Origin of the sequence: Deinococcus misasensis DSM 22328 (genome assembly GCF_000745915.1) — a bacterium.
Lineage (GTDB): Bacteria > Deinococcota > Deinococci > Deinococcales > Deinococcaceae > Deinococcus_C > Deinococcus_C misasensis.
In genome coordinates, this window is the sequence record NZ_JQKG01000004.1 from 172,141 (window position 1) to 229,811 (window position 57,671).

General features: G+C 57.0%; 49 protein-coding genes (2 of these 49 only partly in view). 28 read left to right on the forward strand and 21 right to left on the reverse strand.

Features of this window, described 5'->3' with window-relative positions:
- From Q371_RS04955 to Q371_RS25370, 3 genes are all read right to left on the reverse strand, one after another.
- Positions 1-139: the 5' portion of a hypothetical protein gene (locus Q371_RS04955; protein ID WP_034336910.1), read on the reverse strand. Its footprint begins 95 nt before the window's first position; the window shows 139 of its 234 coding nt (coding positions 1-139); the start codon lies at positions 137-139; the stop codon falls past the left edge of the window.
- 141 nt (positions 140-280) lie between these two features.
- Entirely contained in the window at positions 281-3,634 is a 3,354-nt protein-coding gene (locus tag Q371_RS25365; protein ID WP_051963281.1) for a DHA2 family efflux MFS transporter permease subunit, read from the reverse strand.
- Positions 3,631-4,098 (reverse strand): MarR family winged helix-turn-helix transcriptional regulator, encoded by a 468-nt coding sequence (locus Q371_RS25370; protein WP_051963283.1) that lies wholly within the window; start codon positions 4,096-4,098, stop codon positions 3,631-3,633. The genes Q371_RS25365 and Q371_RS25370 overlap by 4 nt, the downstream gene beginning before the upstream one ends.
- 330 nt (positions 4,099-4,428) lie before the next feature.
- Here Q371_RS25370 and Q371_RS04970 point away from each other — a divergent pair, with 330 nt between their 5' ends.
- Together Q371_RS04970 and Q371_RS04975 are read left to right on the forward strand one after the other, a co-directional pair.
- Positions 4,429-4,869, forward strand: a complete 441-nt coding sequence (locus Q371_RS04970; protein WP_034336913.1) for a MarR family winged helix-turn-helix transcriptional regulator — start codon at positions 4,429-4,431, stop codon at positions 4,867-4,869.
- A gap of 1 nt (position 4,870) precedes the next feature.
- Entirely contained in the window at positions 4,871-7,315 is a 2,445-nt protein-coding gene (locus Q371_RS04975; RefSeq protein WP_034336916.1) for a UvrD-helicase domain-containing protein, read from the forward strand.
- Between the two features lie 15 nt (positions 7,316-7,330).
- Here the strand turns inward: Q371_RS04975 and Q371_RS04980 are convergent, their stop codons facing one another.
- Genes Q371_RS04980 through Q371_RS25375 form a run of 6 tightly spaced genes read right to left on the reverse strand, consistent with a single transcriptional unit; the run spans position 7,331 to position 12,429 of the window.
- On the reverse strand, positions 7,331-8,017 hold the full coding sequence (locus tag Q371_RS04980; protein WP_034336918.1) for an ABC transporter permease: 687 nt from the start codon (positions 8,015-8,017) through the stop codon (positions 7,331-7,333).
- Positions 8,014-8,943 (reverse strand): ABC transporter ATP-binding protein, encoded by a 930-nt coding sequence (locus Q371_RS04985; RefSeq protein WP_034336922.1) that lies wholly within the window; start codon positions 8,941-8,943, stop codon positions 8,014-8,016. The genes Q371_RS04980 and Q371_RS04985 overlap by 4 nt, the downstream gene beginning before the upstream one ends.
- Positions 8,936-10,069 carry an ABC transporter permease gene (locus Q371_RS04990; protein ID WP_034336925.1) on the reverse strand — a complete coding sequence of 378 codons (1,134 nt, stop codon included), beginning with the start codon at positions 10,067-10,069 and terminating at the stop codon, positions 8,936-8,938. The genes Q371_RS04985 and Q371_RS04990 overlap by 8 nt, the downstream gene beginning before the upstream one ends.
- A 12-nt stretch (positions 10,070-10,081) precedes the next feature.
- Positions 10,082-10,987 (reverse strand): ABC transporter substrate-binding protein, encoded by a 906-nt coding sequence (locus Q371_RS04995; RefSeq protein ID WP_034336928.1) that lies wholly within the window; start codon positions 10,985-10,987, stop codon positions 10,082-10,084.
- A gap of 36 nt (positions 10,988-11,023) precedes the next feature.
- On the reverse strand, positions 11,024-11,641 hold the full coding sequence (locus Q371_RS05000) for a hypothetical protein (protein ID WP_034336930.1): 618 nt from the start codon (positions 11,639-11,641) through the stop codon (positions 11,024-11,026).
- Positions 11,638-12,429: a phosphate/phosphite/phosphonate ABC transporter substrate-binding protein gene (locus Q371_RS25375; RefSeq protein ID WP_084571240.1), complete on the reverse strand. Its 792-nt coding sequence runs from the start codon at positions 12,427-12,429 to the stop codon at positions 11,638-11,640. The genes Q371_RS05000 and Q371_RS25375 overlap by 4 nt, the downstream gene beginning before the upstream one ends.
- A gap of 431 nt (positions 12,430-12,860) precedes the next feature.
- Here Q371_RS25375 and Q371_RS05010 point away from each other — a divergent pair, with 431 nt between their 5' ends.
- From Q371_RS05010 to Q371_RS05030, 5 genes are all read left to right on the forward strand, one after another.
- Positions 12,861-13,868 carry a LacI family DNA-binding transcriptional regulator gene (locus Q371_RS05010; RefSeq protein ID WP_034336932.1) on the forward strand — a complete coding sequence of 336 codons (1,008 nt, stop codon included), beginning with the start codon at positions 12,861-12,863 and terminating at the stop codon, positions 13,866-13,868.
- Positions 13,869-14,014: 146 nt separating this feature from the next.
- Positions 14,015-15,703, forward strand: a complete 1,689-nt coding sequence (locus Q371_RS05015) for a glycoside hydrolase family 13 protein (protein ID WP_034336936.1) — start codon at positions 14,015-14,017, stop codon at positions 15,701-15,703.
- A gap of 58 nt (positions 15,704-15,761) precedes the next feature.
- A complete protein-coding gene (locus Q371_RS05020; RefSeq protein ID WP_034336940.1) occupies positions 15,762-17,027 on the forward strand; it encodes an ABC transporter substrate-binding protein in 1,266 nt (421 codons plus the stop codon).
- A 57-nt stretch (positions 17,028-17,084) separates the two neighbouring features.
- Complete coding sequence (locus Q371_RS05025) at positions 17,085-18,023, forward strand: carbohydrate ABC transporter permease (RefSeq protein ID WP_034336942.1); 939 nt, start codon at positions 17,085-17,087, stop codon at positions 18,021-18,023.
- A 6-nt stretch (positions 18,024-18,029) separates the two neighbouring features.
- On the forward strand, positions 18,030-18,875 hold the full coding sequence (locus Q371_RS05030; protein ID WP_051963287.1) for a carbohydrate ABC transporter permease: 846 nt from the start codon (positions 18,030-18,032) through the stop codon (positions 18,873-18,875).
- 60 nt (positions 18,876-18,935) lie between these two features.
- On the opposite strand, the gene Q371_RS05035 is transcribed toward Q371_RS05030, so the two are convergent.
- Together Q371_RS05035 and Q371_RS05040 are read right to left on the reverse strand one after the other, a co-directional pair.
- On the reverse strand, positions 18,936-20,012 hold the full coding sequence (locus Q371_RS05035) for an ATP-binding protein (RefSeq protein WP_051963289.1): 1,077 nt from the start codon (positions 20,010-20,012) through the stop codon (positions 18,936-18,938).
- The gene (locus Q371_RS05040) at positions 20,009-20,692 is read right to left on the reverse strand and encodes a response regulator transcription factor (RefSeq protein ID WP_034336948.1); all 684 of its coding nucleotides are present in this window, start codon (positions 20,690-20,692) and stop codon (positions 20,009-20,011) included. Before Q371_RS05040 ends, Q371_RS05035 begins: the two co-directional genes overlap by 4 nt.
- Before the next feature lie 235 nt (positions 20,693-20,927).
- On the opposite strand from Q371_RS05040, the gene Q371_RS05045 reads away from it, so the two are divergent.
- From Q371_RS05045 to Q371_RS05065, 5 genes are read left to right on the forward strand one after another with little or no spacing between them, the layout of a single operon-like run.
- Entirely contained in the window at positions 20,928-22,220 is a 1,293-nt protein-coding gene (locus Q371_RS05045; RefSeq protein WP_034336951.1) for a TolC family protein, read from the forward strand.
- Positions 22,217-23,233 carry a TolC family protein gene (locus tag Q371_RS05050; RefSeq protein ID WP_034336953.1) on the forward strand — a complete coding sequence of 339 codons (1,017 nt, stop codon included), beginning with the start codon at positions 22,217-22,219 and terminating at the stop codon, positions 23,231-23,233. The genes Q371_RS05045 and Q371_RS05050 overlap by 4 nt, the downstream gene beginning before the upstream one ends.
- Complete coding sequence (locus tag Q371_RS05055) at positions 23,230-24,528, forward strand: efflux RND transporter periplasmic adaptor subunit (RefSeq protein WP_034336956.1); 1,299 nt, start codon at positions 23,230-23,232, stop codon at positions 24,526-24,528. Before Q371_RS05050 ends, Q371_RS05055 begins: the two co-directional genes overlap by 4 nt.
- On the forward strand, positions 24,528-25,220 hold the full coding sequence (locus Q371_RS05060; RefSeq protein WP_281174280.1) for an ABC transporter ATP-binding protein: 693 nt from the start codon (positions 24,528-24,530) through the stop codon (positions 25,218-25,220). Before Q371_RS05055 ends, Q371_RS05060 begins: the two co-directional genes overlap by 1 nt.
- A gap of 1 nt (position 25,221) precedes the next feature.
- Positions 25,222-26,433: an ABC transporter permease gene (locus Q371_RS05065; RefSeq protein ID WP_034336960.1), complete on the forward strand. Its 1,212-nt coding sequence runs from the start codon at positions 25,222-25,224 to the stop codon at positions 26,431-26,433.
- A 126-nt stretch (positions 26,434-26,559) separates the two neighbouring features.
- On the opposite strand, the gene Q371_RS05070 is transcribed toward Q371_RS05065, so the two are convergent.
- A complete protein-coding gene (locus Q371_RS05070) occupies positions 26,560-27,498 on the reverse strand; it encodes a LysR family transcriptional regulator (RefSeq protein ID WP_051963291.1) in 939 nt (312 codons plus the stop codon).
- Between the two features lie 233 nt (positions 27,499-27,731).
- Between Q371_RS05070 and Q371_RS05075 the strand changes: the two genes are divergently transcribed.
- A complete protein-coding gene (locus Q371_RS05075; protein WP_034336963.1) occupies positions 27,732-28,055 on the forward strand; it encodes a hypothetical protein in 324 nt (107 codons plus the stop codon).
- A gap of 5 nt (positions 28,056-28,060) precedes the next feature.
- On the opposite strand, the gene Q371_RS05080 is transcribed toward Q371_RS05075, so the two are convergent.
- A complete protein-coding gene (locus Q371_RS05080) occupies positions 28,061-28,762 on the reverse strand; it encodes a GntR family transcriptional regulator (RefSeq protein ID WP_051963293.1) in 702 nt (233 codons plus the stop codon).
- 370 nt (positions 28,763-29,132) lie between these two features.
- Between Q371_RS05080 and Q371_RS05085 the strand changes: the two genes are divergently transcribed.
- Entirely contained in the window at positions 29,133-29,534 is a 402-nt protein-coding gene (locus Q371_RS05085) for a PaaI family thioesterase (RefSeq protein WP_034336967.1), read from the forward strand.
- A 256-nt stretch (positions 29,535-29,790) separates the two neighbouring features.
- Entirely contained in the window at positions 29,791-31,356 is a 1,566-nt protein-coding gene (locus tag Q371_RS05090; RefSeq protein ID WP_157442526.1) for a hypothetical protein, read from the forward strand.
- A gap of 71 nt (positions 31,357-31,427) precedes the next feature.
- Here the strand turns inward: Q371_RS05090 and Q371_RS05095 are convergent, their stop codons facing one another.
- Both Q371_RS05095 and Q371_RS05100 read right to left on the reverse strand, forming a co-directional pair.
- Positions 31,428-32,435 (reverse strand): LacI family DNA-binding transcriptional regulator, encoded by a 1,008-nt coding sequence (locus Q371_RS05095; RefSeq protein WP_034336972.1) that lies wholly within the window; start codon positions 32,433-32,435, stop codon positions 31,428-31,430.
- A 38-nt stretch (positions 32,436-32,473) separates the two neighbouring features.
- Positions 32,474-33,679 carry an RNA-guided endonuclease InsQ/TnpB family protein gene (locus tag Q371_RS05100; RefSeq protein ID WP_034336975.1) on the reverse strand — a complete coding sequence of 402 codons (1,206 nt, stop codon included), beginning with the start codon at positions 33,677-33,679 and terminating at the stop codon, positions 32,474-32,476.
- 354 nt (positions 33,680-34,033) lie between these two features.
- On the opposite strand from Q371_RS05100, the gene Q371_RS05105 reads away from it, so the two are divergent.
- From Q371_RS05105 to Q371_RS05140, 8 genes are all read left to right on the forward strand, one after another.
- Positions 34,034-35,368, forward strand: coding sequence for an ABC transporter substrate-binding protein (locus Q371_RS05105; RefSeq protein ID WP_051963295.1), 1,335 nt, complete (start codon positions 34,034-34,036; stop codon positions 35,366-35,368).
- A gap of 272 nt (positions 35,369-35,640) precedes the next feature.
- Positions 35,641-36,501, forward strand: a complete 861-nt coding sequence (locus Q371_RS05110; RefSeq protein WP_034337142.1) for a carbohydrate ABC transporter permease — start codon at positions 35,641-35,643, stop codon at positions 36,499-36,501.
- A complete protein-coding gene (locus Q371_RS05115; protein WP_084571242.1) occupies positions 36,498-37,358 on the forward strand; it encodes a carbohydrate ABC transporter permease in 861 nt (286 codons plus the stop codon). Before Q371_RS05110 ends, Q371_RS05115 begins: the two co-directional genes overlap by 4 nt.
- Positions 37,355-38,407 carry a zinc-dependent alcohol dehydrogenase family protein gene (locus tag Q371_RS05120; RefSeq protein ID WP_211253801.1) on the forward strand — a complete coding sequence of 351 codons (1,053 nt, stop codon included), beginning with the start codon at positions 37,355-37,357 and terminating at the stop codon, positions 38,405-38,407. Before Q371_RS05115 ends, Q371_RS05120 begins: the two co-directional genes overlap by 4 nt.
- A complete protein-coding gene (locus Q371_RS05125; protein WP_034336977.1) occupies positions 38,404-39,153 on the forward strand; it encodes an SDR family NAD(P)-dependent oxidoreductase in 750 nt (249 codons plus the stop codon). The genes Q371_RS05120 and Q371_RS05125 overlap by 4 nt, the downstream gene beginning before the upstream one ends.
- A gap of 3 nt (positions 39,154-39,156) precedes the next feature.
- The gene (locus Q371_RS05130; protein ID WP_034336979.1) at positions 39,157-40,650 is read left to right on the forward strand and encodes an FGGY-family carbohydrate kinase; all 1,494 of its coding nucleotides are present in this window, start codon (positions 39,157-39,159) and stop codon (positions 40,648-40,650) included.
- 211 nt (positions 40,651-40,861) lie between these two features.
- Positions 40,862-41,959 (forward strand): NAD(P)-dependent alcohol dehydrogenase, encoded by a 1,098-nt coding sequence (locus Q371_RS05135; protein WP_051963297.1) that lies wholly within the window; start codon positions 40,862-40,864, stop codon positions 41,957-41,959.
- Between the two features lie 54 nt (positions 41,960-42,013).
- Entirely contained in the window at positions 42,014-42,619 is a 606-nt protein-coding gene (locus Q371_RS05140; RefSeq protein WP_034337152.1) for a GNAT family N-acetyltransferase, read from the forward strand.
- Between the two features lie 196 nt (positions 42,620-42,815).
- Here the strand turns inward: Q371_RS05140 and Q371_RS05145 are convergent, their stop codons facing one another.
- The gene (locus Q371_RS05145) at positions 42,816-44,288 is read right to left on the reverse strand and encodes an MAC/perforin domain-containing protein (RefSeq protein ID WP_034336981.1); all 1,473 of its coding nucleotides are present in this window, start codon (positions 44,286-44,288) and stop codon (positions 42,816-42,818) included.
- 299 nt (positions 44,289-44,587) lie between these two features.
- Here Q371_RS05145 and Q371_RS05150 point away from each other — a divergent pair, with 299 nt between their 5' ends.
- The 5 genes from Q371_RS05150 (at position 44,588) to Q371_RS05170 (ending at position 51,834) form a co-directional block, all read left to right on the forward strand.
- Entirely contained in the window at positions 44,588-46,243 is a 1,656-nt protein-coding gene (locus Q371_RS05150; protein WP_034336983.1) for an FAD-binding dehydrogenase, read from the forward strand.
- Between the two features lie 330 nt (positions 46,244-46,573).
- Positions 46,574-47,104 carry an RNA polymerase sigma factor gene (locus Q371_RS05155; protein ID WP_034336985.1) on the forward strand — a complete coding sequence of 177 codons (531 nt, stop codon included), beginning with the start codon at positions 46,574-46,576 and terminating at the stop codon, positions 47,102-47,104.
- Positions 47,101-47,748, forward strand: coding sequence for an anti-sigma factor (locus tag Q371_RS25380; RefSeq protein ID WP_051963299.1), 648 nt, complete (start codon positions 47,101-47,103; stop codon positions 47,746-47,748). Before Q371_RS05155 ends, Q371_RS25380 begins: the two co-directional genes overlap by 4 nt.
- A gap of 61 nt (positions 47,749-47,809) precedes the next feature.
- Positions 47,810-48,529: a hypothetical protein gene (locus tag Q371_RS05165; protein WP_051963300.1), complete on the forward strand. Its 720-nt coding sequence runs from the start codon at positions 47,810-47,812 to the stop codon at positions 48,527-48,529.
- 320 nt (positions 48,530-48,849) lie between these two features.
- The gene (locus Q371_RS05170) at positions 48,850-51,834 is read left to right on the forward strand and encodes a polysaccharide lyase family 8 super-sandwich domain-containing protein (RefSeq protein WP_169743790.1); all 2,985 of its coding nucleotides are present in this window, start codon (positions 48,850-48,852) and stop codon (positions 51,832-51,834) included.
- Between the two features lie 79 nt (positions 51,835-51,913).
- Here the strand turns inward: Q371_RS05170 and Q371_RS05175 are convergent, their stop codons facing one another.
- From Q371_RS05175 to Q371_RS05195, 5 genes are all read right to left on the reverse strand, one after another.
- Entirely contained in the window at positions 51,914-53,599 is a 1,686-nt protein-coding gene (locus tag Q371_RS05175) for a DUF2264 domain-containing protein (protein ID WP_051963304.1), read from the reverse strand.
- Positions 53,600-53,652: 53 nt separating this feature from the next.
- Positions 53,653-55,398, reverse strand: a complete 1,746-nt coding sequence (locus tag Q371_RS05180) for a glycoside hydrolase family 35 protein (RefSeq protein WP_034336992.1) — start codon at positions 55,396-55,398, stop codon at positions 53,653-53,655.
- Positions 55,399-55,402: 4 nt separating this feature from the next.
- Positions 55,403-56,272, reverse strand: a complete 870-nt coding sequence (locus tag Q371_RS05185) for a carbohydrate ABC transporter permease (RefSeq protein ID WP_034336995.1) — start codon at positions 56,270-56,272, stop codon at positions 55,403-55,405.
- Positions 56,269-57,165: a carbohydrate ABC transporter permease gene (locus Q371_RS05190; RefSeq protein WP_051963307.1), complete on the reverse strand. Its 897-nt coding sequence runs from the start codon at positions 57,163-57,165 to the stop codon at positions 56,269-56,271. Before Q371_RS05190 ends, Q371_RS05185 begins: the two co-directional genes overlap by 4 nt.
- 67 nt (positions 57,166-57,232) lie before the next feature.
- Positions 57,233-57,671, reverse strand: the end of a protein-coding gene (locus tag Q371_RS05195; RefSeq protein ID WP_034336997.1) for a LacI family DNA-binding transcriptional regulator. Its footprint extends 575 nt past the window's final position; the window shows 439 of its 1,014 coding nt (coding positions 576-1,014); its start codon lies beyond the right edge, outside the window — the gene reads right to left on this strand; its stop codon occupies positions 57,233-57,235.

The window sequence follows — 57,671 nt, forward strand, 5'->3', positions numbered from 1 at the left end:
GCAGCAGGATGTGCTCCTCTGGTTTCTGGGGAAGGCATTCCATGCATCCATAGAGCAGATCAAAATCTGCCCACTGTTCCATGGGAATGTGTTCCCCCTCAAAGCGCAGGTGGTCTGCAAAAACCGTGACTTGTGGCACATGTTCATGCTATCTGTTGCATCTGCTTCAGGTTGTGACCTGCAGCCAGACTTTTGATGGAATCAGACGGATTCTTGCAGGGTTATGGCACATAAAAGAAAAAGCCAGAGGAGATTCCTCTGGCGTGGAAAGGTGTGGTCTTCAGACTTCCACAGAGCGGAACTCGTCTTCCAGAATTTCTTCCCGGCTGACTTTGCGAATGCCCCCTTCTGGCAGCAACATGGCGATGGCTGTGGCCAGCAAAGTCACCCACAAACCCACCTGATACAGCAAGGAAACCGCATCGGTGAAAGACTGCTTGATGCCTGCTGCAATTTCATCAATGACCGGAATGATTTTGGTTTTCGCCTCATCCAGCCCTTTCAGGATTTTGTTCAGTGAAGAGGCAGGAACGGTTTTCAGGGTGTCTTGCTCTTTGGCGTCCAGTGTTCTCAGCACCTTTTTCAGGGCTTCTTCTGGAGCGGTTTTCAGGGCTTGCTGCTCTGCCTGATCCAGTTTCACCAGCGCAGCTTCAAGGGCTTGCAAGGGGGCCTGTGCAGCCACGGTGGGCTCTCTGGCGTCCAGCTTGGCAAGTGCACTGCTGTAAGCCTCCTGTGGAGCGGTTTTCAGCAGGTTTTGCTCTCTGGCATTCAGGCCGGTCAGGATTTTGTTCAGGGCTTCCTCTGGAGCGGTTTTCAGGGTTAGCTGTTCTTTCAGGTTCAGGCCGTCCAGCACTTTCTGAAGGGCGGTTTCACGGGCCTGTTGCAGGGCTGCAGGATATGCAGCATCCAGTCCAGCGTGGGTTTGTTGCAGGGCTGTCTGAATGGCCTGTTCTTCGGCTGCACTTTCCGACTGATCCAGAGAGGCATTGATCTGCTGGACGGTGGCCTGCCGGGCTTCCGGGGTGGCCAGAGCCTGCACAGGCAAAGCCGACAGGGCTTTTTTGAGGGCCTCGGGCAACTGGGGGCTTTGCAGCACAGGAGCCAGATCACCAGCAAGGATGGCCCGGTCTACTGAAGTTTTCTGGGCTTCCATGCCCTGTTTGACTGCGACGCGCACCCCTCCTGCAGTGAGGGTTTTTCTGAGGGCTTCAGGGGTGGAGGGGCTTTTCAGCAGGGCCTCAATGGCCTGAGGGTCGTTGTTTTGAATGGCCCGGGTCAGCAGGTCTTTTTGTTGCTCCATGCCTGTTTTCACTTTGGCTTCCAGACCGCCATTTTGAAACAGCCCTTTGAGTTCTGCCGGCAGGGCTTTGTTGCTCAGGACTTCCTGCACAGCTTGCGCATCGTTTTTCAGGATGGCGCGGGTGAACAGTGCCCGTTGTGCAGCAAAACCGGCTTTGACTCTGGCGGTGACCCCTCCGTTCTGAAAGACGTTTTTCAGTTCTGCAGGCAAAGCAGGATTGCTCAGGATCTGTGCGGTGGCAGCAGGATCGTTTTTCAGCAGGGCCTGACGGATCAGGGTTTTCTGCTGCTCAAACTGAAAGCGGATGTTGCCCTGAATGCCACCATGTTGCAAGGCGTTTTTCAGTTCTGCAGGCATCTCTGGGTTGGCCAGCAGGGTCTGGATGGCCCGAGGGTCTGCCTCCAAGAGGGCTTTTTTGAACAGCGCCCTCTGGGCCTCGAAGCCTTTTTTGACCTGTGCGGCAACCCCACCGTTTTGCAAAGTGGTGCGCAGCGCTTCAGGGGTGGAGGGACTGGCCAGCACTTCACGCACGGCGGCAGGATCGTTGAACAGCAAGGCACGGGTCAAGAGGTCCCTCTGGTGACCGATGGTGGTGCTCACCTGTGCCCCCACCCCCTGCTGCACCAGAGCTTTGAGTTCCTGAGGGTAGGTTTGGTCTTCCACAATGCGGGCAATCGCTCTGGGGTCCCGGTCCACAATGGCCCGTCTCATCAGGCCACGCTGGGCCTGAAAAGCCTTCTGGATGGTGCCTTCAAAACCACCGTTTTTCAGCACGTCTCGCAGTTCTTTGGGGGTTTTGGGGTCGTTCAGCAACGCTTGAATGGCTTTCGCATCGTGGTCTTGCAGGGCAGCCACATAACGGCTGCGGGTTTCTTGCAGTTTTGCAGTGGCTTCTTTCTTGAGTTTGGGGGCATCAAAGCTCTGGGCACTGTTGCCTTTTTTCCCAGAGTTTCCAGTCACGCTGAATTGTGACTGCATGCTGGAGGGCAGTTCTTTTTTGGCATGCTCTACCGTGTCGTTGATTTCGCTTTTCAGGGTTGATGCAAACAGGGTCCCGAGCACCGCCACCCCGATGGTGCTGCCCAGTGAACGCAGGAAGTTGTTGGTTCCGGTGGCCTGCCCGATGTCTCTGGGATCGATGGCGCTCTGGATGGCGAGGGTCAGCATCGGCAGCACCGGACCCAATCCCATGCCCACCACAATCATCTTCCAGGTGAGTTCAAACTGGGTGGAGTGGGGGGTGAGGGTGAATCCCATCAGCACAAACCCGAGCATCAGGATCAGGCTGCCTGCAAAAATGATCGGTTTCATTTTGCCGGTTCTGGCGTACATTTGCCCAGACACGATGGCGCTGAGCACCAGTCCGATGGTCAGTGGAAAGGTGGTGAGGCCAGCGTTGGTGGCAGAAAGCCCCACCACGTTCACCATGAACAGGGGCAAAAACACCGTGGCCGCGAAGAACACCACCCCGAGGATGAAGGTGGTCAGGTTGGCAATGGCGATGGTGCGGTTCCTGAACAGGCGCACATTGATGATGGGGTCCTGGACCCTCAGTTCGGTCAGGATGAACAGCACAAGGGCCAGCACAGCACTGCCCAGCAAGGTCAGGATTTGCCAAGAGCCCCAGAGCCAGCCACTTTCACCGGGTCCAACGCTGGTTTTGCCCATGGTGAGGCCCAGCAGCAAAGTCACGCTGAACACAGAGAGCAGCATGGCCCCGAGCAGGTCGATGGGTTGCCTTTTCCGTTCCTGCTTGAGGGTGGGCATCAGGAGCATGGGAATCAGGGTCAGGACCCCAAGGGGCACACTGATGAAAAACACGTTGTGCCAGCCGAAGTGGTCGGTGACGTATCCACCCACAATGGAGCCCAGCACCGTCGAGAGGCTGAACGCTGCGCCAATCAAACCGGTGAATTTGCTGCGCTGCTCGGGGGGGTAAAGGTCTGCAATCACGGCGTACATCAGGCCCAAGAGGGCTGCGCCCCCTAGACCTTGAATGGCCCGGCCTGCAATCAGCATGCCCACCGAACCCGAGGTTCCGCACACCACCGAACCAGCAATGAAAATCAGGGTACCCAGAATCAGGATCGGTTTGCGGCCCACCAGATCGGACAGCTTGCCGTAAATCGGCACCAGTGTGGTGCTGGCCAGCAGGTAAGCGGTGGTGATCCACGAGTACAGGCTGTTTTCGATGTTCAGGGCGGTTTGAATGGCCGGACCTGCCGTGGACACGATGGTCTGGTTCATGCTGGCCAGCAAAACCGCCAGCAAGACGGCCATCAGGGCCATGCTGGTTTGCCGTTTGGTGAGGGTGTTGTAGGGGGTTTGGGTCATGGGTGTTCTCCAGAGGGCAAGGCCTGACGCAGTTTGTGCATCAAATCCAGCAGGTTTTTGAGTTCTTGAGGGCTGAAAGCTGCAAAAAGGTCTTGCAGAGGTTGCTGAAAGGTGCGACTGGCGTCTGCAAGAGTGTTTTTCCCCCGATCGGTCAGTTCGATGTGCAGTTTGCGGGCATCAGTGGGGTGAATGCTGCGCAGGATCAACCCTTTCTGCGAGAGGTCATCCAGAGCTCTGGAAACCCGGTGGGGGGTCACCCCGAGGGCTTGCGCCAGCTTCTTGGGCTGGTGGGCATGCTGGCAAATCAAGGTGAGCAGCAAAAGTTCTTCCAGATCCAGACCATGGCGTTGCTTGAGGGTCTTGAGGTGGTGTTGCTTGAGGTGGTGGGAGAAATTCCAGTGGGTCCAGATCATTTCGGTGACCACCTGAACGGCTGCGGAGGGTGGATGCTCTGGGGGATTCATGGGTGCTCCTTGCCCCTTGGGGCCTGCACTTATAGCATATTCCCATCAATTGCATTATTGCAACTAATTCTATTTAACAAATAATGTGCTTTTTTGGTGCAGGTTCAAAAGAGAGCAGAAGAGGATCTTGAGGTCGTTCTGGACAGCGCAGTGTTGCGTTTGTCAAGGTTGGTGCTTTAAAGCAGAAGCTGACCTGTGTGCTTTTTGCTGACCGCTGAAAGCTGAGGGCTGACGGCTTTCTCAGTCCACATGCCAAAAGACAGACTCTGGGCTTTCCTCTGGCAAAGCGGCAACTTCAGCCAAAAGGCAAATGGCGTAGAATGAACCGAGATGTCCACCCTGCCCTCTGCTGAACTCACCGAACTGGCTTCCCGGTACCTGCTGGTCTACTGGCAGCATCGGGAGCATTTTGCACGCATGCTGGCCCCGATCCTCAAAGCCGAACATGGCCTTGAACTGCGGGATTACGGCATCCTGCGTTACCTCGAACAGGATGGGGTGACCCCCGGCGTGCTCTCAGAGGTGTTGCACCTGCCCGGATATGCCACCAGCAGGCTTCTGGACCCCCTCATCAAAAAAGGCCTGATTGTGCGCTCTGTGGACCCTCAGGACGCAAGGCGTTACCTGTTGCAACTCACCGAACAGGGAAGGGGGGTGATCCGCACCATTGAAGGCCGTTTTGCACAGGAACTGGCCCGCACTTTTGAACGTCTGGGCAAAGACCGGGTGATGGTGCTGATGGACACCCTCGAATCCCTCTCCAAGGTTTGACGTGCAGGTTCCCCCTCCTCCCGAGTTCCCTGTGGTGTTGCTGCCACCCCTCCTGCAAGAGGCCCTGACTTCACGGCCCAACCGGGAAACTTTTCCAGAGCCAGAGCCTGTTCTGCCCGACTTCACGCCCCCTCTGGGCCTGCGCATCACCACCACATTGATGCACCTGTTCGGTCAGAGGAAGCAAGCTGAAGTGCGCCTTGAACAGGCGAGAAAACCCCTGCTGGAACAGCATGAACAGCAGGTGAAGGCTTTTCTGTCCCGCAAAGCCGACTTTGAATCACAGGAAGACCAGAAGTTCACCCCTGAAGCCCTCAGGGACCACCGCAAAAAACGCACCCTCAGTTTGCTGGAGGCCAGCGTTCCAGAGGTCGGACGGGAAGGCTATGCCCCTCTGGGTTTTGCCGAGGATTTTTTTCTGGAACACCTGCAGGAGCACTTCGAAGGGCGCATCGGACGGCATTTTCAGGTGGGCAGCAACCACTCCAGAGGATTTGAATACGTTCCAGACTTCGTGTACTTTGATCCACGCTTCAAACTGCGCGTCTGCATTGAGATCGATGAACCCTACACCACAGGCAAAAAAGCCATCCATTACACCGAATTTCAGGAAAGCCAGCAGGAGTGGGTCAGCTCGGACAGTGAAAGGGACCAGCATTTTCTGGAGCTGGGCTGGGCGGTGGTGCGGTTCAGTGAACAGCAGGTGCTCACCGATCCTGTGGGGTGCTGCAAGGTGGTGCAGCAACTGATCGAGCAGGTGACGCTGGAAAAGCATGCCGATCTGGAAGGGGTTTCACCTGTGGCTTCCCACCCACGCTGGGACCGCCTGACCGCCAACCTCTGGGCGGAAACCGAATTCCGCAAGAGTTACCAGCAAGGAATCACGGCTTCCAGACAGGTTGAGGGGCCATCAGGACCTCAAAAACCAGAGCCTGAACCTTCTGAGCACCAGAAGGCCATTTACCAGTTTGCCCGTGAAGGCAACGGTCACGGGTTGGTGCTGGCGGTGGCCGGGTCTGGCAAAAGCACCACCCTCCTCAGAACGGCCCGGGAAGTGCTCTCCCGCAACTCCAACGCCGAAATCCTGATGCTGGCCTTCAACAAAACCATCCAGCAGGAGTTGCAGGAAAAGTGCCGCCTTCAGGGTCTGGACGCCGTGCAGGTGAAAACCCTCAATGGATTTGGGTACAGTGTGATCCGCAAACACTTTCCAGACATGGCTCTGGAACCCACCTGGAAACGCTACGGTGGGTATGTGGCCCGCTCCCTCAGGGCACGTTTTCATGCCAACTTCGATCAGGACAAGAAAACCGTTCTGAAACTGCTGGCCCTTTGCAAAAGCTACCTGATTGATCATCACAGCCTGAACGAAGTGACCCGCGTGGCCACCCAGTACCGCATGGACCCGGACGCCATCAAGGACTTGCATCCCGTGCTGGTGGAGGTCATCGAATGGGGCCTCAAGGAAGCCCGGCGGAACCAGAAAATCGACTTCGATGACCAGTGCTGGTTGCCGGTGCACCTCAACCTCTCCGTGCAACCTTATGATTTTGTGCTGATTGATGAGTGTCAGGACCTCACGCAGGTGCAACTGGAACTGGTGAAACGCTCCATCAAGACCTCGGGCCGAATGCTGTTTGTCGGAGATGAAGCGCAGGCGATCATGGGTTTCCGGGGGGCCGACAACCAGAGCGTCAACAACATCCGGCAACTTTCCCCCACCGAGTTTCCCCTGTCGGTGTGTTACCGTTGCCCCACCACCCACATTCAGAAGGCCCAGCAGGTGTTTCCTGTGATTCAGGCTGCCCCATCTGCCCGAGTGGGGACCGTGCAGGAAATTCCGTGGCAGCACCTGTCCAGCTTCGCAGGACCAGCGGATTTGATGTTCGGCAGAACCCGCCAGACGGTCCGACAGGCGTTTTACCATTTGGTCCGCAGTGGTCGCAAAATCAACTTCCTGCAAAAAGCCGTTTCCAAAGACGATTCAGAGGAAGCCTCGGGTCTGACCTTGCAGGAGGCCATCGAGAACCTTCAGGACCTGGCCATCGACATCCACCAGCAAGCCCAGCACAACAGCATTTCTTACGCCGAAGAGTTGGGCAGCCGGTTCACCCGCAGCCATGCCAGCCGCAATCCCAGCGAACTCGGGGCGCAGCTTTACGCCCTTCAAGGCCTGTTCCGTTCCCGAGAATTCCTGACCGGAGAGGACTTCTTGTTTTTCCTGAAACACCAACTGGCCCCGGACCCCAGAGGGATCATGTTGTGCACCGCACATCAGGCCAAAGGTCTGGAAGCCGAACGCGTGTTTGTGCTGTCTTTTGAAGATTTCAATGTGAAAGACCAGCGCATGCTGGAATGGGAACACCAGCAGGAAAGAAACCTCTGGTATGTGGCCCTGACCCGTGCCCGCAAAGAACTGTATCTGGTGAGAAGCTTCAAGGCCTGAAGTGTGAAAGGCAGATCAAGAACTTGCCTCTGGAAACAGGCTTTCTAGGGTGAGGGCGAGCAGTCCAGCGGTCAGGGCACCCATGAGCACCAGAGCAAAATTCTGCTGGGACAGTCCATTGATGATCGGACTGCCCAGCCCTCCTGCCCCGAGTGCTGCGCCGATGGTGGCGGTTCCCACGTTGTACACCGTGCTGGTCCGAATCCCGGCCAGCAAGACCGGGTAAGCCAGAGGAAACTCAATGCGCCAGAGGCGTTGGAGTCCAGTCATGCCCATGCCAGTGGCGGCGTCCAGCACCCCTTCATCGAGGTTTTTCAGGCCAGCGATGCCGTTGGACACCACCGGAAGCAGGCCGTAAAGCACCAGTCCCAGCAGGGTCGGGTACACCCCGAAGCCCAGTGCAGGCACAGCCAGAGCCAGAATCGCAAGGGTCGGTACGGTCTGCCCGAGCCCGGTGAGGGTTTCGGTGAGTTGCAAGAAGGCGTGGTTGCCTTTGCGGGTCACAAAGACCACCAGAGGCACCGCAATCAGCAGGATCAGGGCTTCTGCCAGCAACACCAGCAGCAGGTGATCGAGGGTCAGTTTCCACAAAGGGGCGTCCAATGTGGGCACAATTCCAGCAGCAAGAGGGGCCACGGCTTTTTCGAGCCATCCCGGAACGAGGGCCAGCAACAGCAAAAAGGGCCAGACCCACTTTTTCATCTGGGCCTCTGGGAAATCAGGTCCCTGAGGTGAAGCACCCCGAGGGTTTGCCCGTTGTTCAGCACGGCAAGCTGGTCCACCCGGTCTCGCAGCATCACCGACAGGGCTGTGCGCAGGTGATGGTCTGCTTCGATGGAAACCAGACCTGAAGCGTCACCGGGCTGCACCAGATCCCGGACGGGCCGGAGGGCCAGTTCGGTCAGCACGGCATCCTCACCCATGAATTGCTGCACAAAAGGGCCATTCGGTTGGTGGATCAGCGCTGAGGGTGGTCCAAATTGCACCAGTTTTCCCTCATGCATCAGGGCGATGTCGTCTGCCAGCACAATGGCTTCGTGCAGGTCGTGGGTGACCAGCACAATGGTTTTGGAAAGTTTCCGCTGGATGCTGAGGAACTCCTGCTGCAATTTTTCCCGCACAATCGGGTCCAGAGCCCCAAATGGCTCATCCATCAAGAGGACTTGTGGGTCAGCAGCCAGAGCGCGCGCCACCCCCACCCGTTGCTGTTGACCTCCAGAGAGTTCTGCGGGCTTCTTGTTGCGGTACACCACAGGATCCAGTCCGACCAGTTCGAGGAGTTCATCCACCCGTTTCTGGACTTTTTCTTTTGGCTCCCTGAGCAGCTCTGGCACCACTGCAACATTCCGGGCGATGCTCAGGTGGGGAAACAACCCGATCCGCTGGATCACGTAGCCCATGTTCCGCCTGAGCACCTCGGGTTTCAGGGTGCGGGTGTCTTTTCCGTGCAGCAGGATCTGCCCAGAGGTGGGTTCAATCAGGCGGTTGATCATGCGCAGGGTGGTGGTCTTGCCACAACCTGAAGGTCCGAGCAGTGCAGTGATTTTGCCTGCCTTGAAGGTCACGTTCAGGTTCTGCACGGCAAACTGGCTCTGGTAGGCTTTGCTGACCTCTATCAATTCAATCATGGTGTGTTCCCTGTGGGGTGAGCTGGCGTTCCAGCAGTTTGAACAGGCCGTCCAGCAGCAAGGCCAGACCCATGGCTGGTAGTGCACCCAGCAAAATCAGGTCGCTGGCCCCTCCCTGAAGTCCTTTGAAAATGTAAGTTCCGAGCCCTCCTGCACCAATCAGGGCAGCAATGCTGGTGATGCCAATCAAGAGCACACTGGCTTGCCGCACCCCTGCAAGCCAAACCGGCAGGGCCAGAGGCAGTTGCACTTTCCAGAACACCTGCCTTGCCGTCATGCCCATGCCTTTTGCTGCGTCAAGGGTATCCGGGTCCACGGTTTGCAGGGCCACGATTCCGTTGCGCAGGATGGGCAGCAGGGCATAAAGGGTGAGGGCCACCAGAGCCGGGGCCGTGCCAATGCCTCGAATGCCCAGCTCTTGCAAAAAAGGCCATTTCTGGGACAAGGCAGACAGAGGGGCAATCAACAGACCCAGCAAGGCCAGACTCGGGAGGGTTTGCAGGGCTCCTGCAATTTGCAAGGAGATTTGAGCCGTTCGGGCAGAACGGTTTCCCCACACCGCCAGAGGCCCCGCAATCAAAAGCCCGAACCCAAGAGCCGTGAAAGTCAATTTGAGGTGCTGCAGGAATTCCAGGGCAAAGCGTTCCCCTTCGTTCTTGCCTTCAATCAGCACACTCCAGCTGTCCAGACCGTGCAGTGCAGCAAAGAGCAGCATGCCCGGCAGCCAGAGCCACCACAGGATTTTTTGCCACCCTTCTGGCACAGTGAGGGTGCCCAAAAAGACCATGCCACTGCCCAACATCCACAGCCAGAACCCACTGCTCGCCGAAGCCCGTGCGATCTCGGGTTGTGAAACCATTTGCCCCACGGTTTGCCCGCCCAGCAGCACCACCCCGCCCAGCAAGGCCAGATTGACCCCCACCCAGAGCAAACGGGGTTTCCAGAAAGCAGGCAGCAGCAACAGCAAAACCACCCCACCCCCCAGCAGTTGCATTGAGAAGGGAAGGGTGTGGAATTCAGGCAGGGCGATGCGGTTGGGACGCACGCCCACCCACGGCAAAAACAATGCTGCAATCAGCAAAAGGGTGGGCAGCAGCAAGACCCGCCAGTCAAAAAGCCTTGTCATGCCAGCATTGGGTTACTTGATGAGGCCTTTGCTTTTCAGGAAGGTCTGGGCCACTTCTCTGGCGGGTTTGCCTTCCACGGCAATCTGGGCGTTCAGTTTCTGGATGCCCGTCTGGTTCAGGGTGCGGAACGCTTTGTTCAGAAGGGTCTGGATTTTGGGGTTGGCTTTGAGGACTTCCGTGCGGATGATCGGTGCTGGCTGATAAACCGGCTGCGCGTTTTTGGGATCCTTGAGGACCACCAATCCCAGAGCGGCAATGGTGCCGTCGGTGCCATAAGCCATCGCGGCATTCACACCGTTCTGACCGCTGGCTGCGGCCTGCTGGGTTTGCAGGGGGGTGGCCCCGGCCAGCAGGAGTTTCTGGTCGGCTTTCAGTTTGAAGCCGTAGGTGTTCTCAAAAAGCTGGAAGGCGTCGGGGCGGTTGAAGAACTCGGGACTTCCGGCCACCTTGAGGTTCCCGCCTTTGCTCAGGTAACCGGCCAGATCCGCATAACTGGAGAGCTTGTTGGCTTTGGCAAATTTGGCAGGCAAAGCCAGAGCCCAGGTGTTGTTCACATTGGCCGGGTTCAGCCAGGTGATGCCGTTTTTGGCATCCAGAGACTTGGCCAGTTTGAAGATCTCTTTGGGATCCTGCGCTTTGTCGCTGGCAATTTTGGCCTCTGGGAACAGGTACACGGCGTTTCCGGTGTACTCGGGGTACACGTCGATTTCTCCGCTCAGGATGGCTTTGCGGGCCACCCCGGTGTCCCCGAGGCTGGTTTTGTCGGTGACTTCAAAGCCCGCGTCTTTGAGGGTGAGCAAAATGATTTGCCCGAGCAGTTGGGCTTCCGGGTCGAGTTTGCTGGCCACCACGATGGGTTTGGCAAAAGCGGTGCTGCTGAAGGTCAGGGCGGCAAGGGCAAACAGGGTGTGTTTCATGGGGGATCAATCCTTTCGGGGGTATGGCGGTTTCATTCAGTCTGAAGTGGAAGTGTTGCGAATGGCGAACCACGGTTGTGGCCCACTGAAGTCATAATACCGGGTGGAGTGGATCTGCAATGGACCCTGAATTCCAGAGTTGAGGGTGCCGTTGTGCAAGCGGATGCCCTGATAGCAATGGGGTGCCAGGTGCTGGGAGGCCCGTTGGTGGTGTGGGCTGTGCTGCCAGTATCCCAGAGCAGATGGATCACACAGCACCACCAGATTCAACCAGTTGTGGTCATCAAGGGGTTTGGAACTGTAACTGAGGATGGGGCTGGTGGGATCTTGTTTGAGGTGCTGCACCAGTCTGGCGTCGATGTCGGTCAGTTCTTGCCGAATTTGCGCTGGAATGTCGGGTTTGAGGATGGACCGGAATCCCACAAAAGCCAGGGTAGGTAAATTCAGCAGGGCAGAGCGGTGAAAGACATGCATGAAGGTGGATGGATGGGGTTCTGTTTGGCCTTGCAGCACAAACTTCAGCAACTGGTCGCGCAAATCCACCAGATCCCAGAGGTCTTTCAGGTTGTGGGCGGGATCTGCGAAAGACCGCTCGGGGTGGTGTTCTTGGGGCTGGAGTGGCAAAAAGCGGTCTTGAGGGGGACTTGAAGTCATCGGGCACCTTCCGTCAAAAGCAAGTTTTCAGGGGTTTGGAATGCAAACAGGCTGTGGTATTGGCTTTTGTGCACTGGCTGGTGGTGGCTGAATCCAGCATCAGAGAGCACTTGCTGGCCTTGTGGGGTGTGGTGCAGTTCAAGCAGTCCCTGCAGCAGGTCCTTTTTCTGGTGTTCTGGAAGACTGCAGTGCACCACAAAAGGGGGAGCTGGGTAAGGCCCGAGGGTGAGCAGGGAACACAGGTGCTTTTTCCACTCGGGGTTGTGCTGTAGCGCCCACCAGAGCACCTGACTGTCGATGGCTGCCACATCCACCTGACCAGCAAGCACCCATTCCATGGATTGGAGGTGGGAGCCAGAAGGTGTCCATGTTCCGGTGAAATTCCCTGTGGAGGTCAGCCATTTGAGGGGTGCAGCAAAACCGGACAGCGAGGTGGGATCGTTGTAGGCCCAGTGCGCAGCATGCAGATGCTTTGCCTGCAGGGAACGCTCACGCAGGGCAATCACTTCGCTGAAGTAAACGGGTTTGCCTTCTGCTCTGGAATCCAGGGGTACGGGTGCAGCGAGGAATTCGAGGTCCGGGGTGTGCAGCCCGAGCAAACCGCAAATGAACCCACCCTGTGCCTGTCCACTGGCCAGTTGCCGGTGTTGGATGTGCCAGTGAAGATGAGAAGGGTTTTCAAACAGTTGGGAGCTGTTCGCTTCGAAGTGTGAAACCAGATGCTGAAGGTGCAGTTGATGACCCGGTCCCAGCAAGGAGACCAGTCGTAATCGAGTGGATGTTGACATGTTGTTTTTCCTTTCTGGGATGGAAAGGTGCTTTCTTGATGCAACATCCTAAGATAGTTTACAGATATTGTCAACTATTAAGCCCATGGGAAGATCCCTGCGACCATGTTCAAGAAATCGACCCTTCTGCAAACAAAAAATCGTGGATTTGAGGGTTTGATGAACCACAAACCCAGCAAGACATTTCTGTGGCTACCTGCACCCGGTTCAGCAAAGACGGTTTTTTCTTCTTGCAGAAAAAAATTTCTTGGGTGTTGACTGGATGTGCACCCTTCAGGGGTCTTGCAGGACAGATCGGATTGAATTATATTGGGCACATCACCTTGTAGAAGTTTAAGTAAAGCTTTACGTAAAAACTTTGGCTTTGTACCGGGGTTTCCGCGCAAATGCCAAGGACAACAGAACGAAAAGCTTTACTGAAAGGAGCAGGCATGGACATCAACATCAAAGAAGTGGCCAGAAAAGCTGGGGTGTCCATTGCCACCGTTTCGAGGGTCATCAATGGCAAAGAAGGCTACTCTGACCTCACCCGGCAGAAAGTCATGCGGGCCATTCAGGACCTCAACTACAAACCCAATGCTCTGGCGCGGGGGTTGCTCAACCAGAAAACCCAGACGCTTGCCATCATCTTTCCGCAGGTGTCGGACATGTTCACCGGACGTGTCCTGAGGGGGGTGGAAGCTGCCGCCCATCAAGAGAACTTCAGTGTGATCGTCTGCAAAACCGATGGAAGCCATGTGCGCACCATGCGACACCTTGAACTCCTCGCAGAGAAACGGGTGGATGGCATTGTCTTTGCCAGTGAAATTCTGGTCAAAGAATACAGCGATTTCATCCAACGCCTGAAAATCCCTCTGGTGGTGCTCTCAGGCGAGTCCGATGATCCCGGCATTCCCTGTGTGCGTTGCGATGACCAGAAGGCTTCTTTCACGGCCACCTCTTACCTGATCGGTCAGGGCCACACCCAGATTGGCATGCTGTACGGTGGACGAAAAGGCAAACTCGATGAAATCACCCGGGTGGTGGGCTACCACGAGGCCCTCAGCCACTTCCATGTGCCGTTTGACCCCCACAAGGTGATCACCTCCGAAGGCTTTGGTTTTCAGGAAGGCAAAACCGGTGCAGCCCAATTGTTGGACCGCTTTCCGAATCTGACCGCGATTTTTGCAGCCAGCGACGAAATGGCAGTGGGCGTGATTGCCGCAGCCTACGAGCGGGGCATCCGGGTGCCAGAGCAGCTTTCTGTGGTGGGTTACGATGACCTGCCCATTGCCGAAATGACCACCCCTCCGCTGACCACCATCCATCAACCGCTTTACAAGATGGGTTTCAAGGCGGCCAGCATGTTGCTCGATCACATCCATGGACGTGAAGATTTGTTTTCCAGTGTGGTGTTTCCGCACACCATCATTGAGCGGGGGAGTGTGTCGCGACCGTGAATTTTTTTGACACATCAACGTAAAGGTTTACGTAAAAAGCAACCAGAGAGCAGAAATCCCAGCAACCCTTCTGTTCAGATCTGGTGATTGAGCAACGCTCAAACCACCATCCAGAACAGACGTAAACCTTTACGTAGGAGACCAGCATGCAGTGGTGGAAGAACAGCATCGTTTACCAGATTTACCCCCGCAGTTTTCAGGACAGCAATGGAGATGGCATCGGCGACCTGAAAGGCATCCTCAGCAGATTGGACCACCTGCAGAACCTCGGGGTGGATGTGGTCTGGTTGTCACCCATCTACGACTCGCCCAACCATGACAACGGCTATGACATCCGCAATTATCAGCAGATCGGAGCAGAATTTGGAACCCTGCAAGACTTCGATGAACTCCTGCAGGAAGCCCACCGGCGCGGCATCAGGATCATCATGGATCTGGTGGTCAACCACACCAGCAACGAGCACCCATGGTTCCAGCAATCCAGAAGGTCTCTGGACAATCCCTACCGGGATTACTACATCTGGCGCAAAGGTCAGGAGGGTCAGGAGCCCAACAATTGGCTGTCCCACTTCGGCGGATCGGCCTGGACGCTGGACCCCCTGACCGGAGAACACTACCTGCACCTGTTTTCCGAAAAACAGCCCGACCTCAACTGGGAAAACCCCAAGGTGCGTCAGGAGATTTACCAGATGATGCGCTGGTGGCTGGACCGCGGCATCGACGGTTTCCGGGTGGATGCCATCAACATGCTTTCCAAAACCCCCGGCCTGCCCAGCGTGCCTTCCAGAGATGGTGAAAAGTACACCTACGCAGGAGAGCACTTCATCAACGGACCCCGTTTGATGGAATTCTTGCAGGAAATGCATGACGAAGTGCTGTGCCATTACGACGTGCTCACGGTGGGGGAGACCCCAGCCGTCACACCGGACATCGCCATCCAGTTTGCGCGGGAAGGTCAAGGGCCTTTTTCGATGGTGTTCCAGTTTGAGCACATGGACCTCGACAGCGACCTCACCGCTCCTGTGCCCAAATGGACGGTGAAACCCTGGCACTTGCATGACCTGCGCGACACCCTCACCCGCTGGCAAAAAGGCATGGAAGGCCAGAGCTGGAACAGCCTGTACCTCGGGAACCACGACGTTCCCCGACAGGTGTCCCGTTTTGGAGACGCTGAAAAACACCATTATGAAAGTGCCACCCTGCTGGCCACCCTCATCCACCTGCAACAAGGCACCCCTTACATCTATCAGGGAGATGAGATCGGCATGACCAATGCACCCTTTGACCGCATTGAGGATTACCGGGATGTGGACACCCTCAACTTTTACCACGAACAGGTGAACCAAAAAGGCCGCTGCCCTGCGGAGGTCATGCACATCCTGCACCACAAAAGCCGTGACCATGCCCGGACCCCCATGCAGTGGGATGCCACCCCCTCGGCAGGCTTCACCACGGGTGAAAGCTGGATTCCGCTCAACCCGAATTTTCACACCTTCAATGTGCAAAACGACTTGCAAAGCCAGAAATCGATCTACCGTTACCATCAGGACCTCATTCGCCTCAGGCGCGAACACCCTGTGGTGGTGCATGGAAGGTACGACCTCTGGGCAGAAGACCACCCACACATCTACTGCTTCACGCGCACCTGTGATCAGGAACAACTGCTGATTGTGCTGAATTTTCGCGATCAGGTGACACCTTTCACCCTGCCAGAGGCTTTTCACTTCCGACCAGCCCATTTGCTGCTCGGCAACCATCCTCAGGTGGAGCACGCCCCTTACCCCTTGCTGAACCTCTTGCCTTTCGAGGCCCGGGTTTACCAGATCGTCCAATGAACCCTTTCGTCACGGTTGTACGCGCCCCCAAGCCATCTGCTCTCAAAGGAGAAGAAACATGAACAGAAACACCGCCGTCCGCCTGCTGTCCCTCGCCCTGCTTGCCAGCCTCACCCACGCCCATGCTGTGAACATCACGGTGGATTGTGGCAGTGGAAGCGGTTTTGCCAGTTGCAAAGAAGACGCAGAAAACTGGGCGAAGAAAACCGGCAACACCGTCACGGCCATGCAGACCCCCAACGATTCCAGCCAGAAACTCACCATCTTCCAGCAACAACTGGCTGCCAAAAGTGCAGACATCGACGTGCTGCAAATTGATGTGGTGTGGCCCGGCCTTCTGGGTGAGCACCTGCTGGATCTGAAAACCTACGTGGATCCTGCCGAAATCAAACAGCACTTCCCTTCCATCATCCGCAACAACACCTACGAAGGAAAACTGGTGGGCTTGCCGATGTTCACCGATGCAGGGATCCTCTACTACCGCACCGACCTGCTCAAAAAATACGGTTACAAATCTGCCCCCAAAACCTGGGCGGACCTCACCGCCATGGCCAAAAAAGTGCAGGCTGGAGAGCGCAAGGCGGGCAACGCCAAATTCATGGGCTTTGTCTTTCAGGGCAAAAACTACGAGGGCCTGACCTGTGATGCTCTGGAATGGGTGGCCAGCTTTGGAGGCGGTCAGGTGGTGGAAGACGATGGAACCATCAGCATCAACAACCCCAAAGCTGTGAATGCCCTCAAGACCGTGGCTTCGTGGGTGGGCACCATCAGTCCCGCTGCCGTGGTGACCTACGGTGAAGAAGATGCCCGCAACGTGTTTCAGGCTGGCAACGCCCTGTTCATGCGCAACTGGCCTTACGCTTACGCCCTCGGCCAGAGCGATGGCAGCGCCGTGAAAGGCAAAATTGCAGTGACCGCCCTTCCTTCAGGCCCTGGTGGGACCCCTGCTGCCACTCTGGGCGGATGGCAACTGGCCGTCAGCAAGTACAGCAAAGCCCCCAAAGAGGCCGCCGAACTTGCCTCTTATCTGGCCAGCAAAGAATTGCAGAAGAAACGCGCCATCGAACAGAGCATGCTGCCCACCCTGCCCTCGCTTTACGATGACAAAGAGATCGCCAGCAAAATGCCTTTCATTCCCGACCTGCTGGACGTCTTCAACAATGCCGTGCCCCGTCCCACCACCCCCACCAAGAGCAAATACAATCAGGTGTCCAACGCATTTGCCACAGCGGTCTACAACGTGCTCACCAAAAAGCAAACCGCACAGACCAGCCTCAAAAACCTTGAAACCCAGCTGGTGCGCATCAAAGGCCGGAACTGGTAACCTCACCCCGCAAGAAAGAAGGTGCCCCGCACAGGGGCACTTTCCTCAAGGAGCTTTATGACCGTGAAAAGCACTTTCAAGCGACAGGCCAGCCGGGGATTGGAAGCCAGACGCTCCACCACCGCCCTTTGGCTGCTGTTGCCCACCCTCCTGATGATTGCCGGAGTGGCAGGTTATCCCCTTTTGCGCACCATTTACCTGTCTTTCACCAGTTACAACATCAACACCGACCCCGGACCCACCTGGGTGGGACTGGAAAACTACTGGCTGACCACCCCTGAAGGGGTCGGAATTGGCCTGCTGCAAACCCCAGAGTGGTGGCAAGCCGTGTGGACCACCCTCAAATTCACCCTGGTGTCGGTGGGCATTGAAACCCTGATTGGGCTGGGGATTGCGCTGGTGATCAACAGCCAGTTCAAGGGCCGCGGAGCCGTGCGCACCAGCATCCTGATCCCCTGGGCGATTCCCACGGTGGTGTCCTCACAGATCTGGAACTGGATGTACAACGATTCTTTTGGCATTCTGTCCAGTTGGGGCCAGAAACTGGGCCTGCTGCAAGTCGGCGAGTCCTTCCTGTCCAACCCCGAGACCGCCCTCTGGGCACTGGTCAGTGTGGACGTGTGGAAAACCGTTCCCTTCATGGCCCTGATGATCCTCGCTGGACTGCAAAGCATCCCCAGCGACATGTATGAAGCTGCCGATGTGGATGGGGCCAGCAGATGGACCCAGTTCTGGCGCCTCACCCTGCCCCTCTTGAAAACCACTCTGGCTGTCACGGTGATTTTCCGTTTGCTGGACGCCCTGAGGGTCTTTGACATGCCCTTCATTGTGAAAGGCAACGCCCCCGAGACCATGACCATGAGCATTTACGCCCGACAGCAGATGTTTGACAATGCGCAACTCGGGTATGGCAGTGCAGTGTCCGTGCTGATTTTTCTGATCATCATGGTGATTGCAGTGGTGTACCTGTCCACTTCACGGGTGAAGTTCGACTGAGGAGGAATGATGAAAAACTTGCCTGTAACCCCTTTGCGCCTGATCTTCTGGGCGGTGGTGCTGGTCATGTTGTTTTACGTGCTTTTCCCGTTTTACTGGGCAGTGAAAACCAGCCTGACCGACACAGCGGTGCTGTCCAAATCGGCGCTGGACTGGTTTCCCAGTCGGCCCACCTTCAACAACTTCATTGCGGTGTTTGAGGGACAGCCCTTTGGGCGCAATTTGCTCAACTCTGTGGTGGTCGCTGGGGGGACCGTTTTGATCAGCCTGCTTTTGGCGGTGCTTTCCGCTTACGCTCTGGGGAAATTCCGCTTCAAAGGCAAAACCATCCTGATGTACGTCATTCTGGCAGTGTCAATTTTTCCACAGATTGCCGTGCTGGGCGGCATGTACACCATCATCCGGAGTCTGGGCCTGTTCAACACCTATCTGGGTTTGATCCTCAGTTACACCGCGTTCAGTTTGCCTTTCACGGTGTGGGTGCTGACCAGCTTTGTGCGGGACATTCCCACAGAGCTTGAAGAAGCGGCTGTGGTGGATGGTGCTTCCCCCTTGCAAACCCTGTTCAAGGTTCTCCTGCCCGTGATGACCCCTGCCCTGATCACCATAGGCATGCTGGGTTTCATCAACGCCTGGAATGAGTTTCTGTTTGCCCTGACCTTCACCTCAGATGACCGGGTTCGTACCGTTCCGGTGGCCATCGGGACCTTCAGTGGGGCTTCTGTCTACGAAAATCCATTTGGTCAGATCATGGCGGCCAGTGTGGTGGTCACCATCCCCCTGATTTTGATGGTCTTGTTCTTTCAGAAGCGCATTGTGTCCGGTTTGACCGCTGGGGCTGTGAAAGGCTGACCCATGAAAGGGTGGGATTTCACCACAGCTTGCAAGTGGAGCATTGCTGCGCTTTCACCTTCACTGCAATGGCAGCCAACAGTTGACTTTCAGCCCTCCATGTGAACCGATCTCTGCTCTGGCCTGCCCCCCCTGTGCTTGCAGGAAAGCCTGCACCAGAGGCAGTCCCAGTCCACTGCCTCCCAGTGCTCTGGAGCGGGCTTCATCGGTGCGGTAGTAGGGCTCAAAGATGCGGGACAATTCTGCAATTTGAACCCCGGGACCATCGTCTTCCACGCTGAACATCCCAGAAGGGTGCAACGTCACATGAATGTGGCTTTGTGCATAGCGCAGGCTGTTTTCCAGCAGGTTGGACACCACTTGCGCCATGCGGTCGGGGTCCACCTGCACTTTCACCTGCAGGTCAGGCACCTCCAAATGCAAGGACAGCTTTTGTTGCGCTGCCCGGAACGCGAAAGCAGACACCACATCTTCGAGCAGCACATTGAAGTTCACTTCTTGCAGTTGGAAGGGCAACTGGCGGGTGTTCACCAGCGTGAGGAGCCTCAGGTCTTCCACCAGACGGCCCAGCATGGCGGTTTGCATGGACAGTTTGCGCACTTCTTCGGCATCAAAGGGCAACACCCCGTCTTCCAACCCGTCCAGTCTGGCCTGCAACACCGCCAGAGGGGTGCGCAGTTCGTGAGCGATGTCGGCCATCATGCGTTTGCGGCCTTCTTCAAGGCTTTCCAGGGTGGAGGCCATCTCATTGAAGTTTTGCACCAGTTCGAGGGCTTCCTGGCCCAGCACCTGTGGTGGACTGGGTGCCCGGGCAGAGAGGTTCCCACCTTTGATGCTGCGGGCGGCCCGTCCCACTTCCGTGAGGGGTTGGGCGATGTTGCGGGCCAGAAAAAGGGCCAGCATGGATGCCAGTCCGGCACTGATGAGTGCCGCCCAGAGGGCATTCCAGCGCAGGCGTTCCCCGAGGATTTGTGCTTCCGGGCTGGGCCAGGGCTCTTTTGGAAAAGCATCCCACACGTTGCCCTGCACCGTCACCGAGATGGTGTAGGCGGTCATCAGAAAAGCCACCACCGGGGTGGAGATGGTCAGAAACAACATCACCCCCAGCAGGCGCAGGTAAATGCTGCCGGGTTTCATGGGCCTTCACCGAGTTTGTACCCCACGCCCCGCACGGTGACCAGCAGGGGGGTGGGGTCAAGTCGCACCATTTTTTGCCGCAGGTGCATCATGTGGGCGTCCACCACCCGGTCCATGGCTTCGGACTCGGGCAGGGCTTCCGCAATCAATTCTTGCCGGCTGAACACCCTTCCCGGACTGCGCGCAAGAATGGAAAGCAAGCGGAACTCTGCGGGCGTGACCTCCAGTTTTTTTCCAGAGAGTCTGGCGGAGAAACGCACCACATCCAGCTCAAGGTTTCCCACCCTGAGGGGGCGGTCATCGGTTTCATCGGGTTGCCGGGTGCGCCTGAGGACCGCCTTGATGCGGGCCAGCAGTTCTCTGGGCCGGAAGGGTTTGACCACGTAATCGTCTGCCCCGAGTTCCAGTCCCAGCACATGGTCGATTTCTTCTGCCCGGGCGGTCAGCATGATCACTGCAGTGCGTTTGCGGCTTTCGCGGATGGTGCGCAGCACTTCCAGTCCACTCAAGCGGGGCAGCATGATGTCCAGAAGGATCAGGTCCGGCTGGGTGGCCCGCCAGAGGGTGAGGCCCTCGGGGCCATCTTTGGCCCGTTCGGTCTGGTACCCATCCATCTGCAAGTAGCGCACCAGCACTTCTGCAAGATCGTTTTCGTCTTCCACAATCAGGATGCTGTGCATGTTCTTCATTGTAGGCAAGCCTTTGAACCCCGGGAGAAGGCTTTTTGAAGAAACCTTCACAAAGTGCAAGGCGGGCGAATCCAGAAAAGCCCTTTGACACAGGGGGATGGGCTCTTGAAGCTTTTTGCGGTTTGGGCATTCTGAAGAAAGAGCGTTTCAGACAGGGTTTTTGGGTTCATTAAAAATTCATGTGGGGTGCATCGGGGATTGAAAGTGTTGTCCCACACTGCGATCCATGAGACGCCTGATTTTGATCACCCTGGGGCTTTTTGGCGGTGCCCTCGCCGCTCCCCTCACCCTGGAAGACGCATGGCACATGTCCACCCCAGCCACCAAGACTGCAGATTTGCAGTGGAAAGCTGCTGAATTGGCACACCAGAAGGCCCTGTCTGCCACTGGTCCTGCTTTTCAATTCAGCACCAACCTCAATGTGTCCGGCAACTTCAGTCCACCAACAGACAGCACTTCGGGTTCCGTGACCGGAAAAGCCAGCTGGGATGTGACCCCATGGTCCAGTTCGGCGTTGAACCTCAGAAGCGCCGAGCGTGCCTTGCTGGAAGCCCAACTGGACCGTCAAACCCAAAAATCTGAGGCTTTCTTGCAGGTCACCGAGACATACCTTCAGGTGGAAGATGCCCGCTCGCAACTCGAACTGGCCCGTTTGCAACTTGAAGTCCAGACGCTGAAAGTGCAGAGCACAGAACAAAAAAGGCAACTTGGGCAGGCCACACAGGATGCGCTGGACCGTGCCCGTCTGGAACTTCTGAATGCAGAGAACACCCTGAAATCCCGCCAGAACACAGTGCAATCTGCCCTGCAAAGCCTCTCTTTGCTGCTGGGGATGCAAGTGCAAGAAGGGGAGACCACCGATCCGGCCCTCACCCTTCCGGCATTTTCCAATCTAGACGTGCTTTTGAAAAAGGCCGAACGCCACCCCACCGTGCAAAAAGCCAGACTGGTTTTGCAAGAACGCCAGGAGGTCGTCCAGGCCCAGCAACTCACCGCTGCCCTCCCGGACCTCACCGTGAACGGCAAACTCGGGAATTTGCCGGGAGGCTGGACGTTCAGCAGTGATTTTTCCCTCAAAACCGGCAAATGGGGGGCCTCAGCCAATTACCCTCTGGGGTCTTCAGGACAGAACAGTTTCGGTTATGCGGTGGGTTTGCAATTGAACTTGCCCCTCGATGCCCAGCAACCGTACACCTTGCAAAGCCTGATCAACCAGCAAGAACTGCAGGAATGGGCGGTGCAGAAGGCCCTGAACACCGCATTGCAGAACATCACCAGCCAGTACCACCTGTATCTCGAACAGGTGCAGCAACTGGAACAGCGCACCCTGCAACTCCGGCAAGCCGGGAACCAGCTGGAGGTGCAAGAAAAACGCCTCTCGCTGGGACTGATCACCAAACAGGACCTGCTGGAAGCCGAACTGGCCTTCAAAACCGCTCAGGAAAATCTCAAGCAAACCCACCGAAATGCGTACCTGCAAGCCCTGCGTTTGCGCATTGCCACAGGAGAACCTTTATGAAAATGCTGACCCTCACCCTTTTTCTGGCTTCCACCTCCCTCGCTGCTCCCCTCAGCTTCCAGAACGCATGGCAGAACACCTTGCAGCAAAACCCGGACCTGCAAAACGCCCGCAGTGACCTGCAAAATGCCCTCAATGACTGGAACATCCGGCAACAGGACCCCACGGCTCTCGCCGCTGACCTGCTGGCCGCAGAACAGGCTTTCACGCTGGCCAAAGTGAACCTGAAAGCCAGCGAATTGCAGGTGCAGCAATCCTTGCTGAACAGTTACACCCAGCTCCTTGAAGCCCAGAAGAACCTGGAGGTGATGAAAGCGCAAGTGGAACTCTCCCGCACCAAATTGAACATCCAGAGGGCCAAACAGCAATTGAAGAATGCCACCGCTCTGGATGTGGACAATGCAGAGCAGTCCTTGCAGTCGGACCAGCAGAATCTGGAAAGCCTCCAGAGCAACATCCCCATTTACAGCTTGCAGCTCAGCAAACTGTTCGGACAGAACCTCAGCGATCTGGAAGCCCAGCCTTTGCCTGCCCCGGTGGCGTTCACAGTGAATCTCGATGACCTCAAACAGGGCCTTGAGGGGCAACTCAGCAGTGTGGTGCAGGCCAGCCAGAACGTCAGAAGTGCAGAGTTGCAGCTCGCCCTGAGCAACAACGATTACACTCCACAGAGCACTTTGCAGGATGCCCGCAGCACCCTTGATGCCCGCAAACGCTCCCTGGAGAACACCCTGAAGTCGGCCTTCAACACCCTCACCGACACCCACCAGAAACAGCAGGAACTCTGGAAGAAAGTGCAGTTGCAACAAAAAGCCCTCGGAAACAGCCGGGAGACCCTCAAACAAACCGAAGCCCGCTTCAAGAACGGACAGGTGGCCAAAGTGGAGGTCTTGCAAAGTCAGGTGAACGTGCTGAACAGTGAACTGGGCTTGCTGCAGGCCCAGAACAACTTCCACAAGGGGTTGTTGTCGCTCGGAGCAGCTGCCGGGAACGATGTGGGAGGTCCCAGATGACCACTGCAGCAAGAAAAAAACCGCAGGGCAGCAGAAAACGCCTGTGGTGGTGGTTGGTGCCAGCCCTGCTGGTCGGGGCGGTCGTGCTCCTGCCCAAACCCACCCCTCCGGCTCAGGCTCTGGAGACCGTGCAGGCCACACGCGGGGTGTTTGAGTGGAAAGTCAGTGGGTCTGGAACCCTGCAAGCCACAGCGGTGCAAGAACTGCGTCCAGAGGTGACCGGGACGGTCACGGCTCTGGTGAAAGAAGGTACCCGGGTGAAATCCGGAGAGGTGCTCCTTCAACTGGATGCCCAGCAGGTTCGCAACGATCTGGAAACGGCCAGAGGCAACCTGCAGACCGCCGAGAACAACCTGCAGAACGCCAGACTGTCTTCCAGAGACAATCAGGGTTCCCAGCAACAGGCGGTGGAAAGCGCACGGGTGAACCTGAACAACGCCCGGCGGGATGTGCAGGCTGCACAGGAAACCGTTCAGCTCAATGGGCGGCTTTTGGAGGCCGGAGGGGTCAGCCAGCAGGCTTTGCAGGATGCCCGGACAGCCCTCCAGAAAGCCAGAGACACCCTGAATTCTGCGGAAGTGGCGTACCGCTCTGCCCTCAACACCCAGCAAACCCAGTTCAACAGCAACCAGCAATCCATCCAGAATGCCCTGCTCAGTGTGCAAAACGCCAAAATCAACCTGCAGGGTGCTGAACTGCAACTGGAAAAGCACACCCTGAAAGCCCCTCTGGAGGGCCAGGTGCTGGAGGTGACTGGAACGGTGGGTGCAGCGTCCAGCGGGGTCAGTGTGCAAATCGGGCAGGATGAAACGCTGGAACTCCCCATGCAAGTGGATGAAACCGGCATCCGTCAGGTGAAGGTGGGAGACCTGACCACCGTGACCCTCGACGCTTTTCCCGGTGAGACCTTCAAAGGCAAGGTCTCTGAAATCAGCCCGAAAGCCACCCTCCAGCAGAACATCCCGGTGTTTTATGTGAAAGTGCAGTTGCCCAACCCCCAGAAACGCCTGCGACCCGGCATGAGTGCGCAGGGAGAAATCGTGGTGCAGAGCATGCAAAACGCCCTGATCATTCCCAAGAAGGCGGTGAAGACCCTGAATGGCACCAGCACCGTCGAAGTGAAACAGGATGACACCCGCACCGAAAGCCGCACCGTCAAAGTGACCGATGGGGACGGTTTGAATGTGGTGGTGTTGTCGGGTTTGCAAGGGCAAGAGACTCTGGTGTTGCCTGAACGCAAAACCAGCCGTGCCCCCTCGGGGGGATTGATTCCGCCCAATCCGGGGGTGCAGTGATGGTTGCTGTCTCAGGCCAGAGTCCAGTGATTTCCGCGCAGGACCTCACGCGCAGTTACCTGCTGGGCGATCAGGCCTTTCAGGCCCTCAAGGGGGTCAGTTTTGACATCCAGCGAGGGGAGTTCACCGCCATCATCGGACCGTCAGGCAGTGGAAAATCCACCCTGATGAACATTTTGGGACTGCTGGACACCGCCACCTCGGGAACATACTTGCTGGATGGGCAGGACGTTTCTGCCCTGCAGGAAACCGAGCGGGCTGGAATGCGCAACCAGAAGATTGGTTTTGTGTTTCAGGCCTTTTACCTGTTGCCCAGACTGACTGTGCTGGAAAACCTCGAAGTGCCCCTGATTTACGCCCGGGTGCCTGCAAAAGAACGCCGTGAGAGGGCCATGGCCTTGCTGGAACGGGTGGGCCTTTCCGACAAACCCCACCACAAACCTCCCCAGCTTTCTGGGGGTCAAAAGCAGCGCATCGCCATCGCCCGTGCCCTGATCACCCGCCCGAGCCTGCTTTTGGCCGACGAACCCACCGGGGCTCTGGACACCCGCACCGGCGAGGAAATCATGGGGCTTTTTCATGAACTCCATCACGAAGGGGCCACGGTGGTGTTGATCACCCACGAACCCGACATTGCCCGGCATGCCTCGCGCACCCTCAGGGTCCGGGACGGCCTTTTGGAGGAGGTCTGACATGGAGGTTTTCAGCACAGCATGGCGGGCCATTCTGGCCAACCCCATGCGCAGCACCCTCACCGCCCTCGGGGTGATCATCGGGGTGGCTTCGGTGGTGGCCCTCACCAGCATCGGGGCAGGCTCCACCCGCAGCATCACCGGTTCACTGGAAGGGCTCGGGACCAACCTGCTCACCATCAACAGCGACGCCAGCAGCCGCACCGGACTGGTTCGCCAGAGCAGCCGGGCCACCCTCACCCGGGCCGACCTGAAAGCCATCCAGACATACGATCCCCGGCGGATCTCGGGGGTTGCGCCCAGCACCCAGACCACCACACAGGCCCGCAGGGATGGAGAAAACCTCTCTGTGACGGTGATTGGATCCAGTCCTGAGTATGAACAGGTGCGCAACAGCACCCCTGAAGAGGGCGGTTTCTTCACCTCCTCCGAGGCACAGGGGCGACGCAAAGTTGCCGTGATCGGATATGAAGTGGCAACCACCCTTTTCCCTGCTGGGGATGCCCTCGGAAACACCTTCCGTTTGAACAACCAGGTGTTCACGGTGATGGGGGTTCTGGAAGACAAAGGCAACAATGGTTTGATCAGCCCCAACACCCAGGTGATCGTTCCTTTCGAGACCTTCGAAAGCACCCTCAGTCGGGATGAAAATGGCAACCTTTCCACCATCTATGTGCAGGCCACCGACAAAGAAGACCTCACAGCATTGCAAGAAGACCTCACAGCACTGCTCGATGCCCGGCACCGCACCATGGATGAAAACAGCCGGGACTTCAGCATCCAGAATCAGGCGGATTTGCTGCAGTCCCTTTCCACCATCACCCTGACCCTTACACTTTTTCTGGGAGGCGTGGCCGGGATCAGTCTGCTGGTGGGTGGCATCGGCATCATGAACATCATGCTGGTGAGTGTCACCGAACGCACCCGCGAAATCGGCATCCGCAAAGCCCTCGGGGCCACCCCACAGGGCATCCGCACCCAATTCTTGATCGAAGCTTCCTTGCTGTCTCTCAGTGGCGGGGTCCTCGGGATTCTGGTGGGGCTTGGTCTGGCTTACGGAGTGGGGGCACTCATCAGCACCCCTCCGGTGCCTTCACTTTCCAGCATGGGGATGGCTTTCTTGTTCAGTCTGGGGGTCGGCTTGTTTTTTGGCTATTACCCGGCCAGTAGGGCTTCTTTGCTGGATCCGGTGGAGTCCCTCAGGTACGAGTGAGTTGCAAGATTGCCCTTGTGTGTCTTTCCAGGAAGATGCACAGGGGTTTTGGGTATTGCCCTGCGCTAAGCAGGTTGGGCTGTGCTGCAAAACGCAGCCCTTTAGCAATACAACCTCAAACCTGCCTCAGGATCGGGATTTCTGTTTTTCAGCAGGGGTTTCAGATTTGACTTCCAGATGGGGGAGGGCACTCTCGGGCAGGAGTTCTTTCAAAAGGCGGATGAATTGCCGCACTGCAGGCATCTTCAGGCCCCCTTGCCGTACCGCAAGGCTGATGGTGCGCTGCAAAGGCACCTCCAGAGGCAGCATCCGCACCCCTCTGGGCACGTAGTCGATGGCCAGTCTGGGGCTGAGGGCAATCCCCAGTTCCTGCCCGACCATGTTGTACATGGTGAAGTCCTCACTGACCTTCAGGATTTCGGTGGGCATGACCTTTTCTTCTGCAAGGTAGGCCATGATCCGGTTGGTGCAGTCGCCTCCACGCGCCATGATCAGGGGGTGGTTGTTCAGGTCAGAGGGGTGCAGGGTGTCTTTGCTGATCCACCCCTCTGGAACCAGAGCCATGTAAGGATCGTCCATCAGGGTCCAGGACATGAATTCTGCGCTGTTGCACTGGGGCAAGAAGGCCAGATCTGCGGTGCCTGCATGGATCGGACCCAGCAGGTCGTCCTGTTCGCACTTGATGCACTCGATCAGGTCGAGTTTCAGGTTGGGATGGGTTTGCTTCAGGCGGGCCATCACCGGAGGAATCACCTGACTGGCGATGCTGCGAAAGGTGGCGATGCGCAAACTGCCCTGAATGGCCCCTCTGGACAGGGACACCTCCTGCTCGATGCTTTCGATGGCGGCCAGAGCACTGCGGGCATGCACCACCACCTGTTCCCCAAGGGGGGTGAGTCTGGCCCCGAAGCGGCCCCTTTCCACGAGGGTGCCTTGCAGGTGTTGCTCCAGTGCAGCGAGGGCTTCGCTGACCGAGGACTGGGACAAACCCAGTTCCAGAGCGGCTTCCGAAACGTTGCGGGTGTCGGCTGTGGCAACCAGTGCCCTCAAGTGGGTCAGTTTCATGTGTTCAGTGTAGGGGGGACTTGGGTGGGGGCCATCCGCCAATTCTGCTAGAGAAAGGGGTTAAATCGGTTTTTCCGATATGTGGTCCTCCATGCGGCTTGGTTTTCCGATTGGACAAAGTTGAGGGTCAGGGTAAGCTGATCTCAGGGACATTCCCCAAGCGACAGGCAGGACCGAAACCTCTTTCTCACACGCATCTTTAACCCAGATTTTTCGGGTTAAGGGAGGACATCATGTTGATTTTGGAAATTGCTGGCACCTACCGCCCCGAACAAGTCCGCGCCCTTTTGCAGCCCACCGAACAACTCGAACACTTTGCTTATGGGGTGCTCGGCGATTTCTCCTTGCGCATCCACACCCCCAAAAACGACGACCGTCTGGACGCCATTTTGCGCGGCCTGAACCTGCTGGGTCTGGAAGTGATCGGTTACCGCTGGAAACGCGAATACCATGCCGAACCGGTGCGCCATGTCTCGATCAATGTTGAGCCTGTGCATGCCCCAGAGCCCTGGTATGTGCGCCTGTTCTCGGGCGGCAAACGCACGGCAACCCACTGAAGGTTTCAATTCTGCAGTTCGTGGGCTTGAAACTGGGCCACCAGAGGGGCCAACACTTCTTGCAAATTCACTTTTTCGAAGGTGCGGGGTTCGTCTCCCAGACCTTCTTGCACATGTTCAAGATGCTCTCGCATGATGTCGATGGCCTCTTGAACATTTCTGTTTTGGATGGCGTCCAGCAGGTCCTGATGCTCCAGTTCGGTGCATTCTGATGTTCTGGAGAGTCCATACAATGAAACGGCAAGGGCGGTGTGCCAGACCAGTTCGGTGATGAAGCGGGTCAGAAAAGCATTTCCAGCCATTTCCGCAATTTTGATGTGAAAAAGCCCGGTGAGGCGCACCTGTTCAGGCAGGTTGTGCTGCACGCGGGCTTGTTCTTCTTCTTGCAGGTGTGCCCTGAGGGCATGCATCTGGGGTTCGGTCCATTTCTGGGCTGCCAGTTTGACGGTTTCGGTTTCGATGAGCAGGCGGGTTTGAAAAAGGTCTTCCACTTCCTGCAGGGTGGGAGCGGCCACCCTTGCGCCCACATTGGGGGTCAGTTGCACACAGCGGGTCTCGCTGAGCCTGAGCAGCACTTTGCGCATGCGTTCCCGGCTGACCTTGAAAATTTTGGAAAGGGTTTCCTCGGGCAAACGGGTGCCTGGAGGAAGTCGGTGTTCTGAAATCGCACCGAGCAGCAGGGAAAAAAGTTGGTCATCCAGCAACATATTTGAGTTCATTGTGGCACATCACACACCCCTCTGGCTATCCCTCCTGTTGTCAGAAAAAATCTGAACAAACTGCAAAAAAATGCTCTATAAATCTACAAAAAGAGCCAAGATTTGCAATTTGTCAAAAATCAAACTGACAAAATGCAGAAAAAGCTTGACATTGTGCACCCAACCCTTTACACTACAGAGGACTGAGCGAGGGAACGTTCAGTCACAGGGGAACGCGTCACAACTTTAGAAGGCAAGACGTTAGGGGCAAGGGCAGTGCTGAAAGGCACTGCCCGAAAATTTGTTTTCCAGATCATGCAAAAGCAGCTTTTCTGGATTTGATATACAATTAAACCCAGTACAAGTTTAAGGAGGCCCCATGGACTTTTTGACCCTCGCCCGAGATGCTCTGTCCCAGCAACCTTTCAGCATGCACATGGAAACCGAAATCGTTCGGTGCTCAGCCGAAGGCACCGAAATCGTGATGCCCCTGCACCCCCACTACACCCAGCAGTACGGCACTGCCCACGGCGGAGCCCTGAGTTTCCTTGCCGACACCGCTCTGGCTTTCGCAGGTGCGGCAGCCCTCCAATCCCAGGTGCTCACCTCCGAATTCAAAATCCATTACCTGCGGCCAGCCATCGGAGAAAAGCTGATCGCTCGGGCCAGAGCATTGTCCTCTGGGCAGCGTCAGGCGGTGTGCCAGTGTGACATTTACGTGGTCAAAGAAGGGGAAGAAAAACAGGTGGCCACGGCCATTGGCACCATTTTGCCAAGGTGAACCAGACCATTTTGATTTTTCCCTGCCTCTGCAGTGCGATGGGGAAAAATCAAGTTTGGCACCATGGATGACAACCTGAAATCGGTGCTTCCATGTCTTCATTCCAGCCTCTACAAGTGTGGAGGGGCTGATTCCCCTGTTCAGGTCGACATCAAACGAAGCAGCGGTTGAGAACAGAAAAACCCTCTTGTTGCCACATCATCTGCTGCCACAACCATGTGAACAGCACTGTCGCTGCATGATACTCTGGAGATATATGTCTCCAAAATTTCTTGAAAAATCAAATCCAATTGCATTGTCACCCAAATCAAAACCATCTTTCTGGAAGCTTTCTGTGATGGTCGGAATTGTATTGATTCTGGCTGGACTCTTGTTGCATTCTCAACGCTCATCACCACAGGATCGGTCACAACAATCTGTTCAACCCGTTCAAAAATCGCCCGCTCAACATTTAACAGAAGAAATGCAAGACTTGCTGGCAAATTGCAGTGCTGATCTCAGAAAGCAAACAGGCGACCCTGATGCAACAAAAACAGAGTTTGAAACATCCAGTTTGTTGCAGGGAGAATCCGGATTCAGAATGACTGGCAAATTCTACCCTGCTGGTCATTCTGAATCGAGCACATTTCTTCCCGTCGTCTGTTTGCAAAACCAGGGCCAGACAGAAACAGTCCTGATGGGATCATTGGAAGCAGATGCCCAGAAACCCATGTCTCTAACAGAATTCCAAGGGATCACAAAACATGCATTTGTTTCCACCTGTCTGACAGCTGTGCAGAAACAGATCGAAGTTCAAGAGGGCTTAAAGTGGGGGTCTTTCTCCGCAGGGTCTGTCCGGGGTCAGGCTGGAGCTTACCTCTTTGAAAGCCGTGTCACGGTCACAAAATACCAAGATCCAAAGTCCGTACAAGTCATCCCCTTTGTCTGCATGCAGAACCATCCAGACTTTGCTGCTTTGTTGATGAAAACAAATGGTCCACAGAAAACGCAAAACCCTGTAACCCAGGTGCGATCCAGCATCCCCGAGGTTCCCTTTGTGGCGTCATGCACCAGAGAAGTCACCCGGCACTTCAGGGAGCCCTCGAAGTTCCGCTGGCAAAACATCATTTCGCACAAGCTTCAGAAACAGCCAGAGGGCATGAGAGTCACCGGTCAAGTAGAAGTGACCGACAGTTCAGCAACGGCCAAACGTGTGTCTTTCACCTGTATCCAGAAAGAGGGGGTCTTTTCCGATGTGGTTTTGCTGGATGCAGCAGGAAAACCTCTGGGTGGCCCTCCCATTGAACCGCAAGTGCTGGAACAATGGGCTGTTCAGAGAAAACAATTCGTCGAGCAGTGCATGCAATTGGCAAGACAACAACTCAGATCCCCTGAATCGGTGGAATTCGATGCCAAAACCATGACACGTGCATCTGGGAGACCAGGGTCTTTCTACTGGGATGGCAACATGGTGGCGCTCAATGCTTTTGAGCACAAAATCTCCACGGCATTCACCTGTTCACAAAAACAACACCAAGCCAACATGGTGATTCAGGATGGTGCAGGAGTGACCACCGATCATCCCATCACGGTGGAAGAATGGCAACGGGTTCAAAAAAACATCTTCATCAGCAAGTGCTGGCACAAAGCAATCTCTTTGCTCAGGCATACCGGTGCTTTGAGGGGTCCAGCTGTCTCGATTGACCATGAACTTGGACAACCTGGCGCTTTCAAGGTGGTGACCCACATGGATGCCATGGAAAACAACACCGACCTTATTCTGGCCCATTTCCCTTACACCTGCCAGCAAGCAGGTGAAGATGTGCAGGTGGCTTTCCATTGATCCCTGTTCTGCTGAAGTCATCCTGCTTAAGAGCCTGATGCTTTGAGATTCTGCCCAAGGCACTTGTCGGTTTAAAACGCAGGTGCAGCACAACTGCCACGCACAACCAATTTCCCTTCCATGAGTTTCTTCATGGGTTTGCCCGCTCCATCAATGTTTTGCAGCACCTGACGGGTGAGCAGGGCCGCCATGTCGTGCACAGGTTGCTCGATCACGTCAATGCCGGGCTTCACCAGAGAAGTCCAGGTCAGGTTGTCGAAGGCCAGCAGGGAAATGTCCTCTGGGATGCGCAAGCCCAATTCTTGAATGGCCCGGTAAGCACCGATGGCTTCGGTGCCGTTGAAGGCAAAAAGTGCGGTGGGGCGCTCTGGAAGTTGCAGCAGGTCGCGGGCCAGCAGGTAAGCTTCGTGCTCGTTGTATTCGATGAGGCGGCGGTAGGCGTCTGGAATGGCGTAACCTTTGCCCTTCATGATCCTTTCAAAGTGATAAGCACGCCACTCGGGGTGAAGCTCGGGGTGGTGAATCCCCAGTCCTGCAATGCGGGTGTGCCCGAGTTTCCAGAGGTGTTGCAGCCCCAGCTGGATGCATTGTTCGTGGTGCAGCATCAGAAAATCGAAGGGACTGTCGTCCATGTGGTGGTCCACCTCGATGATGTATGTGCCTTTTTCCTGCATTTTGAGCAAATAATCCCGGTTGTGCTGCCCGTATGCCGGGCGGATGATCAGGGCACTGACCCTCTGGCCTGCAAGGTGCCGGAGGTTGTGGCGTTCGATTTCGGACTGGTAGCCGCTGTCTGCCAGCAGCAAACCATAATTGGCTTTCCTGAGGTGGTCACCGATGCCTCGGGCCAGTTCTGCGAAGAACGGCTCGACGATGTCACCGACCAACAGGCCCACGGTGAGGTTGCGGCCACGCCTGAGGGCTCCGGCGGTGAGGTCCGGTTCGTAATCCAGTTGTTCAATGGCCCACTGCACTTTCTGCAGGGTGGCAGGCTGGAGTTTGTGGGGCTCGTTCAGGGCCCGTTTGGCGGTGGTGGGGGAAACGCCTGCAAGTTTTGCAACATCATTGATGGTCGCCAAGGTGGTCTCCTGCTAGATGATTTTGACACTCCACACGGCTAAAGCTGTGGGATTCTTGCTTCAGCGATAGATGCCAGCTTTGGCTGGTCTTCTTCCATCTCCACAAGCGTTTCCTGGGTTTCCCCAGACGTTTTGGTGTGCCCCACCATACGGAGTCCTGCTCTTAAAATGTTGATTGCCGCATTATGGTCACGGTCCAGCACTGTACCGCACCCACAAAGATGAGTTCTGGTCTTCAGGTCTTTCTTGACTGTTTGACCACATCCAGAACACATCTGGGATGTATACGCAGGATTCACCGGAATGGCAATCTTGCCCATGATCTTTGCAAAGTATTCCAACCAGTGGCGGAATGCTCGCCAACTGGCATCCTGAATGCTTTTACCGAGCTTGCGGTTTTTGACCATATTCTTGACCTTCAAATCTTCAAACGCCACCACATCGTGAGACATGACTACGCACCGTGCCAGTTTGAGGGCATGGTCTTTACGTTGACGCCCGATTTTCAGGTGCTTTCTGCCCAACTTTTTGACTGCTTTCTTGCGATTGTTAGAGCCTTTGACCTTCCGACTCACCCGGCGCTGCAATTTCTTGAGTGCCCCTTCTGCCTTGCGGTAGAAGCGAGGACTGGGTTCTTCATGGCCCTCAGAATCCGTATAGAACGACTTCAAACCCACATCAAGCCCGATGGTCTTCCTGCTGGGTTCAAGATCCATGTGTCGTTCTGCGTCGATGAGGAATTGGGCGTAGTAACCGTCAGCCCGCTTCAAGATTCTCAGGCGTTTGATGTCTTCCAAACGGTAGAGCATCAAGTCCCAAGAACCTTTGAGTTTCATCACCCCGATCTTGAAGCCATCCGTCAGTGTCAGTCTCTTGTTGGCCGCATCCAACTTCCAACCTGATCCTTTGTACTCCACGCTGCGGGTGTTTTTCTTGAACTTGGGGAAGCCCACAGGCTGGATGCCCTTCTTGTGATGGTGATAGAAGCGGGAAATAGCGGACCATGCCCGATCACCCGCAGCCTGCACAGCAGTGGAGTTGAGCTTGTTGGCCCATTCAAACTCAGCGCGGAGCTTGGTGGTGTGCTTGGAAATCTCATTCCTACCCACGCTTTTCTCGGCATCCTTTGCATCCATCCAGAGTCGCAAGCAGGCGTTACGCACAAACTGGGCAGTGCGAATGGCTTCATCCATTGCCTGCTGTTGCTTGTTGGTAGCCACCAACTTGTACTCAAGGACAATCACACTAAAAGCGTAGCTTTTTTACCCTGAGTTTTAAAGGGTAAAAGCCGAGGCTTAAGGCAAAGGCCTGAGCTTCCCGCCCTGATGGGCGGCTGGGTTCTGGCATCCCAAGGCTGAAGACCGTGGGCTTTCCACCCAGACCCTTTTTTGTAAGGCCGGTGCTCTGGTTGGGTGAAGTTCAGCGGGACTTTTGGACTCGCTCAAAAGCCATGCGCTGTGCCACTAGACAATGATAGCAGATTGTGCTTAACTATGGACACGAGACCATTACCCAACAGCACAGAACTTTTGCCGACAGGACATCCTGTGGTTCGGCTGTAGACACGCTGTCTCGATCAAGCGCCCGGAGGGAAAAACATGAACAAGTTGTACGCAGTCAGCCTCATGCTGGGGCTGGGTTCCTCAGCCTTTGCCGCCACCACCATCACCATCGCCACCGTGAACAACCCCGACATGGTGACCATGCAAAAACTCACCCCCGAGTTCGAAAAGCAAAACCCCGACATCAAAGTCAAATGGGTGGTCTTGCCTGAGAACGAGTTGCGCCAGAAAATCACTCTGGATGTGGCCTCCAAAGCGGGAACCTTCGACATTGCCACCGTGGGCACCTACGAAGTGCCGATCTGGGCCAAAAACGGCTGGCTGGAAGACCTGAGTGCCCAGTTCACCAAAAACCCCGACATCGCCAAAAGCTACGACCTGAACGATGTGCTGGAACCCGTGCGTCTGGGCCTCTCCTACAACAAAAAACTCTACGCCCTGCCTTTCTACGCCGAATCCAGCATGACCTTCTACCGCAAAGACCTCTTTGCACAGGCCAACCTCAAAATGCCCGTCAAGCCCACCTGGACGCAAATTGAGCGTTTCGCCAAAGCCCTCCACAAACCCGAGAAAGGCCAGTACGGCATCTGCTTGCGTGGCCTGCCCGGATGGGGCGAAAACATGGCCGTTTTCGGTACGGTGGTCAACACCTTCGGCGGACGCTGGTTCGACATGGACTGGAACGCCACCCTCAACAGCCCCGAGTGGAAGAAAGCCATGACCTTCTACACCGACCTGATCAAGAAATACGGCCCTCCCGGAGTGACCTCCAACGGCTTCACCGAAAACCTGACCCTGTTTGCTCAGGGCAAGTGCGGCATGTGGATTGACGCCACCGTGGCTGCCGGATTCGTGACCGATCCTGCACAGAGCAAAGTGGTTGCCAACGTGGGCTTTGCCAACTCACCCACCGGGCCCGGCACCCCCAGAGGCAGCAACTGGCTGTGGGCATGGTCTCTGGCTGTTCCGAAGAGCACCACACACGAAGCCGAAGCCTTCAAATTCGTGACCTGGGCCACCAGCAAAGAGTACATCGCTCTGGTCGCCAAGGAAAAAGGCAGCTGGGCTTCTGTGCCTCCCGGAACCCGCAACTCCACCTACCAGAACCCCGAGTACAAAAAAGCCGCAGGTGCCTTCGCTGGAATCGTGCTGGACAGCATCAAGCGTGCCGATCCCACCAAACCCACCAAGGACCCCGTGCCTTATCAGGGCGTGCAGTTCGTGGGCATCCCTGAATTCCAGGCCCTCGGGACGCAAGTTGGTCAGTACCTTGCAGGTGTGCTCTCCGGTCAGATGACCGTGGATCAGGCCCTCAAACAGGCCCAGACCGCAGCCGAGAAAGTCTCCAAAGACGGTGGATACCAGAAGTAATCCCTGAACAGAAGGTGCAAAAGGGCCCTCCCATTCGTCCACCCCTTTTGCACCTTCTTTGCATGGACGCAGCATCCAGAATCCAAAATGCTCCAGCCCTGTATGCGCCCCTGCCCTTGGCCCTACGTCCCCTGCACTTCCCCCTTTCACGTTGATGCAGGCTTTCCTTTCAAGCCGCCCTTTTTGCCAGAGCCCTCTGGCCCACACAGAAAGAGCCTCCAATGATGCGTTCTGTTCCAACAACACAAGAATCCAAAAGAAAGCCCATCAACATGCCCGCAGTTTTGCTGCTGGTTCCCGCTCTGGTGTACCTGATCGTCGCCACCCAGGTGCCGTTTTTGATGACGGTGTACTACAGCTTTTTCAAATGGAACCTCACCATCCCCGATGACCGTCCCTTTGTGGGTTTTGGCAACTACCTGACCCTGTTCACAGACAGCCAGAATCTGCATGTGATGCTGAACACCGTGGTCCTGATGCTCAGCGTGGTGGTGCTCTCGGTGGTGATTGGTGCCCTGATTGCCCTTCTTTTGAACCGCCCGTTCTTTGGTCGCCCGGTGGTCAGAACCCTGTTCATCAGTTCCTTTCTGGTGATGCCTGTGGTGACCGCCGTGGTCTGGAAGAACATGTTGATGAACCCGGTGTTCGGTTTTTTTGCATGGGTCAGCCAGCAACTGGGTCTTCCTGCGGTGGATTTCCTCTCCCAGTACCCCATGCAAAGCATCGTGGCGATGGTGACCTGGGAATGGACCCCGTTTGCCGCCCTGATCCTCCTGACCGGACTGCAATCCCTGCCCGAGGACCAGCTTGAAGCTGCCCGTCTGGACGGCTGCACCCCCCTGCAGGAGTTCTGGTACATCGTGCTTCCCCACTGGATGCGCTCTCTGGAAGTGGTGATCCTGCTGGAAACCATCTTCCTGATGCAGGTGTACGGGGAAATTTACACCTCCACCTCTGGAGGACCCGGCATTTCCACCACCACCATCCCTTATTTCATTTACCAGAAGGCTTTCGCCGAGTACAACATTGGCCTGGCATCTGCGGCAGGCGTGCTGGCGGTGCTGTTCACCAACATGGTGTCCAGTGTGGTGCTGCGCATCATTGGCCGCAACATCTCTGGAGGCAAAGCATGACCACCACCCTTCCCTCAAACCGCGCCAAAGCTGCCCGCAAGGACCTTTTGGTCCACATCAAAGGCAGTTTGCTGACCGTCCTGACTTACCTCTTGCTGTTCCTGTTTCTGTTTCCGCTGGTCTGGATGGTGCTGGCAGGCTTCAAAACCGAAGCGCAGGCCTTTGCCACCCCACCCATTTTCTTCTTCACGCCCACCTTTGAGAACTTTGCCAGAGCGCTGGAAACCTACGGTCCCTTCCTGAAAAACTCCGTGCTGATCGTGGGCGGATCGACCCTCCTCGCCTTTTTGCTCGGGGTGCCTGCGGGATTCACCATGGCCCTGTACCCCGGCAAGCGCACCAAAAGCACCCTGCTCTGGATGCTGTCCACCAAGATGATGCCTCCGGTCGGTGTGATTGTGCCCCTGTTCCTGATTTTCCGGGATGCCCGTTTGCTGGACACCCACCTGGGCTTGATCCTGATGTTCACCACCATCAATTTGCCTCTGGTGGTCTGGATGGTCCACTCCTACATCAGCGAAATTCCTTTCGGGATCATTGAAGCCGCCAAAGTGGATGGGGCAAGCCTCTGGCAGGAATTCTTTCAGGTGGTGCTCCCGCTGGCCCTCCCCGGCATTGCCTCCACTGCCCTGTTGTGCGTGATTTTCGCATGGAACGAAGTGTTCTTTGCCGTGAACCTCACCTCTTCTGACGCTTCTCCGCTTTCTGTTTACATCAGTTCGTTCAAGACCTCTGAGGGACTGTTCTGGGCCCAGATGTCTGCTGCTGCCACCCTCACCATTGCCCCCGTGATGCTTTTCGGCTGGTTTGCCCAGAGACAGTTGATTCGCGGACTGACGTTTGGAGCTGTCAAATGAACCTTCCTTCCACCATGCGTGCAGCCCTGATCACCGCCCCCCACACCATCGAACATCAGGAGGTTCCCCTGCCCGAAGTCGGCCCGGACGACGTGCTGATTCAGGTGGAACTGGCCGGGGTGTGCGGCACCGACGCCCACCTGCTTGAAGGCCACTTTCACGCCAAGCTTCCCCTGATTCCCGGCCATGAAATTGTTGGGAAAGTGGTTGCACTCGGGGGAAATGTACGCGGTTTCAGCGAAGGCCAGAGGGTGGTGCTCGATCCCGACCTCAACTGCGGAACGTGCATCATGTGCCAGAAAGGCATGCGCCACCAGTGCCTGCACTACGAGGCTGTTGGAGTCACAAGGGCTGGAGGATTTGCCGAATACGTGGTCGCCCCCTCAAACGTGGTCTACGACGCCAGCGACCTTGCCCCCGAAGAAGCGGTTTTTGCCGAGCCGCTCGGGTGCGTGGCGTGGGGCATCACCCGCCTGAAACCCGAGCCCGGTTCCACGGCCCTGCTGTACGGGGCAGGGGGAATTGGACTCTTGCTGATGCAGGCCCTCAAAGCCAGCGGGGTCAGTGAAATTGCCGTGGTGGATACCCAGACCGAGCGCCTGAATCTGGCCCGCAAACTCGGGGCAGACCACACTTTCCTGGCCAGTGAAGCAGATGAGCAGATCAAAGCCCTTTTCCCGCACGGCTTCGACATCGTCACCGAAGCCACGGGTGTGGCCAAAGTCCAGCAGCACATGGTGCAGCATGCCATCCCCGGCGGAAAAATTCTGGTGTTTGGGGTGGCACCGGAAGACGTGACCATTGAGGTCAGCCCCTACGAGATTTTCAGGAAAGACCTGACCGTGCTGGGCAGTTTTTCCCTGAACAGCACCATCCCTCTGGCCCTCAGGTGGTTGCGAAGTGGACAGGTCAAAGTGCGTGACCTGATCACCGACACCCTGCCCCTCTCCGGGCTTTCCGAAGCCATCGACCAGAAAATTGCTGCCAGAGCCGGTTCCATCAAAGCCATTGTCTCTCCCACCTTGATCCTTGAAGGAGCCCCATCATGAATCTTTTTGACCTTTCTGGCAAAGTCTGCATCGTCACCGGAGGCGCACAGGGCATCGGTTACGCCATTTCTAGAGACCTCATCTCACACGGTGCAACGGTCTACATCGTGGACCTGAACCCCGAGGTTGGGAAAGAAGCAGCCCGCACGCTGGGTGCCCACTTCAAAACCCTCAATGTCACCGACTCTGGGCAGATCGCAACGGTTTTCTCCGAGATTGTGCAGGAAGCAGGGCAGGTGGATGTGCTGGTCAACAACGCCGGAATCGTGCGCAACACCCCAGCCGAAAACACCCCGGACGCCGAATGGGACACCATCATGCAGGTGAATTTGACGGGGGTGTTCGCCTGTTGCCGGACCATTGGCATGCACATGCTTCAGCGCGGACAGGGCAGCATCATCAACATTGCCAGCATGAGCGGCATCATCTCCAACCACCCCCAGCCGCAAGCCGCATACAACACCTCCAAGGCCGGAGTGATCATGCTCAGCAAATCTCTGGCCGGAGAGTGGGCTGCAAAAGGGGTGCGGGTGAACGCCATTGCACCGGGCTATGTGGCGACTCCCCTCACCAAAAAAGGCATGGAAACCGACGAATGGCGCGAGGTGTGGCTTTCCACCATCCCCATGGGTCGCCTTGCCGAACCCGAGGAAATCGGTCCCGGCGTGGTTTATCTGGCCTCGCAAGCCAGCAGTTACGTGACCGGAAGTGTGCTGACCATCGACGGCGGCTACACGGTGTGGTGAACCATGCCTGACCTGCTTCTTGGCATTGATGTGGGCACCGGAAGCACCAAAGGGGTGCTCACCGACCTGCACGGACAGGTGCTGAAAACCCACGTGGTGGAGCACGGAGTCTCCTGTCCTCACCCCGGTTGGGCCGAGCAGGACGCCGATCAGGTGTGGTGGAAAGATGTGATTGAGGTGTGCCAGACGCTCCTGAACGGTGCACCTTACACCGGCCATGACGTGCTCGGGGTGGCCCTCAGTGCCATTGGACCCTGCCTGCTGCCTCTGGATCAACAGGGGAGACCCCTCAGACCGGGCATCCTGTACGGCGTGGACACCCGGGCCACACAGGAAATTCAGGAACTGAACACCCTCATTGGCGAGGAGCATATCTACGCTTTCAGCCAGATGACCCTCACCTCACAGGCGGTGGGTCCCAAGATCCTCTGGCTGAAAAAACACGAGCCCGAGGTCTGGAACAAAACCCACACCTTCACCACTGCCAGCAGTTATCTCGGGTTCAGGCTCACCGGACGGCACATCATGGACCGCCATACCGCCAGCCACTACATGCCGCTCTTTGATCCCCAGAGTGGACAGTGGAGTCAGCGTTATGCAGAGCACCTCTGCCCCCTTTCCATGCTGCCTGACCTCGGTTGGAGCGATGAAATTGCAGGCACCGTGACCCCCGAAGCTGCGAGCATCACCGGCCTGAAAGTGGGAACCCCGGTCACGGTCGGTGCAGTGGACGCCCTCAGCGAAGCCATCAGCGTGGGTGTGGTTCAGGCGGGTGACCTGATGGTGATGTACGGCAGCACCACTTTTTTCATTCTGGTGCAAGATCAGCCTACCCCCGATCCCAGAGTCTGGACCGTCTCTGGAGCCTTTGAAGGCCAGATCAACCTCGCAGCAGGAATGGCCACCACCGGAGCCCTGACCGGATGGTTCAGGCAAAACCTCACTGAAAAAGCCCCATTTTCCACCCTCTTTGAAGAGGCCAGCAAAATTCCGGTCGGCAGTGAGGGGGTGATGGTGCTTCCCTACTTCAGCGGTGAACGGACCCCCATCAATGACCCTCTGGCCACAGGCATGTACGCCGGACTGGGCCTCCACCACACCAGAGGCGACCTGTTCCGCGCCACCCTTGAAGGGGTCGGATATGGCATCCGACACAACTTGGAGACCTTTCAAGCCCTCGGGGCGAAGGTGAATCGGGTGGTGGCTGTGGGCGGAGGAGCGCAGAGCCGTTTCTGGCCGCAACTGGTCACCGACATCACCGGGATCCCCCAGATCCTGCCCAGAGTGACCCTCGGGGCCAGCTATGGCAATGCTTTTCTGGCTGGACTGGCCACCAAGCACCTGACCTTGCAGGACCTTGAACAGTGGACCTCGGGTCAGGACCTGATCACTCCTGATCCAGCAAACCACCAGAGGTACAGCCTGTTTTACCCCATGTATCTGGACCTCTACCAGCAAAACCGGACATGGATGCACCGGATGCATGGACTGTTGTAAGCCGTCAGCTTTCAGCCATCAGCCGTCAGCTTGACACAAAGCATTTGCTGAAGCATTTTGCGCCTTCTGCCTTCTTCTTGACCCCAAGATGCGCCTCCGAAGCGGTTCGGTCGGCGCGGGGTCGCTGCCTTCTGCGTTTTTTGCCCTTGGCTCTCGGCCCTCGGCAGGGCGAGGCATGCCTCGCCCCTACACCCCGAAAGGACCCCCTCCCATGACCCAATCCATCCCTGACAACCCACCCACAAGCACCCCCCAGACCATGAAAGCCGCTGTTCTGCACCAGATCCGAGATGTGCGCCTAGAAGAACGTCCCATTCCTGCGCCCAGCGCTGGAAACGTGCGGGTGAGGATCAAAACGGTGGGGGTGTGCGGTTCGGACGTGCATTACTTCACCCACGGCAAGATTGGACCTTTTGTGGTCAAGGAACCGCTGATCCTCGGGCATGAATCGATGGGGGTTGTGGAAGAACTTGGACCCGGCGTGACCCACCTGAAAGTCGGAGACCGGGTGACGCTGGAGCCGGGCTATCCCTGCCGCAAGTGTGAGCACTGCAAAAAAGGCCGCTACAACCTGTGTCCCGAGATGACCTTCATGGCCACCCCTCCGGTGAATGGGGCGTTTGTGGAGTGCGTCGAGTGGCCCGCAGATTTTGCCTTCAAAGTGCCAGAAGGGGTCTCAGATGATGCTGCGGCCCTGATTGAACCTCTGGCGGTGGGGGTGTGGTCGGTGCAAAGGGGAGGGGTGAAGTCTGGTGATGCCATCGTGGTGTATGGGGCAGGTCCAATTGGCTGCACCACTTTGCAGGCTGCGAAGGCTGCCGGGGCCACCACCCTGATTGCCGTGGATCTGGAAGATTACCGTCTGGACCTGATCCGTGAACTTGGGGCCACCCACACCATCAATGCCCGTCATGAAAACGCTCTGGAACGCATCCGTGAAATCACCGGACGTGATCTGCCCGAGAGCCATGCTGGAGCAGATGTGGTCTTTGAAACCGCCGGAACCCTGAAAACCTGCCAGCAGAGCATGCTGGCAGCACGACCCGGTGGCGTGGTGGTGCTGGTGGGCCTCCCTCCCGAGCCGATGGTGTCTCTGGACATCGTTTCTGCCGCTTCCAAAGAGGTGGACATCCGGGGGATTTTCCGGTATGCCAATTGCTACCCTGCGGCTTTGCAGTTGGTGCAGGAGGGCCGGGTGAATCTGGACCGCATGGTCACCCACCGTTTCAGGCTGGAAGACACCCAGAAGGCCCTGCAGTTCGCCGATGAATTCAAACACCAGTCCATGAAGGTGATGGTGGACCTCTGATCCAGCCCGAGATTGGATCCTGCCAACCTGACCTGTTGCCATTACCATGATGGCATGAGCCTCTGGAATGAAAAATGCATTTTGACTGGACGCACCCTTGATCTGGTTCCCCTCTCTGAAACGCACGCTGCAGGCATTTTCCAGCATCTGGATGAAGACACCACCCTTTACCTGTCCAGAGGTGGACCTGCAGAAACCACCCTGGAATCCCTCACAGAGTACATCCAGAACCTGAACGCCCTTCCCAATCGGATCAACTGGGCGGTGGTCATGAAAAGTGGCGAGGTGGCTGGGCGCATCTCTTACAGTGAACTGCGTGAAGCAGACCGCTGGATGGAAATTGGCACCATGCTGACCGCCAGATTCAGAGGAGGCACCGCCAACCCCGAAGCCAAAATGCTCTTGATGGAACGGGCTTTTGAGGTGCTGGACGCCAACCGGGTGCATTTTAAAGTGGACAGTCGCAACGCACGCAGTTTGCGTTCCATGGAGAAACTCGGGGCCGTCCGGGAAGGGGTGTTGCGAAGGTATCAGGTGCGCCCGGACGGATACGCCAGAGATTCGGTGATGTTCAGCATCCTGAAAGAAGAGTGGCCCAAGGTGAAAGCCGGGCTGCAAACTCGGATTGAAAGGGCATTCAAAGGCTCTGAACTCCAGTGAGCACCATGCCAGTGTGTTGTCGGATGTCATGCTGGAAAAACCTCAAAAATCCCTCTGGCATCTGCCAGAGGGAAAAGTGAATTGCTGGATTTTGCGTCAAGACAGATGCATGAAAGTCATGCCTGATCATGCCCGCAAGACTTGAGCATCAAAACAGGCAAAAGATGCCGGGTTCTTGGAGCATGTTCCGGGAGGTTCAGTCGCCGCTGCCCACCATGACCGTCCAGATCAGGCTTGGATCCCCGGCAGTGGGGTTGGATTGGGCCAGCACCTGACTGCCAGAGGCTTGCATGGCCCCTGCGGTTTTGTGCAGCACATAGACCTGATCTCCGGTCATCACACTGCTGGGAAGGGTGCCCAGTCCAGAAACAGGGTTGGCGGGATTGTTGAACACCGAAACCATTTGTGTTTGCAGGTAGGTGTTGTTGGAGGCAAAAGTGAACACCACCTGATCGCCATCTGCTGCTGCATCCACATGCCCACCGAAGGTGTTGTTGGTGAGGGCCATGAAGGTGTCCGGGGCCAGAGGGGAAGGCCCGTTGTACATGAATGCTCCACTGGAGGTCGGGTTGCTGACCATGGCGAGGTTGCCGGACTCGCTGGGATCCTGGGTGCGGGACAGGAATTGTCCGTTGGCATTGACCAGGTAAAACTGGGTCGAGCCAGATTGCAGGGGTTGTGGGTTGGCCAGAGCTGCACCATTGGCTTGCAGGTAATTGGAAATGGCGGTTTCCAGAAAGCCCTGTTTGGTCCCGATGTTGGCATCGTTCGGGAAGTTGGTGCTGGTCAGCAGGTCGGAGAGCGGAGCAAGGGTCAGGGCAATGGGGACCGGTTGATCCACCACGCTGGACACCCAGTGGTCCCAGTCGTCAAAGGGCCGTCCTCCAGAGAAGTTCTTCAGGGTGGTGCTGCTTTCGGTGGCTTGCTGGTAATTCTGGGTGTTTTGCTGGTTGTAGCTTCCAGAGGCGCTGCCGGTGAAGATGTCAAAAGCCCCCGAGGCCCCGGCTTGAATGTCGATGTTCTGGGCGACCATGCTGCTGAAAGTGGTGGCTTCCACCACGGTGTACTGGTAGGCCCGCCCTCCAAACCCCACAGAAGTGGAGTAATGGGTGCCGAACTGCTGAATGAACTGCTGATAGGTGGGATCGCTTGCGCTGCTGGTCGAGAGGTTCCCCACAGCGTTGGCAAAGTCGGTGTCCATCACCATGGGGGGTGGATCATCGAGGGCCGGGGTGAAGTTGACGGTCACCAGTCGGACCTCCCTCCAGGTGTAGAGGGTGGAACTCTGGGTGCTGCTTTTCTGGTTGAAGGACTGGCTGTAAGACTCACTGAGGCTGAATTTGGCAATCAGGGGGATGCCTCCACTGATGGTGGCGGTTTCACCGAATTGGGATTGGTAGTCGGTTTGACGGAACATCTGCTGAAAAGTCAGGCTGGTGGTGCCTCCGGGGTCGGGTGCATTCTGGGTGCCGTCCGGGAAGCGGAAGCTGCTGCTTTCCACCTGTGCAGTGGTGCTTTTCTGGTATTGCAGTGCAATGACGGTGGCTTTCACCCCACTGGATGCGTAATCCAGAGGGTCGGTGAGCAGCAGGTCGTAGCCGCGTCCAAGAAATTCAATGTTGGGAAACTTGGGGGCTGTCTGGGTGCTGGTTTCAGGTTGGGTGGTCATGGGGTCCTCCTGAGGGTTTGGGGGTTTGAAAATGGGGATGGATGTGTTGTGAATGCAAGAGATGAAGCCTACGGTTGGCGCTTCTGCAGTGGGTGTCCTCCTTTCTTTTGGCTTCATGGTGCAACCTGGTGCGTTAATGGGTCGTTAATTGGGAGGGGTTACGCACGAAGGTTTCAGGGGCATCAACCTCAAGGACCCAGCGTTTGCTCAAAAGCCAACCCTGAGCCCCTTTGCTTTTGGCGGTGCACCTGACACACTGAAGAGATCAGCAGGCAAACAGGGGTTCAGGGAGGTGCAGGATGCTGGAAACGGACATCATCGTGGTGGGTGCAGGTCTGGCAGGTCTGGTGGCTGCATTTCAGGCTGCCCAGCAAGGCAAAAAAGTCATCCTGCTGGAGCAGGAACCCGAGTGCAACATGGGAGGTCAGGCGTTCTGGTCTTTCGGGGGTCTGTTCTTTGTGGATTCCCCCGAACAGCGCAGGATGGGCATCCGGGATTCTCTGGATCTGGCCCTCAGGGACTGGATGACCACCGCTGGCTTTGACCGGCAAGAGGACCACTGGCCCAGACGCTGGGCGGAGGCTTACGTGCATTTCGCTGCCACCGAAAAGCACCGCTGGCTCAGCAAGTTGGGGCTGCGGATTTTTCCGATCGTGGGCTGGGCCGAACGGGGTGGGGCTCTGGCAGACGGACCGGGCAACAGTGTGCCCCGTTTTCATGTCACCTGGGGTACAGGACCGGGCGTGGTGGAATTGTTCGAGCGACCCGTCAGGCAGCTTGCCGATGAAGGCCGGATCACCTTCAAATTCCGCCACCGGGTGACCGGACTTGTGAAATCTGGAGACACCGTGACCGGGGTGCATGGTGAAATCCTTGAGGACAGCGCCATCTCCAGAGGAGAATCCAGTTCCCGCACGGTGGTCGGTGACTTTCAACTGAAAGCACAGGCGGTGATCGTGACCAGCGGTGGCCTCGGCGGAAACCACGATCTGGTGCGCCGCAACTGGCCCACCGAACGTTTGGGACCTGCCCCAGAGTTCATGGTCTCCGGGGTGCCCAAGCATGTGGACGGTCAGATGCTGCAGGTGGTGGAACACTCGGGTGGTCGGATCATCAACCCGGACCGCATGTGGCACTACACCGAAGGCCTCAGAAACCATTCCCCGATCTGGCCGAACCACGGCATTCGGGTGTTGCCCGGCCCGTCTTCTTTGTGGCTGGACCCTCATGGCAACCGCTTGCCGGTTCCGCTGTTTCCGGGCTTCGACACGCTGGGCACCCTCAGCCACATCACCCGGAACCGGTACCCGTACACGTGGTTTGTCCTGACCCGCAAGATCATCGCCCGAGAATTTGCCCTCTCTGGCTCTGAACAGAACCCTGACCTGACCTCAAAGAGCATCCAGCAGACCCTCGGGCGGCTCTTGCCGGGTGTGATTCCACCTGTGCAGGCTTTCATGGACAGGGGAGAGGACTTCGTGGTGCGGGACTCCCTGCCAGAGTTGGTGGCTGGAATGAATGCTCTGACCGGGAACAACTGGCTTGACCCACAGCACGTCTTGCAAGTGGTTCTGGACCGGGACCGGCAACTGGACAACCCTTTCGGAAAAGACGCGCAAGTGACGTACATCCGCCAGACGAGGGCTTATCTGGGAGACCGCCTGTCCAGAGTTGCCGTTCCGCACCGGATCCTCGACCCCAGAGCAGGTCCCTTGATTGCCGTTCGCATGAACATCCTCACCCGCAAAACCCTCGGAGGACTGGAAACCGACCTGCAAGGGCGGGTGATGCACCAGAGTGGAACACCTGTTCCGGGCCTGTATGCAGCAGGCGAAGTCGCAGGTTTTGGTGGAGGGGGCATGCACGGATACCGGGCTCTGGAAGGCACTTTTCTGGGTGGATGCATTTTCTCTGGTCGGATTGCTGGAGAGTGGGCCGCAAAGGACATTTTGTGATACAGCACCAAACAACAGGAACGTTTTGAGGGTGCAGCTTGCAGGTTCTGATCCATCAGCAAATGTAAATCGTCCTTGTGAGCCTGCATTGTCGGAACAGTGGGACCCATTCTCCATCCTTTCCACACTCAGGGAGATGCAACATGCTCCAGACACTTGCTCCAGACCATGCCATTGTGCAGGTGTGGCAACAAGATGACGTTGCACAGCACATCGCATGGTGGGTCATCCATCACATGAATCCAAACTCCGCTTTTGCGTGTCTCTCAGGGTGATGCATGCTCAGGCCTCAGACCTTTTCTTTGCTCCGATGTGTGGTGGGACCCTTTGATGGACACCGAAACCCAACTGATTCTCAAACTGTCCAGAGGGGATGAACATGCCCTCAGGGACCTTTACGACCTCCTGAAAGACCGGGTTTACTCCCTGTCTCTGGAGATGCTGAAAAGCCCTCAGGATGCAGAGGAGGTGTTGCAGGACACTTTTGTGAAGCTGTACCACCATGCCCGTGAATTCAGCCCGCACATCCATGCTCCCCGCGCGTTCATTTACACCATTGCCCGTCGGGAGTGCCTGAACCGCATCCGCGCCCAGAAAGCCCGCCCCCAGAACGCCGGATTGGATTTGGCCGAGCATGACCACCTCCTTTCCACCCCTTTTGCAGACCCGGAGAACCGGGTCACGGTAGACCACGCCATGCACCACCTGAATCCGCTTGACCAGCACCTGATCCACGACTCTTTCTTTGAAGGGTACACCCACGATGAACTCTCCAGCCGCTACCGGCTTCCGCTCGGGACCATCAAAACCCGCTTGCGGCGTGCCCTTTCGGCCATGAAAAAAGCACTGGAGGGGAAATGACACATCCACGTGACCACCTGATCAGCTACGTGCTGGGTGAACTCCCCGCAGCCGAAAGGCAGGCCATGGAAGCGCACCTGCTGGATTGCCCGGTGTGCCGCAAGAAGGTGCTGGAATTGCAAGAAGGGCTGGAAACCCTGGTGGAGGCCCTCCCCGAGCAAAAAGCCCCGGACGTGTGGGCTGGGATTGAGGCCCAGACCTCTGGCCATCCACGCAAACCCCCAATTCCCAAGCCAATTTGGACCCGGCCTGCTGTGCTGGCGGCCTCCCTTCTGGTGCTGGGACTGCTCGGATATGGAACGGTGGGGTTCATCCAGCATTATCAAGCCACCGCTCTGGTTCGCCATTACGTGGAAAGGGCAGTGCGAACAGAAACCATCAGGACCAAAGAGGGACAGGAGATTGCCAGAGTGATCTTCCGGGAAGACGGCAAGGCGCTGTTCGTGCCGGTTTCAAAACCCCCAGCAGACCGGACCTATCAGGCATGGGGGCGGGTCAAGGGAACACCCTTTTCGTTGGGCCTCACCCGGGGAGAACCTCTGGAAGTGCAGTACGTGGGCTTCGAACGGGTTGGGCTCAGCATGGAACCCTCAGGGGGCAGCCCCAAACCCACCCATCCCCTCGGGAGTGTTGAACTGCTGTGAATCCAAGCTGTGAATCCAAAACACCACCAGAGGTGTCTCTGGGATTGGAGGTCGATCCAACATGATGAAACACTTCTTGAGCTTTGCCTTGATGACCAGCGTTCTCGCCAGTGCCAGCAGCCTCGTGGAGTACCGGGACGATGCCAAACTCGGGCGCATCCTGACCGATGCCAGCGGCATGACCCTGTACATTTTCACCAAAGACACCGAAAACACCAGCAATTGCTACGACCAGTGCGCCATCAACTGGCCCCCCCTGACGGTGAAGGGCACCAAGGACTTGCCCGAGGGTCCCGGTTACGGCACCACCACCCGCAAAGATGGCAGCTTGCAAGTCACCTACAACGGCTGGCCCCTGTATTACTGGATCAAAGACCAGAAGGCCGGGGACACCACCGGTCAGGCGGTGGGCAAGGTCTGGTGGGTGGCGAATCAGCAGCCTTTGATCACCGTGCAGAAAGACACCGCTCAGGGCAATGTGCTGGCTGGTCCGAACAACATGACCCTGTACATTTTCAGCAAAGACGAAGGCACCACCAGCAACTGTTACGACCAGTGCGCCATCAACTGGCCTCCCTTGCTGGTTTCTGATGCCACCCAGTTGATGGGCACCTTCAAAGGTCGCCTCGGGCTGACCACCCGCAAAGATGGTGCACTGCAAGTGACCATCGACGGTAAACCTGTGTATTACTGGATCAAGGACCAGAAGGTGGGAGACACCACCGGACACGGGGTGGGGAACGTCTGGTGGGTCATTCCGGACACAGCAACAGCGCTTTGAATTCTGCATCCATGACGCACCAACAGGCCGTGACAGGTGTTGTCACGGCCTGTGCTTTTTGAGGACGACACAAGATCAGGTGGCCTGGGATGGAACGGGCTTTTGTGGTTGCTGCTCTGGTGGGGAGGCCTGTGAGGAGCTGGCAGTGCTCTGTCAAGATTCTGTGTGAATCCTGCCGGGAAGAGCATTTCAGGGGTGTTTGACAGGGACGGTCATGTGGAATACTCTAAGAGGACACTGAAAATCTTTTTCTGGTATTCCTCTGGTCAAATCTTGTGCTTTGGCACTTTGCGTTAAGCTTAACGCAAGAAAGGATGGGCATGAAAAGACCCCTACTCACCCTGCTCCTGCTGACTGCAGTCACTGGATGTCAGACCCTTCCTCCTTTAACCCCTGCATCCGAAAGAGGCACCCTCCATCCTCAAGCGGTGGCTGCAGATTACAGCCTGCAAAAGGCACGCTGGCGAAACCTGCTCGTGCCTGCATCGGTCAACACCGGCAATGCCCAGTACACTGCGGCCCTGCAGAAACTCAACCAGAGCGCCCAGCAACTTTACAGCACCCTCAACACGGCGAACGGTCGCACCTTTCTGTGGTCCGATGTGACCAACGATTCGGCAGGCATCACCGCCAACGCTTCCCGCATCCTCACGCTGGCCCTGGCTTACAGCACGCCCGGCGCAGACCTTCATCAGAACCCCACCCTGAAAAACGACATTCTGGCGGCTCTGGACTGGATGCAAACCAACCAGTACAACACCACCGTCAGCAAAACCGGCAACTGGTGGGACTGGGACATCGGGACACCACAGGCCCTTTTGAACACCATGCTCTTGATGGAAAACCACCTCTCAGGCACGCAAATCACCCTTTTCACCAATGCGATCTTGCGGTTTGTGCCGGACCCCAAAATCCGCAATGGTTTCGGCTCCATCGAAACCGGAGCCAACCTGATGGACAAGGCCACGGTGTTCAATCAAGTGGGTTTGCTGCTGCAAGACGATGCCAAAGTCACCCGTGCACGGGACAGCATCTCTGAACTGTTCAATGATGTCACTTCCGGAGTGGGTTTTTACGCCGATGGGGGTTACATCGACCATGTGAATTTGCCATACACCGCCAGTTACGGCCTTGTGCTGTTTTCGGGACTGGCAAAATTCCTGTATGTCTCGCAAAACAGCAACTGGAGTGTCACCGATCCGAAAGTCTCCAATGTGTACCGCTGGGCCTATGAGGCTTTCGAACCGATGCTGTACCGGGGCCGGATGCTGGACTTCACTGCTGGACGCTCCATCTCCCGGGGCAAAGACAGCGATCTGGGGCGGGGCAGCAGCGTGACCGCCGCTCTGGTGCAACTCAGCCTCAATGCACCCCCTGCAGATGCAAACCGCCTGAAAAGTCTCGCCCAATACATGCTGACCACCGACCCCACTGCAACGTTTTACAAACAGGTGTCTCTGGCCAGCATGATCCTCACCGACCAGACCCTCTCTGGCGTGGCCCCCAGAGGGGACCTGTCCTACCACAAGCAGTTCCCCAGCATGGACCGGGTGGTGCATTCCAGAGGAAACTGGGTGTTTGCGGTGGCAGCATCGTCCAAACGGACCGGCAATTACGAGTCCATCAACAACGAAAACCTCAAGGGTTGGTACACCGCAGACGGCATGGTTTTTTTGTACAACACCACCTCGCCCAACTATGCTCTGGATTTCTGGCCGACGGTGGACAGTTACCGCCTTCCGGGAACCACCGAAGCGTCTGAAAGCAGCTTCCCACGCTCTGCGGTGGCGGTGGGCAGTGGCAAGCATTACCTCAGTCCCAATGCGTGGGCAGGAGGCAGCCAGTTGGCCGGGTACGGGGCTTATGGAATGGACTTCAAAGCCGATGGGAACCGCCAGAGCAACGGCACCCTCACCAGAAGCAGTACGGTGGTGGCCAGAAAATCCTATTTCATGTTTGACGATGAAATCGTGATGCTGGGGGCTGGCATCAACGCCACTGGTGGCGAAGAAGTGCAGACCACCATAGAGAACCGCATGCTGGACACCACCAACCAGACGGTCACCCTCAATGGCACTGCCTACCCCTACAACTCTTTCTCGGGAGGCAGCCAGGGTGTGCAGTCTTTGCACCTCTCCAATGTGGGTGGGTACGTGTTTTTCAGCCCCCAGACGCTTTTTCTGAAAGGGGAAACCCGCTCTGGAAGCTGGTCGCAGATCAACACAGGCTCTGCCGGATGGACCCGTGCCGATGGGGTCACCCCCAGCACGGTGATCCAGAAAAACTACCTGACTGCATGGGTGAACCACGGGGTGAATCCTGTCAATGCCACGTACGCTTATGTGCTCCTGCCGGGCAGCACGCCAGCCCAGACCCAGACATACCAGCAAAATCCGCAGGTGAGCGTCCTCAGCAACACCCCCACCGTGCAGGCGGTGCGGGAAAACACGCTGGGCATGGTGGCAGCAAATTTTTACGGTGCAGGGCTGGCCTCCACGGTGCTGAAAAGCTCTGGTCCGGCCTCGGTGATCGGTCAGGAAAATCCAGCATCTGGCACCCTCACCTTTGGTTTTTCGGATCCCACACAACTGCAAGGGGTGGTGACGTTCGAGTACACCCGTCCGATTGGCGCGGTGGTTCAAAGCCATCCGGCCATTCAGGTCTTGCAAAGCACCCCGAACCTGAAAGTGCAGGTGGATTTCACCTCGCTGAAAGGCAAAACCGTACAGTTGCAGGCCAATTACAATCCGGCTGCACCCACGGTGCCTTTGCAAGCCACTTCCAGCAGCACTTTCACCACCCAGAGCACCGCGGATGCTTTTGTGCGCGATGGCACTTACGCCAGCACCAATTACGGCAGCAACACCTACATGGACGTGCGGGTGGCAGGCAGTGGGTACAACGCAGTGTCATACGTGAAATTCAACCTCTCAGGATTGGCCGGAGTGGGGGCGGGTCAGTTGCAAAATGCAGTGGTGCGCCTGTACGGCAAATTGAACGACAGCAACCAGAATTACACCAGCACCACCGTTCAAGCGCGCGGCACCTCTGGAAGCTGGTCTGAGGCCACCGTGAACTGGAACAACCGTCCTGCACTGGGTACGGTGTACGGATCGGCCACCCTGAACCGCACCGAAACGTGGTACAGCCTGGACGTGAATAGCCTGATTCAGGATGCCCTGAATGCAGGGCTGTCCGAGGTGACGGTGGCGTTCACCCAGCCTTCCAGTTTGAATGTGCTCTCCACCTTCAAAAGCCGGGAGTCCACCACCCGCCCTGAACTGGTGGTGGAGTTTCTTCCCTGAGGTGTGATGCCAAACCTGTGATGCAGAAAAATCCCCTCCAAACTGTGTGTTGGAGGGGATTTTTTGATGGGACAAACATTCAGGAGCAGGTTTCCACCAGCGTCACCAGCCAGTGCTTTCCAGCAGGAAAGGTGCCCAGCAAGGTGGGAATCAGGGTTCTCGGGTGCATCACCGAGGTGTTGGGGTGGGCCTGAATGCACCGCGCTTCCCGGTCTCCTGAGAGGTCCTGAATGGAGGCTTTTTGCCCCTCCCTCTGAACCGAGGCCATGCTGTTGCTGCAAACCGTTTGGCTCCCTTCGGCTGGAAAAGCAAACGCCCCTTCCGCAAGGGTCATGGGCACCGGCAAATCCACATGGTGGACCCGCACATGCCCCTCCTCAAACGGCACGATCCATGTTTCCACTTTCGCCCCATTGCGGGTGGACCAGCGGGTGAACAGGTGTTTTTCGGTGATGTCGCAAGACAGGGTGCTTTCCCGCACTTCAAAGGCTTCACCGTCCATGGAAAACCCCAGCATGCTGTCCAGAGCCAGTGCATCCAGACCTGCTCTGGCTGAAGGCACCGAAAAACCGTACCGGTTGGAGTAAGCGAACTTCTGGTATTTCTCGGGTCCGTGACGCACCCACGGGTCTTGCTGAGTGGACGGGTAAAACACGGTGTGGTCCTGTTGAGGGTTCCGGTGGATCAGCAAGCCCGGTACTTTTTGCACCTTGGTCCCTTGCCAGTCCGGGTAGGGCTGCTCCTCGGCTTGCCAGAAGGGATGGGTGTCGGGCAGGGCCAGAGGCAAAAAAGCCTTGAAAGCCCAGTAAGGGGAGGAGGGGCTGTTGTACTGCTCGTTGAGGGCATGCTGCTCGTAACGGTACCCGAGGGTGAGCAGGCCACTGTGGCTCTGGATGGGGTGCTTTTGCCAGTCCCGCAGGTGACGCAAGTACAGCCCTTTGATCACCCCCCACGGCAGGGCTTCAAGGTTTGCAAACGCCAGAGCCCCCCAGAAGGCCCCGTGTGCAAAACGATAAGTTAGGCTGCGCCCGTAAGGCACTGCGCTTCCATCCCTGCCAAACCACCTCAGGAAATCCTGTGCGAACAGGGACGCGCGGGCAAGCAGGGTCTCAGTGTGGGGATCTTCGGGTTTCAAAGCTGCATAAATCAGGCTGTACAGGTGAAAAGCCATCGGGATGTAATGGTCGGCTCTGGAGGTGGGGCCATCCCGGTACCAGCCTCCGCCAGCCTCAAAATCCTCAATGCGCCGCCAAGTCTGGGAGAGCCTTTCTGCTCTGGCAGCCTCGAAGTGCCCGAGGTTTTGCAGCCCGAGGTCCACCATCACCCGGAAGAACAGCCAGTTGTTGTCCACGGTCTGGCAGGTGTACATGTTGCACAGCCAACCGATCAGGTTTTCCAGCTCCCTGTCGGAAAGTTGGGTTTTCACTTCCTCGGGGTGCAGGGCCAGCATGAAGCCCACCGCGGCCATTTCCACAAGGCGCTGGTCGAAGTTCCGGGCTTCACCCCAGAATTCTGGATGCTCGGGGTTGCTGCCGTTTTTGAGGCCCTCGAAGGTCTCCTGCCACATGGGCACAGCAAGCCCACCCCTCTGGGCAGCAGCCATGCCCCAAAGGGGTCTCGCAAAACCTTCCAGTCCAGCCACCCGGTCTGAATAGTGTGCCGAGAAGTGCCCGAGGGTGCGGTGGGCCTGTCCTGGACTGCTGGTGGTTTGCAGGGGCAAAAGGAGGTCCAAAAACCACTGGTGAACGTCTTGACGTGTGTGCATGGTGTCCTCAAAAAAACCCCTCTTTTGCAGAGGGGCAGCGATCAGAAGGCTTGTCAGTGCAAACTGAGGGTTGCGGGTTTTTCCCAGCAGGCATCTGCCGAGAAGTGCAAATCCCGGATGTGCAGGTGCTCCAGTTCCAGAATCTGAATCTGGTTTTTTCCGGGCTGCAAGAAAGGGGCCGGAATGAACAGGCTGTATTGCGGGCCCACCTCCCAGTAGCGGCCCAGCAAACGCCCATTCACCCACACGTATCCTTTGGTGCCGGGAAGTTGCAAGTGGGTGTCCTGAGGGGTTTCCGGGACCACCAGTTCGGCCTGAAACCAGCCGTTGCCTGCCTGAAACGGTGAACTGGCCTGCTCGGGTTCCTGCAGCGTCTGGTGCCGCACCTCCCAGTGGTGCAAAATCAGGTTCCCGAGGGTGATTTGCCCGGTGATGCCTTTGCGGTCCAGCAGCAGGGGGCCGTAATTGATGCGGCTCTGGTTTTCCACGACCACCGTGAAGCGGTCAGAAACTGCAAAATCCACCGTCCAGACTTTGGCCCCATCGGTGCGGTCCTGAATGCCGATCAGGGTGTGGTTGCGGTACAGGTAAGCCCGGTCATGCACCCCGCTCAGCCGGATTTCGGCCTGCTGGTGGCTGTGCCTGAAGGTGTGGGTGTAGGCAATCAGGCCGTGGTGCTGCCCGTAATCTTCCATCGGGAAAGGCACAATCGAAGGCTGAGATGGCAGGGACAGCAGGCTTTCCAGCAGGTTTTGCCCTTTTTTCAGGGGGATGGAAGGGCAAGCGGTTTTGGGCAGAGGGGCTGGCAAGGCGGGCAGCGGGTGATCATGGAAGGCTTGCAGCACTTCACGGTACAGGTGGAATTTTTCGGTGGGTTCGCCAGACTCATTCAGGGGGGCGTCGTAATCGTAACTGTTGATGGTGGGTTCAAAGGTGTGGATGTGGTTGGCTCCGCTCATCACCCCCCAGCTGGTTCCCCCGTGGAACATGTAGATGTTCACATGCCCCCCCAGAGCCAGCATCTCTTGCAGGGTGCGGGCTGCGTCCTGTGCATCACGGGTGTGGTGGCTTTCCCGCCAGTGGTCAAACCAGCCGTTCCAGAACTCCATGCACATCAAAGGCTGGTCGGTTTGTCGCTCCCGGAGCGCCTGAAAAGCTTCAGGGACGTGGCTGCCGAAATTCACGGTTTTGTAGATGTGTGGCAAGGTCCCGTAATCCAGCATGTGCTTCTCGGGGCCATCTGAAGTGAAATGCAGGGTGTTGAGGCCGTGCTGGTGGTACTGTGCTTCAATCCAGTGCAGGTACAGTTCGTCGGTGCCGTAACTGCCGTACTCGTTTTCGATTTGCACGGCCAGCACGTTGCCCCCTTCGGAAAGCAGGTGTTTTTTGACCAGAGGCAAAATGTGCCCAAAATAAGCCTCCACCGCTTGCAGGTAAGGGGGGTACATGCAGCGCACCTGCATGCGGGGGTCTTCCAGCAGCCACGCCGGAAGGCCGCCGAATTCCCACTCGGCACAGATGTAAGGGCCGGGACGCACGATGGCATGCAAACCCAGCTCCTGAGCGAGCCTCAAAAAGCTGGACAGGTCGAGTTCGTCGTGGGTGTGGAACACCTCCCGGGTGGGCTGGTGGAGGTTCCACGGCACGTAGGTTTCCACGGTGTTGAGGCCCATGGCTTTCAGTTTCAGCAAGCGGTCTTCCCAGTAGGCTCTGGGAACCCGGAAGTAATGCAGTGCCCCCGAGAGGATGCGCAAAGGCTGGTTGTGCAGGAGAAAGTGGGTCGGGGTGGTTTTCAACATGGGTTCAGCCTTTCACGGCTCCGGCGGCCACGCCCTGCACGATCTGGCGTTGCAGGATCAGGAAGATGATCAGCAGGGGCAAAGAGCCCAGAATCACCGCAGGGAACAGGGTGGTGGGGGTGAGGGTGTAGGTCCCGAGGGTCTGGAACACCGAAACCATGATCGGGCGTTTGCTTTCGTCGTACAGGAAAAGGAGAGGCACCAGCATGCTGTTCCAGCTGCTCATCCCGGTGAACAGCAGCAAGGTGCTGGTGATGGGTTTCAGCAGGGGCAGCACCACATAACGGAACGCCTGTGCAGGAGAGCAACCGTCAATGGCAGCGGCCTCTTCGAGTTCTCTGGGCAGGGCACGCAAGAAATTGGAGTAGAAGAACACCGCGGTGGGGAGGTTCAGCACCACCATCACCAGAATCAGACCCCAGTAGGTGTTGACCAGCCCGAGGTTTTTGACCATCACGAACAAGGGGCTCATGATTGCGAAGAATGGGACGGTCATGCCCCACAGGAAAATCTGGTATACCCCTCCGGCCCAGCGGGCTTTCACTCTGGAAAGCGGGTAGGCGGCCAGAGCCCCCAGCACGATGCACACCAGGCAGGTGCCTGCGGTGATCAGCATGGTGTTGAAGATCGAACGGCCATAATTCAGTTGCCCCATCACCTGACTGAAGTTCTGCCACTGGGGGCTGGAAGGCAAACCGAAAGGGTTCTCGGCGATTTCCAGACTGGTTTTCAGGCTGGAGACGATCACGTAGTACAGAGGCGAAATGAACAGCAAGGTCAGGACCACGATCAACACCTGCTGCAGGCGTTTGAGGAGTTGCCTTTTGTGGCTGGCACTGCGGTTTTCCTGAACGGGGGTGTGGCTGTGAATCATAAAATGCGGGCCTCTCTTTTGCGCAGCAGTCCGGTCAACACGATGGCCACGGCCACCACCACCAGCAGCAGGAAGGTGGCAATCGCGGTGGCGTAACCGATTTCGTTGGCCGAAAGCCGGTCGTAAATCATCATCCCGAGGGTGTAAGAACTGACCCCCGGCCCACCGTTGGTCATCACGAACGGAAATTCGAAGATGTTCAGCAGGTGAAGCACCGACAGGGTCACCGAGGCGGTGGTGGCAGGGGCCAGCAGGGGCCACTCGATGCGGGTGAAAATCTGCCAGCGGTTCGCCCCGTCAAGTTGCGCAGCCTCGTAGAGTTCACTGGAGATGGTGGTGTATCCAGCCACGTAAATGGCGGTGGTGGTTCCGGTGTACATCCACACCACCACCAGACTGATTGCAAAGATCACCAGAGCAGGGTCACCGAGCCACACCACCGGAGTGTTGATCCCGAGCGCCCTGACCACCTGAATCAACCCGGTGCTTTCGAGGGTCAAGTTGATGGGGCCGCCGAAAGGGGAGTACAGGTAGGTCCAGATGAAACCCACCACGATGGTGGAGAGCATGCTCGGGGCGATCAGGGCCACCTGCACGAATTGGCGCAGTTTCTCCTGACGGTGGATCAGGGTGGCGAAAAACAGGCCGATGGCGTTTTGCAAGACCAGCACGATCACCGTGAACAGTCCGGTGTTTTTCAGGCTGCTGAGGAATTTTTCGTCGGAGAACATCCTTTGGTAGTTCTCAAAGCCGATGTAGGTGGCTTTGCCGACCCCGGTGTACTCGGTGAAACTGTACCCGAGCCCCTGAAACAGGGGGTAAATCATGAAAATCAGGTACAGCAGCAGGGCCGGGCCGAGCATGCTCAAAATGTGGGTGGGGGACAGTTTCACAGAAGGCTCCTTCAAGCATGGTTTCCCACCTCGGGCGAAATCACCCGAGGTGCAAGGAGGGGAGGGGTCACTTGCGGGTGGAGTTGCGGATGTTGAGGGTGATCGGAAACAGGCGCGATTCGACGGGCGCCTCTTCGTTTTCGATGCGGGAGATGAGCAGTTCAACGGCAGCTTTGGCCATGTCTTCGAGGGGCAAACGCAAACTGGTCAGGCTGGGGGTGCTGTACCGGGCGTACTCGAAATCGTCAAAGCCGGTCACCATCAGGTCATTGGGAACTTTCAGGCCAGAGGTGGTGGCCCGGTGGATCACCCCGAGGGCCATGTTGTCGTTGGCGCACACGATGGCGTCGGGTTTCTCGGGGAGGGCTTGAAAGAAATCAAACGCCTGAATGCCCGCCTCGAAGGTCCAGTTGCCTCCATAAATCAGCATGGGGGAGGTGCTGCTGAGCTGGGACATGGCCCTCTGGTAGCCGGTGTAGCGCGCTTCGCTGGAGGTGTTGTGGTGG

Excerpts from the sequence above, each read along its gene's own strand:
- Q371_RS25365 (WP_051963281.1), bottom strand. The coding sequence starts at position 3,634 with ATGACCCAAACCCCCTACAACACCCTCACCAAACGGCAAACCAGCATG.
- Q371_RS25370 (WP_051963283.1), bottom strand. The coding sequence starts at position 4,098 with ATGAATCCCCCAGAGCATCCACCCTCCGCAGCCGTTCAGGTGGTCACC.
- Q371_RS04970 (WP_034336913.1), top strand. The coding sequence starts at position 4,429 with ATGTCCACCCTGCCCTCTGCTGAACTCACCGAACTGGCTTCCCGGTAC.
- Q371_RS04980 (WP_034336918.1), bottom strand. The coding sequence starts at position 8,017 with ATGAAAAAGTGGGTCTGGCCCTTTTTGCTGTTGCTGGCCCTCGTTCCG.
- Q371_RS04985 (WP_034336922.1), bottom strand. The coding sequence starts at position 8,943 with ATGATTGAATTGATAGAGGTCAGCAAAGCCTACCAGAGCCAGTTTGCC.
- Q371_RS04990 (WP_034336925.1), bottom strand. The coding sequence starts at position 10,069 with ATGACAAGGCTTTTTGACTGGCGGGTCTTGCTGCTGCCCACCCTTTTG.
- Q371_RS04995 (WP_034336928.1), bottom strand. The coding sequence starts at position 10,987 with ATGAAACACACCCTGTTTGCCCTTGCCGCCCTGACCTTCAGCAGCACC.
- Q371_RS05000 (WP_034336930.1), bottom strand. The coding sequence starts at position 11,641 with ATGACTTCAAGTCCCCCTCAAGACCGCTTTTTGCCACTCCAGCCCCAA.
- Q371_RS25375 (WP_084571240.1), bottom strand. The coding sequence starts at position 12,429 with ATGTCAACATCCACTCGATTACGACTGGTCTCCTTGCTGGGACCGGGT.
- Q371_RS05010 (WP_034336932.1), top strand. The coding sequence starts at position 12,861 with ATGGACATCAACATCAAAGAAGTGGCCAGAAAAGCTGGGGTGTCCATT.
- Q371_RS05015 (WP_034336936.1), top strand. The coding sequence starts at position 14,015 with ATGCAGTGGTGGAAGAACAGCATCGTTTACCAGATTTACCCCCGCAGT.
- Q371_RS05020 (WP_034336940.1), top strand. The coding sequence starts at position 15,762 with ATGAACAGAAACACCGCCGTCCGCCTGCTGTCCCTCGCCCTGCTTGCC.
- Q371_RS05025 (WP_034336942.1), top strand. The coding sequence starts at position 17,085 with ATGACCGTGAAAAGCACTTTCAAGCGACAGGCCAGCCGGGGATTGGAA.
- Q371_RS05030 (WP_051963287.1), top strand. The coding sequence starts at position 18,030 with ATGATGAAAAACTTGCCTGTAACCCCTTTGCGCCTGATCTTCTGGGCG.
- Q371_RS05035 (WP_051963289.1), bottom strand. The coding sequence starts at position 20,012 with ATGAAACCCGGCAGCATTTACCTGCGCCTGCTGGGGGTGATGTTGTTT.
- Q371_RS05040 (WP_034336948.1), bottom strand. The coding sequence starts at position 20,692 with ATGCACAGCATCCTGATTGTGGAAGACGAAAACGATCTTGCAGAAGTG.
- Q371_RS05045 (WP_034336951.1), top strand. The coding sequence starts at position 20,928 with ATGAGACGCCTGATTTTGATCACCCTGGGGCTTTTTGGCGGTGCCCTC.
- Q371_RS05050 (WP_034336953.1), top strand. The coding sequence starts at position 22,217 with ATGAAAATGCTGACCCTCACCCTTTTTCTGGCTTCCACCTCCCTCGCT.
- Q371_RS05055 (WP_034336956.1), top strand. The coding sequence starts at position 23,230 with ATGACCACTGCAGCAAGAAAAAAACCGCAGGGCAGCAGAAAACGCCTG.
- Q371_RS05060 (WP_281174280.1), top strand. The coding sequence starts at position 24,528 with ATGGTTGCTGTCTCAGGCCAGAGTCCAGTGATTTCCGCGCAGGACCTC.
- Q371_RS05065 (WP_034336960.1), top strand. The coding sequence starts at position 25,222 with ATGGAGGTTTTCAGCACAGCATGGCGGGCCATTCTGGCCAACCCCATG.
- Q371_RS05070 (WP_051963291.1), bottom strand. The coding sequence starts at position 27,498 with ATGAAACTGACCCACTTGAGGGCACTGGTTGCCACAGCCGACACCCGC.
- Q371_RS05075 (WP_034336963.1), top strand. The coding sequence starts at position 27,732 with ATGTTGATTTTGGAAATTGCTGGCACCTACCGCCCCGAACAAGTCCGC.
- Q371_RS05080 (WP_051963293.1), bottom strand. The coding sequence starts at position 28,762 with ATGTTGCTGGATGACCAACTTTTTTCCCTGCTGCTCGGTGCGATTTCA.
- Q371_RS05085 (WP_034336967.1), top strand. The coding sequence starts at position 29,133 with ATGGACTTTTTGACCCTCGCCCGAGATGCTCTGTCCCAGCAACCTTTC.
- Q371_RS05090 (WP_157442526.1), top strand. The coding sequence starts at position 29,791 with ATGTCTCCAAAATTTCTTGAAAAATCAAATCCAATTGCATTGTCACCC.
- Q371_RS05105 (WP_051963295.1), top strand. The coding sequence starts at position 34,034 with ATGAACAAGTTGTACGCAGTCAGCCTCATGCTGGGGCTGGGTTCCTCA.
- Q371_RS05110 (WP_034337142.1), top strand. The coding sequence starts at position 35,641 with ATGCCCGCAGTTTTGCTGCTGGTTCCCGCTCTGGTGTACCTGATCGTC.
- Q371_RS05115 (WP_084571242.1), top strand. The coding sequence starts at position 36,498 with ATGACCACCACCCTTCCCTCAAACCGCGCCAAAGCTGCCCGCAAGGAC.
- Q371_RS05120 (WP_211253801.1), top strand. The coding sequence starts at position 37,355 with ATGAACCTTCCTTCCACCATGCGTGCAGCCCTGATCACCGCCCCCCAC.
- Q371_RS05125 (WP_034336977.1), top strand. The coding sequence starts at position 38,404 with ATGAATCTTTTTGACCTTTCTGGCAAAGTCTGCATCGTCACCGGAGGC.
- Q371_RS05130 (WP_034336979.1), top strand. The coding sequence starts at position 39,157 with ATGCCTGACCTGCTTCTTGGCATTGATGTGGGCACCGGAAGCACCAAA.
- Q371_RS05135 (WP_051963297.1), top strand. The coding sequence starts at position 40,862 with ATGACCCAATCCATCCCTGACAACCCACCCACAAGCACCCCCCAGACC.
- Q371_RS05140 (WP_034337152.1), top strand. The coding sequence starts at position 42,014 with ATGAGCCTCTGGAATGAAAAATGCATTTTGACTGGACGCACCCTTGAT.
- Q371_RS05145 (WP_034336981.1), bottom strand. The coding sequence starts at position 44,288 with ATGACCACCCAACCTGAAACCAGCACCCAGACAGCCCCCAAGTTTCCC.
- Q371_RS05150 (WP_034336983.1), top strand. The coding sequence starts at position 44,588 with ATGCTGGAAACGGACATCATCGTGGTGGGTGCAGGTCTGGCAGGTCTG.
- Q371_RS05155 (WP_034336985.1), top strand. The coding sequence starts at position 46,574 with ATGGACACCGAAACCCAACTGATTCTCAAACTGTCCAGAGGGGATGAA.
- Q371_RS25380 (WP_051963299.1), top strand. The coding sequence starts at position 47,101 with ATGACACATCCACGTGACCACCTGATCAGCTACGTGCTGGGTGAACTC.
- Q371_RS05165 (WP_051963300.1), top strand. The coding sequence starts at position 47,810 with ATGATGAAACACTTCTTGAGCTTTGCCTTGATGACCAGCGTTCTCGCC.
- Q371_RS05170 (WP_169743790.1), top strand. The coding sequence starts at position 48,850 with ATGAAAAGACCCCTACTCACCCTGCTCCTGCTGACTGCAGTCACTGGA.
- Q371_RS05175 (WP_051963304.1), bottom strand. The coding sequence starts at position 53,599 with ATGCACACACGTCAAGACGTTCACCAGTGGTTTTTGGACCTCCTTTTG.
- Q371_RS05180 (WP_034336992.1), bottom strand. The coding sequence starts at position 55,398 with ATGTTGAAAACCACCCCGACCCACTTTCTCCTGCACAACCAGCCTTTG.
- Q371_RS05185 (WP_034336995.1), bottom strand. The coding sequence starts at position 56,272 with ATGATTCACAGCCACACCCCCGTTCAGGAAAACCGCAGTGCCAGCCAC.